Genomic DNA, 56,519 nt, shown 5'->3' on the forward strand with positions numbered 1-56,519 from the left:
CATAAGGGTTTCCCAATTCCATTCCGTAGTGAAGGGGTTCAAGGCGATGTTCAAGACCGATGATAAAAGGAAAATCACGCTGATGATGATGATGCCCTTCTTGAGGTGTTTTTTGTCCTGTTTGAGGGTGAGGTAGTAGTCTTTGAGTTCGAATTTTCGGTAGAGCAGGAGGAAGACCACGGCCCCAAGGATCGCAAATACCTTTCCGTCCCAATTCCACTGACCCTCGAAGATCCGGAAAGCGGGTACATGACCGGGCAAGGCCAATAACAAGCTGTTGCCGATAAAGAAGATGGAAAACGCGAGCAAAATCTTTAGGCTTTCCGAGGTCCGGTTTTTTAAAGTCAGGGCGATGATCGGGAGTACAAAGATCAAATGCAGCAGGTGTTCTACGAGTACTTTTTCCATGGGTTGTATGGGTTGGTTACCGCAGTGGTAGCGGTTTGGAGGTTCGGATTAGTTGGTGGCGGTGGTGTCGGGTTCGGTTTCGATGATTTCCTCGATCCGGGCAAGCAATCGTTGTTCGGCCCCTACCACGTCCCACAGCATCATCCTTAAAATCTCTTTTTTGTTCTTATCGGTGGATTCGAAGTTCTGAAAGGTGAAATCCATCTGCTTTTCAATGCGGTTAAGCAGGTTTTCCTTGCGTTCGGCGATATCGGCCAGTGCCGACAAACGCTCGTATTCGATCAATTCGATTTTAGTGGTCGCTATGGCATTCCATGAATTCGTTTTGATGATGGGCGAATACACCCCTTTGGATCGGATGACGATCTCGTATAAGGAAACCGTCGCATCGTCCATATAGGCGTTGAGGGTATCTATGGAGGCCATTTGGGCGGGAATGACCCGTTGGATGTCCGCCACACTGTCTTCCAATTCCTTGTCAATGGATGAAAAGATCTGGTCGAGATAGGCTTTTTCCTTGCGTTCATCGTTCCAATTGTTGATGAACAGGGCGATTAGGATGCCGATGATCACGGAGACGACCTCCCGGATGATTTGCTTCATATGCCGATTTCTTGCTTGATGGGGAGGAAACGGATTTCCTACCGCTTTCAAATTAGGCAAAAAAAAGCCAATAGCCGAAAGCCTTGGTAGGGTGGGTCTTTTTTAAAGTTTGGTTTTTAGCAATGCTACTGCTTTTCGAAACGGTTCTTGGCCCACTTCCTTTTCACCGAAGACCAAGATATTGCCTTTCCGCTGATCAACGATCAATAGCGCATTTCCTTTAACAATACGAAAGCCTTGAAAATCCGACCATGGAATGATGGATTCGGTCAAATCATCACTATATCTCAAGGCATTGTCCAAAAACTCAAAAACGCCTTTGGTGATGGTCCCTTTGTTCGACTCCAAGTTTTCTATGGCCCTTGTCTTCAACCCCTTCCTTTTGGTGGAGAATTCCCGATAAATACGATAGGCTTCGTACCCGAAGAGAAGTCCGATAATCAGTGGGAAGGCCCCAAAATCGTGCCCTGCATATAGCAAGGCCGTTCCAATCAGAATTAGTACAAGACCTAGCAAAAGCTGTATTCGTAATTTTTGGATGAGGTCTGCATAAACCAGCGGAAAAAGTAAGTCGATTTGACTGAGATATGTCGCTTTTTCAAACGGGATTTCAAGTCGTAAGGCCGTCATCGATTGATGTAGTATAACAGCCAAAGGAGCCCTATGAGCAGTAACCCAAGAACGACCCGTTCTTTGCGCCTTTGGGCTTTTGCTTTGGAGCGGATCTTGTTTTTCACTTCTTCCAATTCGGTAGCCGTCAGTTTCGGAAAGTCGAATTCCCTTTCAGTGTCTTTGCTGGTATAATGCAGCCTATTCCGTTTGAATTTACCTTTGGCTTTCTCTTTTCGTGCTTGTTTTCGGGCCAAGGTCGCCTTGAATTGGGATAAACTTCCGTCAGCCATGAGTGGTATCGTTTTCGTAGTCCGTTCTTGATGGAGGCCAGTCCTGCTTGATCCGTGCTATGATTTCGCTGCGGTGCTGCGCCCAATCCGGATACTCTTTCCATTCCTCTTCCGTTTTGAAATACAGTACTTTGTTGATTTTACCAACCAGCATTTCGCCATCGATTTCAATGCTTTTCCAACCCCCTTTAAATTTTTCTTCATAGAAAATCGCATCCCGCCCCCGGCTTTTTATCCGCCAGCCGCGTTTGTGCTCCTTCTTTGCCTGCAAACGGTTGCTCATAAAAAAATAGAGCACAAGCACAGTTAATAAGGCGGCAATGATCAAAAAGGTTTTCAATCTCCAAGTAATTTAAATGTGCTGGAACCGTTTCCGCTAGGGTTGTGGATAATCGGCACTTTCATCCGTATCCTCGTTAGCCAGAACCTATTTCCAACCTAAAAGGTAGTGAATTGCGTGAATTCACCCTATCCTATGTTTTTAGTTTCTTGTCGATTTCCTATGATGCGAAGAATGCCTTCGAATGCTGGGTGAGGGTTCGTTCATTGTTTGGAGTCGAAGAACTTAATGGCTTCGATGATGTTTTGGTCCTTGTCAAGATTTTCAAAGTTGGTCTGTTTGATGACCTCGATATCCGGTACGATCGTTGCCGTATATCGTGCCGAACGATCGGTTCCATAACTTTCGGTAATGGCCGCTTTGATCCCAAAGGGAAGGTCATACATATCATTGGCCGTGGTGTTGCCATAACTTTCTTCGCCGATTACAATGGTGTTCTTTCGCCCTCGAAAGCCCAAGATCACGAATTCACCGGCACTGTTGGTCAACACCCCGGATAGCAAGGCTACCGGAATATGGGGTTTGGGTGGGGCAGCGATCGTTACCGCATTGTTCTCTTTATGGTTTTTATACAAGACCCCCTCATGCAGACAGGACAGGGTCTTGACATGTTTGTCGATATCGAGTACCAAATGGGTGCGTCCGTTGCCCAATAAGTGGTAGAGTCCGGTCAACATGACATTGGAGTTGCCGCCCACGTTCAGGCGTACATCGATGATCCAGCCTTTGATGTCGTTGGCGTTGTCGATTTCCAAAATTGCGTCGTAGATGTTTTGCGCCGCTGCGTCCAATTCTTCCCTAGTGGCATCTTTGAGCAACATGCCGGGGATGTACACATAACCATAATTTTTTTGGATGACCTTGGCCTCAAAGGGTTTGTTGCTTTCATAGGCGATCAAGGTGCTTTTATTGAATTGCTCTTGACTGAGCGGTTTTCCCAAAGTGCTGCCGTACCAATTTTTCTCCGAGAATAAAATCAAATGGTTTCCTTGAATGCTGTCGAACAGTTTGGTGGCTTGTTTTAAGGAGGCCTCCAAGCTTTCATTTTGTAAGGCTTCTTTTAGGGTATACGATCGTATGGCAGGCCAGTCTATGGCTTTGGTATTCAAATAATTTTCCTGCAACTCCTCGAATAAGGCATTGTAGAGGGTACTAATACTGTCTTTGGTGGTGAGGGGGCTTTCCTGACCTTGGGTAGTCGTTGTACACCAGAAAAAACAGCCCGCGATTAGTGAACAAAGTGCTCTCATGGTTTCTTTTTTTGATTGAGGGTGTAAATCTCGCCAAGGGCTTGTTGCTTTTCAAGAAAAGAAGGGCGAAGTAGGTCCACAAAAAAAAAGTTGGACGCATCCGAACCCTTCCTTTGTTCGCATGGAGGCAGGTCGAAAGGTATCCGGGGTGCACCAAAGCTGTCAACTGGCCAAGCGTTATTTTTTAAGGAAGTCGCCTAAAATGGCATCCAAGGATGCCAGATCCTTTTTGGTTCGTAGAGTAGCATCCAGGGCAGGGTCGCCCATTTGTTGCACTCGGTATTCCGGTAATTTTTCCTGAAATAGCAACAAAACGAAAGTGTCTACCAAGCGTTCCTTGAGTCCGTGTGAAAGCTGGTGGGCCTGTACGACGGAACGCTCCATGCCCATATGGGTGATCTCATGGATGATGGTATAGGCCGGATTTGGGTATTTCACGAAGTCCCCGGCTTGGTTCGTCAACAGCGTGATCGTTCCGTTTTCGGGGTCATAACTTCCTCCGGTGCCGTACAAGGTGAACACCACTTGGTAGCGTTCGAATAGGTGGAATTCCCAGTCCCACCCCTTTTTTTCATGGGCGATTTGCTTCAAAAACCCATGCAGTAGACTCAATTGTTCCACAACTTTCCCCTGGGCCTGTTCGTAATCGGCCGCTTTAAAAAACCGGCTTTCCATGAGCGTGTAAACGGCGGCGTAATCTCCATTTCCGAAGGTCCCCTTTTTCGATTTAAGGATCAAGGAATCGATTAAAGGGGCTTCAGGCAGGTGGATGGTATAGCCTTGTTGTTCCAAAAAAGCGTAATCGTTGATCGTACGCCAAACCGATGCGGCTTCTTGGGCCACCGTCGGCGGTACGATCTCAATTCGGGGAGTGGAGGTTTGTGATACACCGGTGATGCATACCAGCAAAACAACCAGCCTTGTGAAATGGTTTGATTTCATGTGCTATTCCTTGTTCGTGTTGAGCCATTGTTGGGCTTCGTTGGTATACCAATTCGGAGAAAAATTCGGGGCGTTCACGATATGCTCAAAATGGTATCTGGCCTTGTTATTTTCCCCTTTTCTCGCGTAGAAATTCCCGAGATAGGTGTGCACATACGGATTGTCCGGTGTGGTTTCCAAGAGCTTTTTTCCGATGTTTTCCAAAGGAATATCGAAATCATTGAACTCCCCTAAATCCATATAAAAGGCTACATCCTTTAAGAAGGACAGCGTATGCAGCAGGTTCAGATCGGCGTACTCCAAATACTCGGGGTAGGTCGAAAAGAGGTGTTCGATCAAGGCCGCACTTGTTTTCATCTGCTCAGGATCGTATCGTGCCATATAGGAAGCCGCAAGCGCCTGTGCCCTTATTTTCTGCCTATACAGCTTGCTATTCGCAATCGGTCCTGAAAAAGCATCCCTTTTTTCGAACAAAGGGGTTTCGGTGAGTTCAAACACATAGTTCTTTAGGAAACTCAAGGCGAAAAGGGAGGAGGTCACCTCCCCATTGATCAAGCGGGCGGGATCGCTCATCAAGCTGTTGTTCGCCAATAGGGTCAGGGTAAGGCCCTGCGCGGGAATTTTCAATAAGAGACTGGAGTAACAATCGTATTGCCCATAGGCCCAAACGATATCCAAATTTTCGAATTGTTGGTTGAAAATACCATAGCCATAAGGCAATTCGGTGCGATAGGAGGTGAACATGCGTTTTTTGGAAATGCTGTCGATGATTTGGTCGTTATCTAAGGCCCGATTGAATAGGGCCAGGTCTTTCAGGTTCGAAACGATACCGGCGGAAGCGGAATAGCCATAGTCTACAAAACCGTTTTCAATGCCATTATCCAAAACATAAGGTTTGGCCAAGTTTTCGATTTGGGTGGAATCTTGCAACAAAAAGGTATGTTGTAACTGCAACGGGGTCAAGATTTCTTGCTCCATCACTTCCGAAAAGGAGGTGCCGGCCGCCTGTTCGATGACTTTGGTGAGCGCGCCGAAGCGGGAACTGTAATAGAATTCCTCGCCGATTCGCCCTTGTGAGGTGTGCGAGAGCACATGTTTTACCAATATGGAATCGTGGAGCACGGGCTCGGGCAGGTAGGTATTGATCGGGTCATCAAGGGATAATTTGTTTTGCGCCGCCAGTTTCATCACCAACACGCCTGAAAAGACCTTGGTAATGGAGGCTATGGGAAACAAGGTGTTCTCATTCACGGGTGTCCCGGCTTCCCGATCCGCCATACCTATATAGCGTTCATAGATCAGCGCCCCATCCTTCTCGATGGAAACGGCAAGCCCAGGAATTTGAAAGTAGTCTCGGAGGGCGGTAAGTTCTTGGGTGAAGACCGTTGCCTTTGTATCGGTAGGCTTTTCGGTTTCCGTGCAAGAGGCGATACCGAATACTAGCACCATGACACTTAGCTTGGTCAGGAAGCCTTGTATGGTGGTCTTCGTACGATGGGTATTCAATGGATCGTCCATGCGCTTGGTTTTGTTGGTACAATGATAGGGCATGTGGCCGTATCCGCATGGCATCATTGCAAAAAGGGAGTTCCACATTTCATTTTTGGAACCTTTCTTGGCCGTCATCCCTTTTGTTTGAGATATTCTGACGGGGTTTTGTCGGTGAACTTTTTGAAGGTGCGGTAAAAGGAGGTCTTCGAATTGAAGCCGCTTTCATGGGCGATGCCGACCAGGGTGATGTGGTCGTAGGCCTTGTTGTTGATCTTTTCGATGACGGTCGCCACCCGGTATTCGTTGATGAAGTCCGAAAAGTTTTTCCCGCTACCTTCATTGATGATTCGTGACAGCAAATTGGGGTGCAGTTCAAGCTGTTCGGCCAAAGAATTCAAGGTCAATTCGGGATTGAGATAGTACAGATTCCGTTCGATTTCCGTTTTCAACCAATCGACCTTTTGGTCCAATCCATCGATGGCTTTTTTCTCGGTATTGGGTTTCATTTCCAGCAACACATATTCGGGTCGTAGAAACACTTCGATGCCCATTAAAAGAGCCACAACACCCATCAAGAGATAGAGGGGGTAATACTGTCGAAAGTCCAATTCATAATCAAAGAAGAAGAAATCTACGAAAGTATAGGGCAACCACAAGATCCACATGAGTCCGAAAAAAAGGATCAAGCGCTTCAGCCATACCAATTTGTATTTATCGCTGTTGCTGTAGTTCTCTGCCAGTAGCTGGGTAAAATCCTTGATTTTTAATATGGAAAGCCGCACATAAACAGCAATGGATAGGATGGCCAAGAGTTGAAAGAAGGGCCCGATCATGATAAACGCTTGGGTCTGATGGATGGGCTTGCCGGTGCTATGACTTTCTAGCACCTGAACGATATGAAAGGCCATTTCCAGTAGGAAGGGACTAAAATGCAGGTAGTGCTTGGGTTGGAACCCGAAGGATGGGTCAATGAGTTTGACCACGTAGAAATACAAGGCCGGCCCGATACACAAAAGGTAGGTCGTGATCGGAAACCAAGTGATTTTCGGATAGTACTCCAAAAGTCCGATATCCGATAAAAAAACCCACGCCAACCAAAGGGAAATGGCCATGACCACAAAAGCCATGAATTTATTGGCCGCCCTATTCTTCCTTTTGGTAAAGAAGAGCAGCAATCCAAAAGTGGACCCGACGATCAAAAAGATGCCGATCAATAGGTTCCAAAGAGTAAAATTCAAGCTGAGTTCCATGGTATCGTTGGCAAGGGGGCCTTCCCCCATTATGGCGTATAAGGTACGATAGGCTAGGGGTTAAATCCAACGGTACCGCATTCCAAGGCTTCGATTTGTGGCAGCATGTTGAATCGTACGTTTTTCCCATCAAAAAGGTATTCGGCCCGGTTGCCACCACGTGCTTCCTCCCAAAAAACCTCTTGGGTTTGAAAAAACAGGGCGACGGTATAGAACAAGCACTCCTCCTTGGCCTTGAGCGTTCTTTTGAACTCCGAAGGCCCATCAAGTGAGGCCAGCGAAGTTAGCCCGTAGCTCATCGAATCGCGCTTGACAAGCGTCATGGTGTCTGGCGGCAATAGGACTTTGACAAAGGTGGTGGGGGAATCCGGGATTGGGAAGGCCTCCGCGGGAAAATGGAGGGCCAAATCGATCGGATGCTCGTTCGTATTCACGACCCGGGTGTAAAACACCAAATAGCTGTGTTTGAAGTGTTCCGTTGTGAGGCCGGTATATGGGCCGCCTTTTGGGTAGCTGTTCTGGAACACCACCCCATTTTTTTCATGACTGCTATACCAGTTCGTATCGGCATGTTGTGCATAGGTCAAAGCACAAAACAGTGCCATTTGGAAGGTCGTTCGAACGCGTTTCATAGCAATGATCAGTAACCGTATTTGATCGCATCAAGGCTGTCTTTTTGCCTTTTCTGTTTTAGGGTCGGTAAGCCGATCGATAACCTGTTCTTGTCTACACTATCAAGATCGATCGCATTCGATAACTCCCCATTGGGTTTGGTATAGGTGCCATAGACTTGGGGCCTGTTATACTTTAAGTGGTACAGATCGATCATAGTACCCAACATCATTGGCGGACAGGTCCCATTTTGAATGAACCCCTCGACTTTCTTCAGAAAGTACTCCCGGTTGGGGGAGTCGAAGGTATGGAGCAACATGATATCGATGTTCGTTGGGATCCTGTCCACTTTGAAACCTCCGATGACCTGATCGTTCGGATACCCGATGGTTTCGAAAATTTCCTTGATCCGGATTTCATTGACGGTGTCTATGCTGTCGATTTGACTTTCATCCGGTTCGGGCACCAAGCGGAATTTTTGGTCCAAATCCCTCATTTTTTGGATTTCCTTTCGCAGCCCAAGATCCAAACTGGCTTCATAAGCTTCCCTTAGTTCGGGATACTTGGCTTTGATACCCGCGCCCAGTTCGGTTTCAAAGAACGCCGCGTAAACCGTATCTCTTTCCAAAGCGGCAAGCTCCGTTCCGTGTTGAATCCGTTCCTCCAAAAAGCGTGCGGTGACTGCATCTTTTTTTAAAATCGCACTGGCTTTGGAAAACTTGGAAATTTCATTGTAGAGCGGCGTATTCAAGGGTTTGCAGTGCGCAAAGGCCTTCTCGTACAAGAGAAAGGCTTCCTCGAAGTTTTTGGTTTCAAATTGGTAATCCGCTTGGTAGATGAGCGGATAGTATCCCCTTACATAATCGCATTGTGGGGGTACTTTTTCCGAACAACCAATTACGAATAAGGCAAGGACGAAGACTAGGGTGTATTTCACTGAGGTTGGTTTTAGGTTATACATGTTGCAAGTTGGGGACATTGAGGGCTGCCCAGCCATCAAACGATAGTAGTAAGTTAAGGAAAAAGGGACAGCTGTTGGCATGGTTTTGGGCATTTGTCATGCCTTCCCTCTTACCATCCTCCGAAAGCCCTTAGGATCAATGCTATGGGGAAAATAACCAAGGCAAGGATAAAGATCATTTTGCCCTGTTTTCGGTCCTTTTCCGAATAGGTGTATACTTTTTGTCCGTTGGGTAGGGTCTTCTTTGCCGTCCATAGAAAATAGCCAATCAGTATGCCCAAAAGCCCCCCGAGGATGGCGAAGATGTATCCGGCCATGATCCAGGCTTTTTGACTTTCCTCAGGTTTGGCAAGTTGTTCGATGCGTTGCTTTTTGAGGGCTTGCAACAGCTCTTTATCGATGGATTTACCGCGTTGGGTCAAGATGTTCCGCGCAAGCGAATAATCGAACTCGTTCCACTCGTCGGCCTTAAGAAGGATATCGTAGAGTTCCTCATCTGAAAATTCAAAAAGGTAATAGTCGCTGTCCACTTCATGGATCAGCCGCTCGGCCTGGGCTTCCAAGATTTTTTCGGCTTGTTCAAAGTCCGAGGGCTTGATTCGGATTTCGTATTGGTGGTCTAGGGTATTGCCTGAAAAGGTCACGTCAACGGGTGCGATATTGTCGGCCAGTACCGAGGCAATATGGTGTTCCTTAAGCAATTCCATGAGCTCGGTCGCCTGATCACGGGACGGGAATTTCTTAAATATGGAAAGGTCTTCATTCATTGTTCATATTTATTCAGTCGGAATCGGGAGGTCGTGCATCCTTAAAAAAGACAGTTTGTCCCAATAGCCGCGTTGGAATTTGATTTTTCCATTTACCACGTGAAAAAAACCACATCCCCTTAATCCTAAGGGGTCTTTCCATTCCAAGATGGCCCATTCACCATCCTCAAACAGATTTTCGACAATACAGGTCATGTCGGCGGTCTCGAATTCGGTCTTGAACATGGCGCCGATCGCCTGTTTGCCTTCGACGGGATCATTCGCTACTTGATGGTTTACCGCATCCGAATGATAGAGCTCGGTGAGTTCTTCGGCCGTGCCCTCGTTGAATAAGGCCACCCATCGTGCCACGAGTTCTTTGGGTTTCATAATCGATAAATTTAGCCCAAGGAAGTTAGGAAAAAAGCAACAAGCGATTGGTATGCGGTATGACTTTTATCCTAGCAAATCATTCATTGAGCTGCACCGACTTGATATCGGCCAAGAGTTTTGAAATGATGCGGTCATTCTTTCCGTAATCATACAATTGCCCTTTGATCACCGCGTTGAATTCCGCCAATACTTGTTCCTTCCGCTGGCTTAAGGTGATCACCATTGTTCCTTTGAAGGAGAGCAGATCGGGTTTTAGGTCGCCAACGATCAAGATGCCGTCTTTTGCTTGATGGAATTCGTTGAAATCCACCTTTTTATTCGCCGAAATGGCACAGAGTACCCGAACGAAAACCTCGTTCATCGGTAGGTCGAAGGTGGCGGTTTTCCGCTTTGCGGTTTTGACCCCTAGTTTTGAATAGATCGGCACCGCGATTTCCATGATCAGATTGGTAGACAATCCGGTAAACGTACCGAATACCAAATCCAACTTGTCGAGGATGTATTGCGAATCGATGCGCTCATTGGATTGTTTGGCGTAGGCATGGATATAGTCCAATACATCAGTATGCCGAGCCACTTTCGCAATATCGGTTTCATACCGCCATGAGGTGATGATCTTCGATTCGGGTCGTACGATCACCGTGCCGCAGTTGGGGCAAATTGGTTCTTCCGTTTCAAATCCGCAATGATGACAGAACATAGAGACTGCTCGCTTTGTAAATTAGAATTTCGTTGCTGCGGTCGACTCGCATTTGTTTCGCGACCGCTTAGCCGTTTTTGTTCATCAGATCGATCAGAATGCCGATGAGGATGACCAAGAACGACCCCATGGTCGTCCCGAAGATATACGCAAGAAAGCCTTTGACATAGCTCCAAATGCTTTTTTTATTGAAGAAGTTGCCAATGGCCCAAGCCGAATACAACAAGGCGGTATATAGGGCCACATCGTTCACCTGCCAACCCGTGGCACTTTCAAGGATTCCGTATAGCGCGAAAATCAAGTTTCCGATCCCAATGGTAAAGAAGACCAAAATGAAGATCTCGTAGATGTTGAATTTGGATTTTAAATAAAACAGCCTGATCCAGAAACCAATGAAAAAGCCCAATAGAATGTTGACGAAACCGAAGTTTTCAGAGACCCACTCAAATGCTTTTTGAACCCCTGGACTATCGATGGCGTCGGAGGCCGTACCTGTTTTGAAGCCGAAAAGCTGTTGGCAGATCACAAAAAACAGCGAACTGAAAATGACGAACAGGATGGGTTTGACCAGTCTTTTTCGGTCATAGATCAAAAACTCCCGAACGGTCTTGCCGGGTCGGAGGATCAGTTCTTTTATGGTATAGAAGATGCCCTTGTCAAAGTTTAGGACACTGCCGATCTCATTCCAAATGTAGGTGCCGTCGATCCGTTCCAACGGACTGCCGTTTTCAACTTCTTGCAAGGTTTCATTTTCTATAGGGTCACTCATGGGGTGTGGTTTTTTTGAGGGTTGGTTGGTCGCCTATTGCGGTAAACGTTTCAGCAATATAACTAAGTTACATCTGAGGTATAAATGAGTTATGGTGTGTATTGTCAAGCATTATTTACCAAAACCAACATTTCGTTTTTCAGGTTTAACCGTACGTTTCAATTCCTCATACTTTTGGTCAAATTCTTCTTTGGTTATAGCATTTATCGATTTTAACCAACGAAAATTGCCCAGCTGGTTTTCATAGTTCAGGTTTTCGTCAATAATGGCATAGTTCTCACGCAAATAGCGATTCCTGGTTTTTATGAGCTCATCCAAAAATTCATTTGTTTTTTCCTCACTTGGAATTTTTTTATGGACATAAACGTAGCTGTTGTTGGATAACTTTATCTTCCAAAAGTCTTTTTTTGTTACGAAATAAATGACAAGCATCACTGTGCCAAGTGCAAGCCAAAAGAGGGCAAGATAAGGGTCTTCGTTTTCACCATAGAGATTGCTGCTGATGTAGGTAGCAATGCCCACAACATAAAACAACAGGGCTACCGATAGCGCAAAACCATTTGTGGATTTGAATGAAACCTTATCGCCATCTATATTCTCGAAAGGAATGTCTATTTCATTCCCATCCCCAAATTTTGAAATATTAAAGTAAAGTTTGGACTCCGTTATTTTAAACTCTCTTTTCGTAAAGAATTTTTTCTGCTCAAATATTTTCATTGTTAGGATATGGTGGCGTTTTACAACGTTCACAGCTAAACCTAAAGGCAGCAAAGTATGACCTTAACGTTAGTGCGAGGCGCTTTTTTGAAAGTTGAAGTTAGGTAAAAATGAGTTATGTTTCGTCACGCTCAAGCTAGTGGTTCAATAGGAATGGGATGTTGTAAAACGATGATCATTTCGGACATCAAATCATACCGGAAACCAAAGGGGTGCTCCTCCTCGTCAATTTGATAGTCGACTGTAGCAATTTGGACTTTTTCCTTGGAATTGAAAGTCAGCAAAAGCTCGACCAGCGTAGTCTGCTCAACGAAATCATCAGCCTCATCGTCCCAAACTTCGAAGGGGACCCATTTGCATTGTAGGTCTTGGACGGTTTTTCCAGCCAGCTTGTGGATTTTGCTGATTTTCCCTTGTTGAAGTTCCTTATGGTCAAGTTCGCCAAGGAGCTTAGCCGTTCCCCTATCTGTGGTGATGAACATATCATAGTCCGTTGACCAACCTATGGTAAGCGTGCCGCTCGGAAAATGCATTTCGATGGCACCATCGATGATCCACAGATCCGTATCGTCCAATTCCCAATAGGCTTCATTGACCTGATAGAGATGTACCTTTTGTAACGGCCCTGAGGTGATGATCTCGTCAACGGATTGTTCGGGAATCGTCTTTACCATGGTTTTGAGTTATTGGAATCATCTGGATGTTAATAGGTTGCCTTTATCATTGGCTGAAGCTTCGGTTCACAACCGTCAGAGACGAGCGCTAGAGAGGGATTTACGGAGCTGTCTAAAGCTTTTCATCATCCAATTCTTCTTCAATGAACTTGATTAGAAAATCTATCCTCGGAAGGATTTCTTTGTAAGCAAGTTCAATATATTTATGAAGCACCAGTTTAAATCGAATTCCATTGATGATCCTCACATCATTTCGATAGTCTTCCAGTTTCTTTCTTGTAATTCCAAAATCAGCTGCTTTATAATTGTCAAGGTCATCAATGGAATTTAAAAAATCAAAACCCGTGGTATAGACCCTTAAGTTATCCCTAGTGTGATTTACCATTGCTTCTTCAATACCCTTATGGTTGGAATTCCCATAGTAGCTAATTAACGAATCCACAAGTTGATCGTTACTGATCAATTTTAATTTGCCTTGTTTTGAAAGTTCATCAAAAGACTCGGAAGAATACTCAAAGCTTATGGTATAATTGGTATATCTGAAGAAATCATCGAATTTTTCAAGCGTATGGTCCTTCGGATTCTTTAAAATCATCAGACAGGAGTCAAGCATGGATTCATAACTGGCATTTTGACTCATAACCGCGTTCAAATGGATCTTATCCTGATTTAATTCAACAAGTAATTTGGATAGCGATTGTTCGAGCTCCCGTTTTGCCGTTCTCTCGACATTCCAATTATTGGCCTGTAACGCCAACAGGATACCGATCATGACCAGGATGATTTCCCCAACAGCGTACATCAGGTACTTGCTGAAATTATTTTCAGCGAAGAGTCGTTTTCTGATGCGGCGGAAGAATTTAATCATGCTCCTTTTCTTCTAAATAGGGTTTTAAAAGTGGCAAAAGTGCATCGATTTGCTGCTGGTTGGTTTCCAATTCGGTTTTGGCCGCTTGGTAAAGTACCCGATACGCGGCAAAAAGGACAGCTGTCCGGGCCGAAAAATCCTTGCCTTCGATATCACGCCATGTCTGGTTGTACATATAGCTGTTCTTGTAATTCGCATCATACAACCTACCGATGATGTTATACCGTTTCACAAAATCATCCAAATGACTCCGGTATTGATCCAGCACTTTCTCCACATAATCCTGATTCGTTTCCATGGTTGTATAATAGTTCGATATCGCCTTCTTGATTTCTTCGGGTAGGATGTCGAAGGTTCCGGTAGCCTTTAAGTTGGAAAATGTATTGATGTTAAAGGTCGGAGAGGAATACCAGCGTACGGGAAATTCGTTTTGCATGATATGGACCAATGTATCCAGATCCGTTTCTGAAGCATAGGCCCTTTTAATGAGTCCATTGATTTTTGAGTTTCTTTGGTTGACCAACGGCAAACGCTGTTGGATCAACACACCGTCGGCAACGATATCACTGTAAACCGATTGTACCGCGGTCGTTAGTTTCTTATGATTTTTTCGTGCTTCGTTCCAATTGTTGATCTGCAAGGCGATGAGGATTCCGATCACCACCAAGATGATTTCCCCGATGGCGTACATCAGATACTTGCTGAATTTATTTTCCGAGAGCAGTTGTTGCCGGATACGGCGGAAGAATTTTAGCACTAGGGGTTGGTTTCCCTAAAGATATGATTTTTATAAAATGCGCGGAATCAAGGAACGAAATACGAGGTTTATCGTGATTGCTTCATGTAGTCAACGGATCGACCCCAATCATCTTTTCCTTCTTCGGGAGCCGGGCTTATTCGAACCTTTCTTTTTGTTTCGATTGGCGAAAAAGGCTTCCCGTTGCTTCCGTTTTTCCTTTTCTTTTTCCTTCTTTTCCGCTTTGTTCATCGGCCGGTCCGTTTGCGGAAACGGATGGTCGCTTACTACTTGGACCTTTTGTTGGATCAGTTTTTCGATATCCCGTAAATACGCGTTTTCTTCAGGTTCGCAGATCGAAATGGAGATCCCTGCCTCGCCGGCACGACCGCAACGTCCGATGCGGTGCACATAGGTCTCGGACTCATTCGGGATATCGTAATTGATCACGTATCGGAGCTTGTCGATATCAATACCTCGCGCCGCGATATCGGTGGCTACCAAGGCCCTGATCTTACCCACTTTGAATTCTTGCAAGGCTCTTTGGCGTTGGTTTTGGGATTTATCGCCATGAATGGCCGCACAGTTGATTTTTTTCTTTCGAAGGTCCCTTACGATGCGATCCGCACCGTGTTTCGTTCTTGAAAACACCAAAACCTGTTCGAGTTCAGGGTCTTGGAGGATATGCAAAAGCAAGGCCTTTTTGTTGCTGCGGTTCGTCATATAGACATACTGCTGGATCGTTTCGGCGGTCGAAGAAACGGGATCGATAACGACCCGCTTGGGCTGGTTCAAGATCTGCTGCGATAATTTCAAAATATTCGGCGGCATGGTGGCCGAGAAAAAGAGGGATTGTCTTTGTTTCGGCAGTTTGGCCAAGATCTTCTTGATGTCGTTGATGAACCCCATATCGAGCATACGGTCGGCTTCATCCAACACAAAATACTTGATGTGCCGCAGGGTGATATGCCCTTGATCCATCAAATCGAGCAAACGTCCGGGAGTGGCTACCAACACATCCACCCCTTGGTGCAGGGCCCTGACTTGTGCGCCCTGTTTTACCCCTCCGAATATCACGATATTCTTAACAGGCGTATATTTTCCATAGGTCGCAAAACTCTCCCCGATTTGTAGGGCCAACTCACGGGTCGGGGTGACGATCAATGCGACAATGTTCCTTTTGCCCTTTGGATGTTGCAGGTCGTTCGCTACATGCTGAATGATGGGAATGGCGAAAGCCGCTGTTTTTCCCGTTCCGGTCTGTGCACTCCCTAGCACATCTTCCCGGTTTAAAACCAAGGGAATCGATTTCGCCTGAATGGGGGTAGGTTCCGTATACTGTTCCTCCCGCAATGCTTTACGTATGGAGGGAATCAATTTTAAATCTTCAAATCGCATGTGCTTTTTCAAGGGATGACTTAGGTTTTGGTCGGATCGGGACAAAGGTCATGGTTTTATATCGATGTAGCAAGGACGTATGGATTTCAATAGCAGCTTTAATTTAAAGCTATCTTATTTTCTTTAATGATGCTATTTTCTATTTGCCTCATTATTTCTGAGACATTTTTGTTTTTGCCAGATCCTTATACATACCTTATTATGCTTGCGCCTATCGGTCTCTTTTATGGGTAGCAGCGCTAGATAGCGAATCCGTCAGCTTTGAATTAACTTAAATAAATGCGATAGCGGTTTGGGTATAAGCCCAAACCGCTATTGCTTATGCACCGGTTGTAAGCAATAAGCTATTCCGTTTTAAATTCAGGTTTTCTAATTTGTTCCAAACACCCTGGTTTTGGTTGCTCAGTCGGGTTATTAAAGAAATCATTGGCCGCTTGCATCCCACAGGGGTTGCCCCAATTCGTGGTCGGGCCGTGTTTCCAGCCTTTAAAAACCAAATGAAAGGAATTGGTCAGATTGGCGCTCATGGCTGCAGCCCATTTGACCGGGGTCGATTCATCATATTCCCCGCTGATCAAAAGCACGGGAATGTCGCTTTTTACGGCCTGATTCTCAATCCTAGGCACTTTTTCGACCCCCCAGATCCTACAAACTTCCATGTCGAAAACCGCCGGTGATAGCCCCTTTACCGCGGGGTACTTCGTGGTTTCTTGAGCGATTCTTTCTTGGGAATTGAATGGCGATTCTTCTGCACACCAAACGGATAAACGCATTCCGGTTCCGATGCCACCTCCTGGTTTTTGGAATAAATACTGTAATTGTTGCTTTACGGATGACAAATCGTTTTGAAGTAATTTATTGATTTCAAAAGGGATGTTGGGTACTCCTCCGGTAGAAGTGGAGATTACATTGATCAAGTCTTCCCCTTTGAGGTAAAAAGTCTCCAACTTCCCATTTTCAGGGTGTTCCACCTGTACCTCAAGCGGGTGGTTTGTTTTCGCTTCCAAATAGGCGAGAAAGCGATTTTTGAGATTGGGGAAGGCCCTATTGCAATTCGGATCCGTTTCGCAATCGATGCATAGTTTGTCCAAGGACCCTAAAAGATTGCCCACACTTTCTTCATCATAATTCACCTCCAAGGGAAGGGGTGAATCCATGACGACGCTTCTGATCTTATCCGGATAATCCCTTAGTAAAACCTGTCCGATTTTGGTACTATAGGACATGGTCAATAGATTATACTCCGCAATTTCCAATACGTCCATTAGGTCATTGATATCCGCTGCGATCTGCTTGGTGGTATAGCTGTTTAAGTCAATGCCTTGGTTACGCAATCGTTCACCGCAAGCGGTGGCCGCATTTTGAAAAAGACGATCCGTTTTGGTCGCATCGGAACCAGGAAGGTTCGATTGATAAATCGCCTGTGCCCATTCGGGGCAGTCTAAACTTGGTTGGGCATATTGGGTACCTCTTTGTTCGAATAAAATAAGATCACGGTCATCCAGATATTTATAGGATTTCATGTACTGTGAGGCACGCATGGAGGTATAGCCGGGGCCACCTACCGTATATAATATCGGGTCGGGCTTTGGGTTTGTACTCCGGCTTTTAAAAATGTATATGGGTAATTTTATGGTATTGCCATTCGGCTTGGTTCTATCCTCGAGCACTTCCAAATAGCCAAACCTATACTTTTGCCCCTCGGGGATTTTATGGGTGGTCTCTTTGGATGCGGTAAAGGTGGGCTTGAATTTTTTTTGGGTCTGATTGTTTGAAAAAGATACTGACGAAAGGCAAAGAAATAGGCCTGTGAAAAGAAGTTTCATAGAAAACGTTAATTGATTCAACTAGGTCACAAAGTAACTGCCCATTTACAAGGCAGGCATTCACATTTGTTAAGAAAAAGCCTGTTTCTTAACCCTACTCAAACTCTGTTCGGAAACCCCTAAATAAGATGCGATGTACTTTTGCGGCACTCTTTGAAACAGATTGGGGTTTCTGCTTACCAGCGCATGGTACTTATCGATTAAGTTGAGCAATTGTAGATCGGCTAGCTTTTCTACGGTTGAAAGAAACGCTTTTTCAGCAATGATCCTCCCTAGTCTTTCATTCTGATGTGATTTGTTGTAAAGGTCTAGGAGATCTCTTTTTTTGAATTCGTAATAGCTGGTTTTTTCGATGCTTTCAATGAAGATTTGACTCGGTTTTTCATTTAAAAAACTGGAAAAATCCGTTGCAAACCAGTTTTCAAAATAGAAATGGTGGGTGTAGTCTTTGCCATTGATAATCTTATACCCTCGAAGCAGTCCTTCTTTTAAAAATAAAATCTTGTTGGTGGGTTTATCAGGCCGGAATAGGACTTGATGCTTTGCTACTTCTTTTTCAGTGGCGATTTTTAACAAGCGGTCAAAACTCTCCTCCGAAAACTCCAAAAGCGACTGGATTGTTTCTTTCATTTTAATTTGAGCGGATTTTGTTTGAATTGCCTGCAACAGTCTCGTCCCAACCTGCCGTCAATGATGTATGTTTTCCAACCGTGGCAAATCCATCCTTTAACTGATTTTACGTTTGAATTTAACACATTGCAACTATAAACTATGGCCTTTGTTCGAGATGGTATTTTTGTTTATAATTAGATATCCGAGTATTCCAATGCCTACAAGTAACATTGCAATTATTCCAAACTTGATTCCTAAAGTCGGATTTTCATAAAACCTCTCGTCGAATAAGCTAAAAATAATGGCAAATATTTTTGTTGGAACAAAAGCCAAACTAACCAATATGGCTAGGTATTTTGGGTTAGAGTACTTTGTCAAAATTGAATGGATTATCGGAGCAATATGTATTTCAGAAATTGCTAAGAACAATAGTGAAATAAAAAGGTAAATGATATGGTTTTCTTTTGGTGTTTCTGGTATAAACAGTATTACTCCGAATGCGATTGCTCCAAATAAAAACCCCATCAGCAATTTGAAAAATTGGGTTCTGTAAAAGTAAGTCCAGATTATGATAGTTATTAGACCTATTGGCAAAATGAAAACAGCGGTCAAAGATTGCCATGCATTTTTTGGAATTTCCAATGTTGAAATCTCACTTAATTTAAGTTGTAAATCAAAAATTCGGATGTTGGATATTTCATAAATACCCCAAAAAAGCCCGACAATTAACAAAGCAAGCACTATGTTTAATATTCGCTGGCCAATCGGTGCTTTTTCCACTTCGTTTAATTCATTTTGTTTTGTTTTTAAAATCGGAATTAGTGAAGTTAATGTCAATAAACCACAAATGATAAAACCAATATTATATCCATATTTTTCTCCTGAATAGCCAATTATTAATACTCCTAAAAACGAACCTAAATTAATGGCTAGATAAAAAATTGTAAATCCAGCATCTAGTAATTTAGTTCTGTTTAAATAAGATTTACCAAAATTGGATATGATATTGGGAGTGAAAAGACCGGTTCCTAGCACAACAAGGAATAATCCAATATAAAGGCCATAGGTCGTGGGTAAGCATAAAATGAATGCCCCTGCCGACTGTGTTATTCCGCCAATTATTATGGATTTTTTATTTCCGATCAGGAGGTCTCCTAGCAAAGCACCAAATATTTGAGAGAAAATGATGAAACCTGTAAACCAACTATATACCGAAATGGCTTGTTCGTCATCCATTTTCAGGCTTCCCATGATCATGTATAAAACCAGCAGAGCACGTAGACCATAGAATGACGCTCCTTCCAACATCCTGGCTAAACTGAAATGAAAAGTCTCTTTTGGGTGTTTCTGATTTTTAATTATGCTCATTCAGTTTATTTGGTTGGGTAAATTACCTACAACGGCATGGCTAAATTGCGTTATAGCGCAGTTTAGGTGTGGTACAACGTCTATTTTATTCTTTCAAAATCCTTGAATGCCTTGATGAGTGCTCTTCCAGTTTCGTATTCCGCCGCTTCGTTTTTGATTATTTCCAAGTTGTTTTCGTAAAGCGCTATTACAGTATTCCAGTCCTCACGTTCTATCTTCCAATAGTCGGGATCGCTAGTCAAAACGGATTTGAGTAAGTCCCCCTCATAGAAATCACCTTCGGCAAGGATATTTTTTTGTAATATTTTGAGGGCTAAAGGGATTACATATTTTAAACCTAGATTTTGCCCGATCAGCATTCTGATATCCTCGATTTCTAAGCTGTTTAAAGGTTTTTTTCTCACTCTATAACAGCTTGTCACAAGATAGCTTTCACCTACGGGCACTGCTCCCCAATCGTCTTTCTCCAAGCTTTCCAATGATTTAAAAAGCCAGTTATTTTCAAGTTTTCCTCTTTTCTTTTTGTATTTCAATACCTTCATGTCGATCTCTGCAGTGTTGTACAACATTGGTGTGCCGACCATTCGATCGATACCTTTTCGCACCAAGTCCTAAGATACATGATTTCCAACCGCATTCCCTACCTTACCCTTTGTCTTTTCCGCCCTTCTTAGCAAAGAAACGGATAAGCCCAACGTGCTCTGTTTTATACCTTGCGATGGTACCCCAGAAGGATTTACTGGGCAGTGATCAAACCGATCAGGTTGCCCGCGACATCCTTAAACCAGGCAAAAGACCTGCCATCGGGCAGGGGGGTCGGTGCTACGAATACGGATCCCCCATGGGATACCACATTTTCCAAATCGGCTTCTAGGGCATCGGTTTCAATATAGACCGTTACATAATTTTGGGGATCGTTAGGGCCCAATTGATTGAGATGACCGCTTAGTGCATCATGGGTAACGGTATCGATCAGGGCGGAATTCCCTTGTTTTTTTAAGGCCCACCCAAAGACCTTGTGGTAGAATTCGGAGGTGGTATCCAAATCACTACATCCAATTTCAAAATGTACGATGGTTCGTTTCATAGCTGCCGGTTTTAAACAAATGGGGGAACATAGTGCCTAAAAGAAGCACCCCTTCAAGATACAAGAATTTTGGCTGCTTTTTTATGAAGAAGCATCAGGGGACTTTCCCTACAATCCACTACCATCCGGGGTTTCGATACCGATTGCCTAACCCTTTTCGGACAAGAGATCGATAAACCCATAACGCATGGTCTCCCGTTCATCTCCTTCAGGGGCAGGGTAGTGCCGTTCAATGGTCTCGCCCAAAACAAAAGGAACGGGTCGTTTGAAGATCGGGCCGTCGTAACAAAAAGTATGGAATTCCCCATGTTCCCCACAAGGGTCGACCTCAGGAGGGAGGTCCTTTAAAAAATCACGATCCAGTTCGCGACCCAAGAAGACGGGGTCCAAGAGCGTTGCGTTCAAGCACACCACCACGGCCTTAAAGCCCAGGTCCACGAATTCCAAGAACAGGTCACGGGTATCGCGTTTCCAGAGGGGAAAATGGCATTGGATGCCCGTTAACTGCCGTTCGCGATATTGCCGAAGATCTTCCAGGAAAATGTCACCAAATCCGCAGTCGGTATAACCTGCTGCTTTCAGCTCCGCAACAGTGGCGCCCATGAGGGCATTGTAAGCCTCCATAGTCGGATTTTCAGGCAGTTCGACCGTGTCGTGGTCGATGCCCAGCGCCGCGACTTGGTCTAGAAGCAACTCCCTTCTCAAACCGTGCATGGAAACCCGGTCGTGATGTCGGTTCACGGTGGTCAACAAACGGTCGATCGACAGTTCCTGGTCTTGTAGTAACCGATATAGGGCGAGGGCCGAATCCTTACCCGTACTCCAATTGAAAAAGGTCTTGCGCATGGCGGTACTTGCATTCAGGACCAAGGTAGGCTTTTCGGCCGACGCAACACAGTTCCGCTGCGGTTCTCCAGGATGGACTATAAAATGTTTCCGAAGGAATCCCTACACTGCTTATTTGGCCTGTTGCGCCTGCCACTGCTTGACGATGTCGGGCAGGGGTTCCCCTTCGGCCACGAAAAGTAAGGAAGCGGAATTCATGCAATAGCGGAGTCCCGTAGGGGCCGGTCCGTCATTAAAGACATGGCCCAAATGCGATCCACTACCGCTATCGACCACTTCGGTGCGCACCATGCCGTGGCTTTTATCGACCACCTCGATGACGGCATCCGCTGTCAATGGCTTGTAAAAGCTGGGCCAACCGGTACCAGATTTGAATTTATGTTCGGAGCTGAACAGGGGTTGCCCGGTCGCCGCCGAATAATAGATGCCTTTTTTCTTGTTGTCCCAATAGGCTCCGGTAAAGGCGTATTCCGTGCCCTGCTGGCGCAAGACATAGAATTGCTTGTCATCGAGCTGTTGTTTCCATTCGGCCTCCGATTTTTGGATCGGGTAGGTCTGGGACGCTTCTTTGGAAGCGGTTTTCGATTGGCAAGCCGCCGTTAAGGAGACAAGGCTGCAAAGGAGGAGTAGGGATACACGCATGGGTCGTATGTTTTTAATTCGTTGCTGGACTTTGGATTCCGAAGCCATCCGAGGCGGCCTTAGTTGGCGGACTTTTCGTTCAACTGCGCCTTCATGGTCCGTTTGTCTTCGTCACTTAGGCTGACCAAATCAGCATTTTCGCAAAGGCTGGTGAGCTTTCGGTTTTCCATGGAAAAACGTGCACAGTCCTTGCTGATGAGCAGAAAAATGTTGAGTTGCAGAAGTTCCCACCATTTGGCTTCACCATACTGGCTTTTGGTGCAAATTTCCTTGGCTTTTTCGCGAGATATCTTCATAGGCTTACTATCGCAAATTTCAATGGTCGCTCTTTGTTTCGGGAGCGGACTTCCCTTTATTGGACGGAAAATCCTAGAAACTTAACATCGTTTTATAAAATTTTTTGCAAAGATACGATCCCTTGGCCCGAAAAGCGCAACATCAGGCCATTTGCTCTGTTTTTGTGAAGTCAAAATCAGGAACTTGCCGGAGGTTCCTATGCCCTAGTTCCCCGATTGCTTGCGCGCGATCCACTGTTCAACCTGAAAACGCAAGGCCGATAAGGGGATGGATCCGTTTTCCAAGACCACCTTGTGGAATTCCTTGATATCGAAATCGTCCTGCAATTCCGTTTCCGCTTGTTTTCGTAGGCTTTTGAATTCCTCACCGCCCACATCGTAGGAGGTCAGCTGGGCCGGTGATACGATACTGCGCTGGTACAGCCGGGTCGCCGAGCCATGACTCATACCGGAAGCCATCATGAAGTCGATGATCGAATCGCGGGGCCAAAGGTTGAGGTGCAGGGCGGGATCGATGACCATACCCCGGGCAGGCCATGACCGCCGGTGGATCAAAGAGGCCTGGTGTTGGTAGAGCCCCATCTCTTCGGAAAGCTGTTCGGCATAACGGGCCCATCCTTCCGCATAACTGGTGAAACCCATGATCTCACGGATGGGGTGCAAGCCCTCGATGTCGCCTTCGATGCCCAATTGCAGATGGTGCCCCGGAAATCCCTCGTGAAAGGCCAGTTTCTCATTGTTGTGGTAGGTCTGCCGTTCGGGGTTCCTCAGGCTGATGCGAAAATAGGCAGGGTTCTTGTCCGTTGCCATTTCATAGGACCCAATGCCCGATTCATGGGGCAGGTAGGGCTTAACGGTCATGTCGGAACTCGGGAATAGGTCGAACCAATCGGCACACTTCAGTCGGGCCGAATCGACCATGGCGTTGGCGTGGGCCAAGACCTCGTCCGCCGTTTTGAAATAAAGGGTCGAATCGGATTTAATGCCCGCGATGATCTCGGTAAAATCGGAAGTGCCGTAAAGGCGTTGCCCCAGGTCCTGCACGGTAGCGCTATTGGCTTGCACGATTTGAAGCCCTTGTTCGAAAATGTCTTTTCCGGTTCGGTTGGTAGTGGTATTGCTTCGGATGTAGGCCCGATAACAGGCTTCCCCAGTGGGTAGCGCCAAGACCGAGGCTTCATCGCGCGCCTGTGGCAAATAATCGTTTTTAAGGTAATCGCCGTATTTCGCTAGGGCGGGATGGATGCGCTCGAGCACCAGTTCTTGCCAGGCCGTTTTAAAGGCGGCACTGCTATCGCGTTCGGCCGGACCCATAAATGGGGATTCCTCAATGCGATAACCCGACAATACATCCACCTGGTCGATGACCAGACGCACGATCTCCTTTGGCATGCTGTAGCCCTCGGCCAAGCCGTGTTCCAACTTATCGATTTCGACATCCACATAGCCGGGAAAAATATTCCACCGTTCCAAGGCCTGTTTCCTCAAGCTGTCGCTACCTACGGGCTGAAAATCGACAACGCTCAACCAATTATTATAGAAGTTCCATTTGTGATCGACATCCCAGAGTTCGCGTTTGCAGGCCCTTAGGGCTTGACTGCGTTCCAATTCCTCTTTCAGCAACCAGTAGGTGATCTGGTCAGCCTGGGCAAAACCCGAGGCATCGAAACCTTGGAGTTCGGTATACAGGCTGTCTTCAAAGGCCTGCCAGGCGGCCAAGGCCTCCAAACCGTTATCGGAAAAGCGGTTGTGGTCGTCAAAAGGGACGTCAAAATAGTACCGCTCTTCCGGATAGCGGGCCGCCATGCGCTCCAAATAGGCATCGGCCAGTTCGGAGATCGACTGGGTCTTTTCCTTGGGGGACGCACAGGCCGCCGCAATGATGATGATCGGGATCAGTAGTTTTTTCATGTTTGGTTAAGGTAAGGATTCCTCGCGAGAATCCTCCCCAACCAAACCCTTCCCCTTTAAATTCCGTAATAGATGAATACCATGGCAATGGTATCGATAAAGCCGTGCAACGCGATACAGAACCAAAGGTCGTATTTGCGGAGGTAAAAGATGGTTGCCAAGAGCATGCCGATGATGCCGGTGATGATTTGCCCACTAATGCCCTGATAGGCATGCAAAAACCCGAAGAGCACCCCAAAGATCAGGATGTTCAATACCAAGGCCAGCTTGCCATCGCCGAAGAATTTGACGAATTGCCGCATCAAATACCCGCGAAACACGATTTCTTCCCCAAAAGCGGCCGACACCCAGGCAAAAAGCGTAAGGGTCAATATGGCCGGAAGGTCCCCTTTGTAGACTTCAAAGGCACTGAAGTCCATTGGGGCACCCGTCAAATAGGTCACTCCGGGGATCAAGAGGTAGAGGTAGGCAAAAAAGATGACCGCGGCGAGCAAAGGGGCCACGACCAATAAATCGAAAGCTTTGCGTTTGGCCCTTTGGAAGCCCATGGAGGCGAATAGCCCCTTGCCGTATTCAAGGGCACTGGCGATCAAGACGATCAGGGCCGCAAAGATCATTTGGAAATAGCCCATAAAGTACATGATCGTACCTAGGATCAAGACGGTTATGGGAATCAGATAAAATTTCAATGTACTGCTTTTCATGACGTGAATGGTTTTGATGAGTCACAAAGAAATGAAGTACGCTCCCGTGGTAGGCCCCAAATACCGTAGGTTTTGACCGAATGGTAGCAAAGAAATGCCCGAATGGTCGTCGGGGGCTAAGGGGTGTCTTCGAGCCACTGCAGGAATTCCTGCTTTTTGTAGCGGCTGATGTTGATCGGCTCCGTCTTCGCATCGTTGAGTTGCGGTTTCAAGTGTACCGATAGCTTGCCGTTTTCAATAGCCTGTACCTGTTCGATGGAAGCCGCATGTAAAATAGTCTGTCGGTTAGCACGATAAAAGCGGTGGACCATGATTTTTTCCTCTACCTCGTTCAAGGTAAAATCGGTGGGGACCAAACGACCGTCGGTTTTGACGATGTACGCTTTTTTATATTCGCTATACACCCAGGCGATTTCTTGAAAGGGCACCAGGCTGATCTTGCCCGCATGGTCGACCTTGAGCTGCCCTTCGATCGCCGTACGTCGGTGCAGTCGATAGAGGTCCGGACCGTACCAGCCTGTGATACCCACCACGCACATCAATAACGAAATGACGTAGCCGTTGAGCAGTGGAATGATGGTTTCGACCATAAACCCGTTGAAGGAATAGTATAGCGCGACATAAACGATGCTGATGTAGCCCAAGGTGGTCAATAAGAAGCGTCCAATGGATTGTGCATTGATCTTTTGGGCAAAATGACTGCGCTTGTAGTAGCGGTAGTTGAGTTCGGTGATGATGATCACCACCAAAGTCAAGCCTATGGAAACCCCGATGGCGAACCAAGGAAATTCGTACGTATCGCTGAAGGGGGAGTTATCGGGTTGGAACAGGTGGTTGGACAAGACCGTTATCAGCACCAAAATCAGGCCGTTTCTGATCCATTTTTTAGGAAAGGTAATGTGGCGTAATGCTTTCAGGAATGCAGGTATTGGAAATTGTTCTGGGTTAAAAATAGCAATTATTCGCAGGCTGCCCCACTGTTTTGATCATCCCTGGCCTTTCAAAACCCTATGGCAAATTCAATTGCCAAGAGACCCCGAAGCGGTCTTGCACAAAACCGAATTGTTGGCTAAACCCATAGTTGCCCAAGGGCATGAGTACCTGGCCGTTTTCAGCTAGGGCGGTGAACAGCGTTTTGAGTTGGGTATCATCAGAACATTCCACATAATTGGATACGGCCGGGGTAAAGTCCCATTCATGGATCGCGGGGCTGTCGCTGCAGCGGTACAAGCGCCCATCCAAGGTAAAGCTGGCGTGCATGATGGTGCCTTCCTTGCTGGGGGCGTCTTTGCCCCAACGTTGCAGGCTGACGATTTCCGAATTTTCGAACAAGCCCATATAAAAGGTCATGGCCGTTTCGGCATCTTCCTTTTGAAAGGTCATAAAGGGGGCGATTTGCCCGTAATCGGAAGCTTGGGCCAGTTGTAGGCTGTCTAGTCGGGATTGGAGTTCGGCCAATTGGGCCTCTTTCTCGTCCATGGCCTTTTGATCGGTACAGGCCCCGAGGAACAAAACGGCGGCCAGCAGGAGGGTAATCGCTTTCATGATAGGTTTTTTAGGGTTAGCTAATGTGCTCATGTATAAGCCTTTTAAAGATAGAAAGAAAGTCGGTGGTGTCAAAGGCTTAAGCATGCCCGCATATTTTTGCTATCAAAGAGAGATTTCAAGGAGTGTCCTAGCGTGCTGATCCCATGAGACGGGATGCTTTATTTCCTTGGGTTTATTCGCTACCTTTAAAAACCAAAATGTTCCGAAACCATGAAAACGATTTTAAAATCCGCCGCAGTTGCCCTACTTGTCGTAGGTACTGCCTGTAAATCCAAAACCGAAAACAAGGCCGAAGAAACGGTGGCCGAACCCGTAGCCGTTGCGGTCAAAGGGGAAGAAGTCACCTATGCCAAAGACAGTACCCAACTCAAGGGCTATATCGCCTACGATGCCAATGCCGAAGGAAAACGCCCTGGGGTATTGATCGTACACGAATGGTGGGGGCATAACGACTATGTGCGCCAACGGGCCGATATGTTGGCCGAATTGGGGTATACCGCCTTGGCCGTCGATATGTACGGCGATGGCAAACTCGCCGAGCACCCTGAAGATGCCGGAAAATTTGCCAGTAGCGTCATGGGCAACCTGCCCGAAGCCACCGGTCGATTCAATGCCGCCCTCGAACTATTACAAGCCCATGCCTCGGTAGATGCCGACAAAATCGCCGCCATCGGCTATTGTTTTGGAGGGAGTGTTGTCTTGACCATGGCGAATTCCGGTGCCGATTTGGATGCCGTTGCCGCCTTCCATAGTGGGGTTCAACTCCCCGTGATGCCTGGTGAACAATTGAAAGCCAAGGTCTTGGTCTGCAATGGGGCCGACGATCCCTTTATCAGCCCAGAATCCATAACGGCCTTCAAAAGTGCCATGGATTCGATCCAAGCCGACTACCAATACATTGCCTATCCTGGGGTAAAACACAGCTTTACCAGTAAGGAAGCCGATGCCAATGGGGAGAAATTCAATTTGCCTTTGGCCTATGATGCCGATGCCGATGCAAAGTCTTGGGCCAGTCTCCAAGCTTTGTTCGCCGAGGCCTTCTAACCACCATCCGGTTCCTCACCTGCTTTGTCCATCCATTGGATCGCAGCAATTTGTTCCGCACTTAAGACCATACCTTTTTGCTGGTCACGGGTCAGTTTGGTGCCTTTCATGAGGGCGCCGCTAAAGTCGCAGGCCTCGAAAGAGGATTGGCGAAGGTCGGCCTTCGAGAGATCCGTGTCGATAAATTTGACATGCTCGAAGATGGCGGCCCTCATATCGGAGCCCGACAGGTCGGCCTTCGAAAAATCGGTATGGTAAAAATCGTTCCAACAGAGATTGGATTCCCGCATCCGGGCCGCTACGAAGCGTGATCCGCTGATCTCCGATCGATTGAAAAAGGTGCGTTCCAAATCGAGATACGAGAGGTCTTCGTCTTCAACGAAGGTGCGGAAAAATTCGAATCCGGTCGGGTTTTCATCATCGTATTGGGGCATGGCCTTGGGCTTTTGGGGCTGCCGATCGGCCTCGACCCAACGTTTTGCCTGTAGGATCTTCACTGTCGCTTCGAAACTTTTCACCTCAGGGGTTTGTTGTGCGATGCCCGAACCACCTATGATACATAGGCAAAGCATTGGCCATATGCTGATTTTTTGCTGTTGCATGTTGCTTGGATTGGAAAGTTATTCTTTCGTAAAGCTGATTTGTCCACCCCCTTGGAACAAGACCATGGTGTTACTTTCCGGTTGGAATTCGAATTCGGCACCTACCATATCGAGTTTGAATTTGTGTCGATCCGTCGCTTCCAGTGCAAAAGGAGGTTGCCCACTGCCTTGGGCGATCAAGGTATTGCCTTCTTTGGTCACCGTGATCTTTAAAGGGATTTGGTCCGTGGCATACACCCCTAAATAGGCATCCAGATCTTCAGCAGTTACGGCGTAGGTGCTGAATTCCGGAATGTCGAAATCCTGGCCGTATGCAGCACTTAAGACCGCGATGGAGATGGCATTGCTGTTTGTGTTCAGTCCGTTCGAGGTCATGGCATAGGTCAACTTATCCTCAGGAAAATGGGTGTACATGGATCGGAAACCGTCGATACCGCCCGAATGGCCATAGCCGGTACGCTCGTGAAAGGGTACTTGGAAGATCCCCCGTCCGTACCCATCGGTAATCGTAATCATGAGTTTAAGGCTTTCCTCTTGCAACAAGCGCCCACCGAACAAGGCATCCCCGAAGCGGGTCAAATCACTGGCCGTGGCGGTAATGGCCCCGGCCCCTAAGGGAATGGTAAAGTCGGTTTCGGCCTCTTCCTTCCACAAGCCCGCGTATTGGTAGGACTTACTTTCGTTATCCGCAGTGTTCATCTTTCCGAACACATAAGTGTCTTTAAGCTCAATGGGCTCGGTGATATGGATCCGCACCAAATCGGCATAGGAAGCTTTGAACACCTTTTCTAGGATAAAGGTCAACAGCACATAATTCGAGTTGCTGTATTCGGCCCTGCTGTCGGGTTTGAACACACTACCCCCAGCTACCACGAGGGCGACCATTTCTTCTTCGCTCTTCGCTTCGGTGTTCCAGGTCAAATAGTCGGGGTCGTTGGTGAAATTGAATATGCCACTACGATGGTTCAACAAATGACTCACCGTGATTTCCGAGGCATTGGGAACCTCCGGAAACCATTGGTCAATGGTGGTCTCCAAGTCCAATAGGCCTTGTTCACGGGCCTTGAAGATGAGTACGGCGGTAAACGATTTTGTAATCGAGCCGATTCGGTATTTGGTTTTTTCGGTGGCCTCTAGGCCTTGCGCTTGATCGGCATAGCCGACGGACTTGGTATAGATAAGCTGTCCGTCTTTCGAAACGGCAATGCTACCCATGAATTTGTCGTTTTCGGAGAGTACTTCGAAATAACGGTCCAGTTTGTCGGTATCCAGGGTTTGGGCCTGCGTTAGGGTGAAGGACCAAAGGAATAGGACGAAGGTCAAAAACGGTCTCATGGGCGGTAGTGTTTTGAATTGAAATCAGACTTGTTACCCGATAAATGGTCGGGCTTGGTATCGGATAATGAAGGTAGTGAATTGGGGGCAAATCCAAGCTAAAGCACGGGGGTTTCCTTTGCCAAAAGGGTCTTATCGCAATTGGAAGTGGATGTGGTCGTCATGGCGCACTGCCCGACAACCATGGTAGCGCACCTTGGTACTGGTCAATCCCAGTCGGATTTTCAGATGGGGTTCGATGAACAGTTTGCCGACTTCCCGTTGGCGAGCGATGGTTCGGGCCAGATCCCGCGTGCCTTTTTTCGAAAAGCTGATGTCATGGTTGATGTTCCCAAAACTCAGGTATTTCGGGAAATCGTATTGCCAATGGCCATCCTGTTTACAGCGACCGATCTGATCGTATTCCCGGGGCTTGGGTCCTTCGAATACCCCATACCCACTGACCGAGGGTTTTTTGTTCGTCAGCTTTCCGTCAGCTTCATACACCAAAGTGACATCTACTTTTTTTCCGTCATCATGACTGCGATGGGGTAGTAGGGGGAAGCCGTCGACAAAGGGGAAGTTCGCATCGAGATAGACCAATTGGATTCCGCTGTTCCTTTCGTTGTAGCGGGTGGCGATATCACTGATCGCCCGATTGAGCTCCGGGCGCACATAGTTGCGGTTCGCAAATTTGTAAAAAAACGAATGCGCCTGCACGAATTCGGTTTCCTTGATTTTTTCCCTTCCGAATTTCGGGGCCAGGAATGGCACCACCAAAAAGGTCGCTACGAGGTACAGAACTGCGAAAATCCCGAGGCGTTTCAGCCGGCGTTTGGGTGCCTTTTTTTTAACCCAGGGCAGGGCCAAGAGATAAATGAGCCCCCCGATTTGGGTGATTGCCGTGAGGAGGACGATGACCAAAAGATGCAGTACGATTTTCAATAGCATATAAAACCAGCTTGGCCTTTTTCGAGAGCAATGTTCGCGTCACGCATTGGACTTAAAGTTAGGGTTTTACAGGGACATAGGGGTAGGGATGGCACCAGGTACAACCACCTGGACTTCAAGGGGAGGCCATGGGTGCCTTTTCACCCCTCAAAATCGGGATGATGTGCTCCCGGAGCAGGTCGTTGGTGTTGTAGTTCTCCCCAACATAGACCATGACGGCATTGAATTCGGGGATGACGGCGACGATCTTGGTGGATGGGGGATAACTGCCCCGGAACAAGATCACTTCCGTCCCAAGCGCCTTGGGCAACCAGACCTGATAGCCGTAATCGTAAGCGCTATTTGCAGGGATGGGGTTGGCATACATTTGGGTAATCCATGCTGCGGGCACGAGCTGGTCGCTGCCCCATTGGCCCTTGTTTACTGCGAGGTAGCCCAGTTTAGCCAGGTCTTCCATGTTCATATGGAGGCCCCAGCCGGCCTTGGGGATGCCCTTAGGAGTCAGGTCCCATTCGTAATTCGATATGCCCATAGGTTCGAAGAGTTGCTTTTGGGCATAGGCGAGCAAGCCTTCTGGGGTCTGTCGGTGTAGGAGGGTGGCCACCACTTGGGAGCCTCCGCTGTTGTAGTGGAATGCCGTTCCGGGTGGTTCCATAATGTCCCGCGCGAACACATATCGAGCCCAATCCTCGGTTTCCGACATTTGGATCACGTCATTGGCGTCGATGCCCCCTTCCCATCGCAGCCCACTGTTCATCGCTAGTAAATGCTTCACTTGGATCTCATGCATCTTGGGATCTTTAATGGCATACTCCGGGAAAAAGGCCGTTATCGGCCGGTTTTCCTGCTGACCAAAGTCGGTTTCGAAAACCGCCCCGAACAAGAGGGCGATCAGGGTTTTGGTGCAAGAGTTCACATGGATTAAGCTGTCTTTGGCATACGGGGTTTGGTAGTGGTCGAAGAGAATACTTCCGTCTTGAACCACCACTAAGGAGTAGGTACCCGCAAAGGAGTCGATGGCTTTTCTAAATGGAGCGGTTCGTGAGCTGTCAGCGTAGGTCCATCCGTTGGTCGGCCAATTTGGTTGAACCTCTTTTGGAGCATCGGCCGGTGGTTTGCTTTCCGTTTTGCAGCTGCCTGCCGAGAGTCCAATAAGAAGACCCACCATCAAGTATCGTGAATAGCTTTTTATTGAGATCATGGTTTTAGCAATTTTACCGCGGTGATTGCCGTCCATCCAAAAACCACCAAGAACACCAAGCGATGGGTCATGGGCATTGACCACAGTCCGGCTACAAAACCGATGATGGCCAAAACCAACAGTACCGCGGTCCGATTGGCCCGTTTTCGGACCCTTGGTTCCAGATTGTGGTTGGCCCCAAGGCGTGATAGACCGAACAACCAAGCGGCCAGTCCCAAACAGATGGCCACAATATGGGCTTTCGACACCGCACTATCGGCTTCCTCAAAGTCGATGGGTAAGCCGGTAAAGGCGAATCCAATACCGAAAAAGGCCAGAAGTATAGCCAACAGTCTATCATGCAGCAATCGCCCATAGCCGAATCCGAAGCCGGTTAGGAGTATGCCTACGGCACCGAAGCCGATGAGGTTGAATCCTAGGGCGTTCGGCGCTCCTTGGGCACCTAGCTTGCTGATGAAATCTTCCTGAAACCGAAATTCAGGATTCAAGCTTCCGAATACCAACAAGGCCAGTAGTAGCAGTGTGGGGGCGAGAAGCCCCAGCCAACCGACCTGTTTTTCTTTTGGTTTCAAATGCAAGGTTTACGGATATGGGTTTTACCTAGGCTCGGTGGACTTGTGTCCCCAACCATCGTATGGAAGTCAAGATAGACGATCATCACCGATATCCTTGGGTTTTTCTTCGAAGCGCCCTCAATTTTTCGATTTGGCAACCTTTTCGGCCCTTTTCCTGTAGTTCTTGGCCTCATTTTCCGAGCCCATGGCCGCATAGGTCTTAGCCATCCGCCGCAAGAGGTTTTCCGAATCGGGATATAAAGGCAACAAACCTTCGTAAACGGCGACCGCTTTTTCAGGATGCCCGTTGATTTCGTGGAAGTCGGCAATATCCAACATCCTGAATTTAAGGTCGGCGATAAAGGCATCGGTGACAAAGGCATCGCAATAGCTTGTAAAATGGCCGTAATCGTTGGCCCGCATGGCGGCCCGGATGATGGTGAATTTTGACCAGGAAGAGAGTTCGGGATCAAAACCGAAAGTCTCCGCTCTTTGCGCGCTATATGCCTTGGCATAGTCCAGGCCACCGGCCTTGATGAATTTTTTGAAGGAATCTTCCTGGAATTCCGGATAGTATTTGAAATACTGCCGCAACCCATGGTAAAGGGTCGGATAGCCGGTCGAATGGTGTTCGTCATTCGGGAGTTGGGCATAGGACCAATCCAATCCGGGGATGTCTTTGCTCGCCAACCAGGTATCCAATTTTTCGGTGCCGTGATTGACCTGGTATTCATCGGGGCTCACCGAGAAGTACAGCATGCTGTTCCTAGCGGTTTTCCCGTCAAGGGCCGCTATGGCATCCCAAATCGGGAAAGGGCTCGCCAAGAGGAAGGCGTTGAAGGGGATTTGTTCGTTGACCATGATATGAAAGGCCAAACTACCGGCATATTCCCATCCAAAAAGGAGCTGTTCCCCATTGGTGCGGAAGTTGTCTTTTACAAAAGGCAGCAGATCGGATTTTAGAAAAGCGACAAAGTCGTCCTTCCCATTCGAAAAATGACGGAAACGTTGGGGGTAGCTGGTCGAAATCCCAACGATGATAAAGTCCGGTGTGCGCCGCGATTGCTTGAATTTCTGGCTTAGGCTTACTGCATATTCGTAGAAGAATTGCCCATCCAATAGATATAGTACCGGATAGTCGGCCTCTGATTCGGCATAGTCCGGGGGCAGGTGTACCTGGATGGTACGTTTTCCATTGAGGTGTTCCGAATCCAATTCATAATTGGTTCCGACGATATTGGGCGTGCCCTGCGCTTGGCCGAAACCGAAGCATGCAAGGAGTAGGAAACCAAGGGTGGATAAGGCTGTTTTTTGCATAGGATAAAGGGGATTATTGCGAATACTATCGGTTTGACTACCCGAGGGGCGTTTTGTTCAGGCCGTTAAGGATTAAGGATGAATTGCCACGAAATGCCATAGGGATCTTCGCACCATCCGAATTTTTCCCCGAAACCATAATCCCCTTCTCCTTGGTAGTTATCCAAGGGCACCATGATCTGACCGCCGTTGGCAGAGAGCGATTCAAAAAGATAGGTGATCCGTGCCGCTGAGGTATCGGTGACCAATAGGGACACCCCAGGGGTAAAAGACCATTTGTGGGAATAGTTGCTTTCGGACACCCCATAGGTAGTGCCGTTTAGCGTAAACTCCCCGTACTTGATCAATTCGGGGGTACCACCGGGTTCCCCCTCTCGGTAGTGGGTAATCTTGTCCATTTTCGAATCAGGGAATAGCGAGGTATACAGCTTGAGGGCTTCGGTAGCTTTGCCGCATTGGTCGCCGACAAAGGTCAGGAATGTCATTGTTTTCATGGATGGTTGTTTTGAGATTGGACAAAAATCATGGATGCATGGGGTTATCGGCCCAAGGGGATTTTCAAATAGCTTGGATATTTTCGGGAATGGTGGAGCTTGATTTCCGCCTTTTTGGCGTCGGCCCTGGATTCGGTGGAAACGTCCTTTCCGGAGTTGTAGTTTTTTTGCATATAGGAGAAATTCATGGCATGGATGGCCAAAACGAAGCGACTTCCTTTTTTAATTTCAAGGGCCGAAAGGTAGGGGGCATCGAAGCTACAGAAAAAGACTTCTCCCGGGGTGACGAGCTTGGGCTTGTCTAAGCCCTCCCGATAGCGCATCCGAAGCATTTCAGCAGCGATATAGGTCGTTGCACCTACTTCATCGATTGCATATAAAGTGAGCTGCAGGTCGGTATCCGGTACGTCCATAGATAGGTATAAACCCGCTTCGAAACGACCCACCAAAGCAGTGTCTTCGGCCAAGGGGTCCGAAATGTACAGTATGCGGCCCTTTTCTTCGATGGGAAGCGGGGCGGTATAGAAATCGGCACCCGAGTAGCTGGGCGCTTCCTCGGTATCCAAGGGATTGTTGATCAGCAGGTCGGTATCCGATGTTTTGGTCGGGCTATCGGAAAGCCGTCCCGGAGCGATCAATTGCTTGGCTTCGGAACCGGGACTGCTCAAATAATACATACGGGCCTCGTTGGACAAGTCAGCCAGGGTCGGGGCATGTTGCCATTGGTTGCGGTTCATCATGTAGTACACCACCCGATCTCTCAAGATCGCGGGTTTCGGCCCATCTTTCAAGGTCCAGTCGAACCACTCCAAATGCAAGCGTTTCATATCCAATTTGGAATCGACACCGAATTGGAGTCCCCCCAATTCCGTTTCCGGGTTACGGGTACCGGCATGCGACCAGGGTCCAAGTAGGAGGTAGTGCTTGTCGGTACCGGCGGCCCTGCCATGGGTCATGTGATCTTCGTAATACGTCATGGCCCCGGGTTGGTCGCCATCAAAATAACCGGTAATGGTCAAGATCGGGAGGTCGAAATCCCGATAATCTTCTGGGCTAGGATAAAAATCCTGCCAATAGTTATCGAAATCAGGATGGGCAATCCAGGTTTGGAAATTCGGGTCACGGGCCCCAAGGGCGAGGCTATCCCAATCTTGGAAAGGAATATGTTCCTTGTATTTCCGTTCCTCTTTCTTGCCCCAAAACACCCCATTTCGGAAGAGCTTGTCGTTTCGGCTGCGGCCCGAAGTAAAATTGAGCCATTGCAGGGTATAATTTCCGAAGATACCCCCCGATTTCGGGAAGTCGATCCCTGGCCCCACCGCTGCAGTGGGTACGATGGTTTTCAAGGCTTCCGGTTTGTTCTTTAAGGTCATCCATTGTACCATCCCCCGATATGAACCGCCCATCATACCGATCTTGCCATTGCACCAGGGCTGTTGGCTGATCCATTCGATAGCATCGTAACCATCGGTTCCGTCTTTTTCAAATGGGCGGTATACCCCTTCTGAATTGCCTCGGCCCCTAAGGTCGAGGGTCATAAAGACATAGCCGTTTTTGGCGAAGTACATGCCCCGCTCGACCGCCTCATCATTGACATAAGGCGTGTAAATGAGGATTACCGGATGGGTATTTGCCTCTGCATCGGGAAAATAAAGGTTAGCGGAGAGGTGGATGCCATCGCGCATCGGGATTTTTTCATACAGTCGGATGTCGATGTCCTGTGCTTGGCCGGCAGGAATCGCCATAACCAACAAGAGCACCCATAAGGTCAGTGTTTTCATAGGTTCGTGTTTTCATACTTCGGGGGCCGGTGCCTTTAAAATAGCGATTTTTTTAGGAGCCCCCTCATTTCATCCAGGCCGCTTGGGAACCTTTGGAAATGATTTTTTCAACGGATGCCCCGTCAGCGTCCATGATATAGATATCCCGGTCTTTGCGTTCCTCGCCGGTTTTTATCGAATACATCAATTTCGCACCATCGGCCGACCACGATGGGTACCAATTGTCTACCTCGTCATGGGTCAGGCGTTTTGCATCGGAACCGTCGATTTTCATGGTATAGACTTCGAAATTGCCATCGCGATCCGACATGAACGCAATGTATTGGCCGTCTGCGGAGACGTCGGGATGCCATTCGTCGGCCTCGTTGTCGGTAAGTTGTACGATACCGCTTCCATTGCTGTTGGCAATGCAGATCTCACTTTTTTTATTCGCATACTCTGCCGAATAGACGATGCGCCCATCGGGGGTGAAGAACGGACTACCACCGACCAGGGGTTCCAGTCGGGTCTGTTCGCTGCCGTCGGCCTTCATCATCCAGATTTCTTTATGAGCGACACCCAAGGTATCTCGATATGTTCTTGCAAAAACGATCTGCTCGCCATCGGGAGACCAATCCGGGCCGTAATCCCAAGTATTTTTGGCGAAAGTCAAGCGTTTCCGGTCCGAACCATCGGCATTCATCGTATGGATCGACCACGTTTTCCGGTCGTCGTATTTATGGTAAAAAGCCAACTTTTTCCCATCGGGCGACCAAGCCAAATACCCTCCTTTGACCTCGGTGCTTTTTATGGATGGTGCGGCATCGCCGGTCATGGTGTAAATCGAGGCGTGACCCGATAGAAGATCGGTATACGCGATTTTAGGGGATTCGGTATTTGGGGGTTCTTGGCATGCGTTCAACACGATGCATAACACTAAGGCCAGCCGTGTTGCGATGTAGTCAACGGGTCTTCCGTTCATTGCAATGGAATTCAGGATGCAGGATTTCGGTTTTGGTTGTTCGCAATGGACTTCTTGGCAGACCAAGGTTCCATCACAACCAATTTACGGTATCGAAGGATAGCCCTTCGCTAAGGGAATGTTAAACTATACGGTCACGGTTCGGATTGCCCTCATATGCTAGGCCAAACAACGCCATTCCAACAAGCCCTATGGCTAAAGTGGCCCTACTATTCGTTGACCTTGGTCCCCGATACCCGCGAAAAAGAGATGCCTGTTACCGCCCCGTTTTCAATCGTGAACTGGAAACGTTGCCCCGCACTTTTGGTAAAAAAGGTGGTATCGGCTTCAGGCCAAAGAAAAACCGGTTCGGTAACGAGATCACCGCTGAATTCCAAGCCATCGTCTTTGACTTTAAGTAGGGCCTGACCGTATTCCCCCAGATCGTAGGTGCCCGAGAACCGTTCCAACTCCGAAGCTGTCTGGGCCTTGAATACCCGTACCGTGGGTTTGTAATCGGGTAGTCCGTAGGCGGCGACGATGCTGTGAAGGATCTCTCGGATGATCGTGCTTCCCTTGTTCGAATTCACCATGACCACCACGGCATTGGCGGTTTCTTTCCAGACCAATAGTTCGGCACGAAAGCCTTCATCGGCGCCCCCATGTCCGAAAGTCAGGTCCAGCACGTAAGGCCCCAAGCCTTGGGAATCTTCATTGGGGGTCAGCATTTCATTTACTGTGGCCGCTTGTAACAAGCCATCTTGCTGACTGCTTAAAATGTGCTGGATTTCCTTGCCCCACAATACCAAGTCCGATGGGGTGGTCCAAAGTCCCGCTGCAGCCATTTCTGGATAGGTGTGCCATTTGCCGGCGACAGGGCTGCCATCGGAATGATAACCGGTGGCGGCGATGCCATGATAGGTTTCGGGAAGCGGGTTTTCGTAGGTACTGGCGGCCATCCCCAAGGGTTGCAAGACCTCGTCCTTTAGGATTTCGGCAAAGGGGCGTTGTTCGATATCGGTAATCATCTGCTGCATGATGGTATAGCCCCCGCCAGAATAGCGCCAGCTTTCGCCCGGTTCCTTGTAGACGCGTACGGCATCGGTATTGCCCTTGCCGTCCAAAATGTCGGGGATCGAAGGCACCGTATCCCCTTGGGCATAGCCCGGAAATCCCCAGACGGTCAAACCCGCGGTATGGTTCAGCATCCGCCGTAGCGTCACCTTTTCCGTAGCCGTGAATTCGTTGTCGGGCAGTTTCCAACTGCTGAGGTAGTGGTTGACATTGCTGTCTAAATGGATCAATCCCTGTTCTACCAATTGGTGCGCCCGTGTGGCGGCCACCGGTTTACTGATGGAGCCGGCTTGGAATACCGTTTCGTGGGTTACTTTGCGCTGTTCGAGGCTATCGGCCATACCGTAGCCTTTGGCCCAATGGAGCTCGCCTTGATGCAAGACCGCGATACTCACCCCGGGGATCTGCAATTCGTGCATCCGCTCTTCAAGGGCGTACACGCTTTTGATCAGGCTATCACCGTATTGGATCTGCAAGTTCGATTGCAGTCCGTTCTCGATTTGGGCAATGCGTTCGTTTAAGGCGTTGGTCGTTTTTTCGGTGGTGTCGGCACAGCCTATCAATAGCAGCGTGGCGCAGAGGGTCAGGAAACCGGTTTTCATTGTTCTTGGATTTCGTTAGTTTCCTTAAGGACTCCGAAAAACCGAAAAAGTGTCAAGAAAAGGAATAAAATTTCGAGGCCCTATACTGGCCAATACGAGGCAATGACCAAAATCAAGATCAATATGCCGATGCCGATGCGAAAGTAGTATTGTTGTCGCGCTTTGCGATGGTAGCCGTCTTTTTTCAATTCCCAGGAAAACAAAATTTCGAAGAGGGTAGGGATGGGGTTCAGGATAAAATCACAGACATGGTAGCTTTCTTTCGCCAGCTGTTGTTTTTCGATCCGGTCCCGCTTTTTCGAAAGGTAGGCGGCGGTTTTGATTTTCTTGTCCGGTACTTCCCGAGCTTCCAATTCGGCACGGGCCAAGCGTACCGCCTTGGGGTTCCACTTGTCGGCCGCCCCAACGATCTGCAACAATTCGTCGGTAGTTCGGGTTTTAATGGGAGGTCTGAAATCGTCGGTCATGTGCCTACCGTTGGGTCCTACACCGATAGTCCATATGCCTCGCTGATCCATTCCTTCAACTCCCCATCGATTTCGGAGGCCTCGGTCAGTCGTACCCTATGGGTGCACATGGTGCCAAAGGGACCGGAGTTTTCAAGCCGATCGGTCGTGGGTTTGCCTTTGAGTTTGAACCCAAGGTCGATTCGGGTTTTGGTAGCCGGTTTGATCAACAAAAACTGCCGTTTCCGGATGATACTGACGCTTCCTTTCTTCGGGGTGATGGTCACATCCGCGCCTAGCGACCCCACATAAGCGATCAAGGTCTCATAGAGGGGTTTTAGGGCTTCTTTCCCGTTGTATTGTGCCGCGACCAAATCGTCTGGCGCTTTGGTGTCTTCTTTGGACAGGCTCACGATGGTGTTGGCGAAACCATGGGTGACCCCATGTTCCGATTTGAGGTACTTGACCCCTTCCGAATGTTTGGCAAAAGCTTTTTGTTGCAAGAGGGCCTTCCATTCTTCCAAGGACTTTCCGGTCTTCTCGGGCATGTTGGCGATCATGGTTTGTAATGCATCACTCATTGGTTCAGGTGTATCGGGTTAGGTAGATGGCGACGACCATCCCAACTAAGATAACAAAAGCCATCGGTTTTTAGCCCTTCGGGGCCCGCTTAAGATCCTTCAGCAGGGGTCACGAGGGAACGGATATCCCTATTCTCCAAAATTTCTTGCGGCCCGCCTTGTAGCCCCACTTTGAACATCGCTTGGGCCAAGTCGGTCGATGGGATGCTGACGTTAGGGCCAAATGCCTTGATCAGCGGGTAAAGCGTTCTGCTGATGCGGTACATCAGGTTGGGTTCCTTTCGTGGGGTGACGGGATAAATATAGGCGGGTCTAAAGGCGTAGAAATCCAAACCGAGTGCACTGATCTGGTTCTCGGCCATGCCTTTGAACTTCGCGAAGGCCGTTCTGCTGCGTTCGGTACGGTCGGCCCCGGCACCGCTCAAGAGACAGAGCTTCGCTTTGGGACTGTGGTTCGCCAAGGCTTTGGCGAAGGCAACGGCATAATCGACCGTGATTTCCTTAAACGCGTCGTTCGGTACCTGACCCGTATACACCCCGATACAGAAAAAGGCGGCATCGAGGTCTTGAAAGGCCTTTTGATGCGCTCCATATTCGTTAAAATCGGCCACCGCTATCTCCTGCAATTTCGAATGCTGGTGTGGGCTTGGGCGGCGTACCAAGGATACCACGGCACTGACCGTGTCATCCTCCAAAGCCTGTTGCAGGATGCCTTCCCCGATCATTCCGGACGCTCCGGCTATTAGGATACGTTTCATGGTAGCGTGATTAATTTGTTAGGATGATTTTTTTTGGATGAAAACAGCTGTTTATACAATGTCATTTTTTTTTCTTTACAAAGACCCATTCGAACGCTTCGTTCAAGAGCAACAGTCCGATGGCGGCAAGGGATAGGATGACGGTGAAAAGCGTCCAGGTCCTAAGGTTTAAATTGCCACTATGTTCGGTGCAGAACGCTACAAGGGATAGTGCCCCGGCACTTAAAAGCAACAAACGGAAGCCTAGGTCGATACCGGTCGATCGTTTCGAAGCTGAAGTGAGGTCACATTTATAGGCCAAGACGTTCAACAAAGCCACGAATAAGATATAAATATGGTTCGCCCGTATTTGCATGCGCATCACATGCTGGTCGAGATGTTCGGGCTTAAATGAGGTTTTCATATAATAGCCAGTGGCGAGGAAGATTAGAAAAAGGGCCAATCCGAAGTAGAGGTTCGTTTTTTTTAGGTTCATGGGGTCAGGGTAAAGGGTTTAGGGTAAAGGGTTGAGGTGGTTCAAGTACTTTTTCAATATCGAGACTAATACTAGTTTTGGACCAACGTATAAACGGAGTTTTATTGAAAGAGGTATAAGGCATCCCCGATACCGTTTTGAAGTCCAGCGGTTTCCAGTTTTTCCGCTATGGCGCTGATCCGGGCCAATTCCGTTTCGGGTTCTAACGGATTCCCGTTGCCATCCAACAAACGGCCCCCAAGACGCTTTTGGGCATACTGGGTAACCTTATGCATCACTTCAAATACTCCTTCGGGTGCCACGGTACGGGGAATCGAAAAGCCGAAGATCAAATCGACTACCTGTACGCGTCCGGCGGCGATTTCCTCCGGGAAAAAGTATCCGGGGGCCGTGCTCGTCCACACGCTGAACACATAATCGTCCCCAAAACCGCGCTGTTCATTATCCCAGTGGAACAGGTCCATGTCCCCCCAGCGTAGTCCGACCGATTGCATGACATCCCAAAGATCCGTGCCTTCAAAGTTCTTATCTGCCTGCAAAACGATAATGGCCCATTGGTTGTTTTCGGTGATGAAACGCGATAATCGGTTGGAGTGCGTAGCCGCTTCCTTGACGGTACAATTCGATCGCAACCGTTCGACTTTTAGTTTTTTCATCCGGCTTCGTACGGTATTTTCAAATTGGGTAAGCCGCGCTTCGTCGTAAACGATCGGAGGCTCGTCAAGGGAATCGAAGAGCTTCCAAGCAATAGCGATCTTATCGAAGTGTTCGGCCTGGTTGTCCGACGCATGAAAATAGGTCCAATTTGCGCTGTTCGCAGGTTTGGCATAGATTGTTGGGTACAGCTGTTCCTTGCTCCAATCACGATCGAAGGCGTTGAAAACGGCCTGCCTTTCGAACTGTTGGCCCGGTTTAGGTTCCAGGGTCAAGATCCAATCGTACTTGGCATTGGCGAAATAACGTGTCGAATCGGGTTCGATGGGGAGTTCCGGGAAGTCGATATCGCGTTGCAACAAATCCCTACGATCTTCCGATCCTTGCAGCGACAATACCTTCTCGGCCCGTTCATCACTTTGACCGGCAGTCGAAATCACCAGATCGGTGGCGGTGTCATGGGTGGTTTGACCGAAACCTAAACCCCATAGGCAATACAAGGTGAGGGTCAAGCAAAGGGTTCTCATGAAAACGGTTTTGGATGGACATTGTTCCCCTTAAATATACATGATCATGACGAATGCAACTTAAGCGCGTTGGGCGCGGCGTAGCTTCCAATTGATAACGATGGCGATCATGGTGCCCAGAAGCGCATGAACTATCGGAAACGCGACCAATAAAAACAACCGGCCAAGACTGTAGGGGTCGTCACCGATAAATAAAGGGCCACCAAGCAAAATATAGGCCGTATAGCCGACTAGGGCCAGGCAGTTGCAGCCGAAGTACGCCCAAAAATGTTTCCAGCGACGCAACAGATGCAGGCTTAACATCCACAGCGCAATACCGATCAGGGGGGAGAGGAAGAGGAGTACGGTTTCCATTGAGGTCAATTGAAATACAGGACGATCGTGATGACCAAGACCAAGGCGAAAAGCAGGAGTATGGCTTTTTTATGGTTCATGACCATATCGATCAAAAATTCAATCAATGCGTCGAACATGCTGTCTCAAAGGTTTTTTAGGGTTAGTGGTGGCTTGGCAGGAGACACCAGGGCCCCTATTGGTACCCAAGTTAGTTAATTTAGTCGTTTTAGGCAGGTACGGTTTTGTGCGACCAAAACTACTCCGTCATGAGCTCCTGAAGTTCCCTGACCCGCCATTCTTCATTGTCGGCAATAAAGCGTTCGAACATGGCGGCATGGCTTGCCCCGACCAGCACCATGATCCGCTCATCGGTGGTTTGGGTCTGCTTTAGGGCCAACGACCACATGTACAGGTTCCGTTTGTACCATTCGGAAGTCAACAAAGGGCCTGAAAAGTCATCGGGATTTCCCGCCAATAACATCAAGTCGGTATGGAAGTAATTGGAGAATCGGCGCATCTCCGTTTCATTCAAGTAGTACGTCAGATCCATCAACGAAGTGCCTTCTTCGATTTGGGTATCGAAGTCCGAGGTGAACTTTTGAATGCCGTTTTGGATTTCCGCCAGCAATTCCGTCTGTTCCGCTTCTTGGATGGCCCCCATGACCGCTTCGAACGGAAAGGAGGTTTTGTAATCGATTCCGTATACCTGTTGCAAATCACTGGCATGGGCGGTTCGAAACGCCAATTGGAAGATCTCGTTTTTCAAATAGAAATCGGACAGACTGTCTTGTGAGAAGTAGCGGCCTTCGTGGTACATTCGATATAACGAATCCAACTCGGACTGTTCGTCATAAGGCCATTCGACGAAGATCTTGGTCGGCCGGTAGGCTTTGATGCGTGCTGAAATCGCTTCCAACTCCGCTTGAGCTTCCTCGCTCATTACATCAAAGGATTTGGTCTTGGCCACATCCGCACCGGGATTGTTGTAATGGAAGGTGCCGATGAGCAAGACCTCTTTTTGGGGTGTTGGGTCGGTTTCATCCGCGGTTTGGGGTTCGTTTTGGTTACAGCCCCAAAGGACGATTGCTAGAACACTACAAAGTGCTTTCTTCATGATAGATGCGTTTTTCGGTACTACAAATATGGCACCTTGGTCTGACATAAAATTGCAAAAGGTTTACCCTACGGAAAAATCCAATGCACGTTGCTGTTGCCCATGGTAGTCAGGTTTTCGAAAAACCGCCGGGGTGTCCGTTGGGTGAGGGCTTTGAAATTACCGATCATGTGCGATTGGTCGAAAAATTCGATGAGGTGGCTGAGTTCGGTCAAACTGGTCTTGTTACCATTGCCCTTCATAGCAACAATAGCTTTTCGAAACCGAAGGATTTTTTTGTATTCGGATGGGGTTTTGCAGAGGTGCTTCTTGAACTGGGCGATCAGGGTCTTTTGACTGCGCTTGAAATGCCGGGCCAATTCGGCGGTGGTGATTTTCAGGTCGTCATCGATCAAGGCGATCGCTTCCCCCAAAAACGGATGTGTAAAGCCCGTACAGTGGGCCAACCAATAGGTTTCCAACTGTTGGGCCAGTTCGTTGGGGTCTACGATTTTTACAATCCGTTTCATCTCCATGGCATAGTCCGAAAAGGGATTGAAAGGATCGAATGGGCCGTGGCTATAGGTGGCCAGGGGTTTGGGTAAGAAGGCATTGAGTCCCAAAGGTTTGAAGTAGATGCAGATTTCCTTGATGTTCCCTTGATATTCAAAACAGATGGGCTCGTTAAACCGGCAGACCAGACTGCTCGCTATAGGCTTTGTTTGTGACGGGCGGGTCAAGATCTTGTGTTCGAAGCGCACATGTTCGGCATTTGGGACGGCTGCCACAATGGAATTCACGGAAGGAAAGGTCAAGTAGCTGATCGCCGGATCCTGCTCCGAATGCTCTAAGATGTAATAGCTCGCCACATACTGCTGAAGCACTTCATGTTTCGGATAGAAGCTGTTGATCTTCATGGGGTAGAGGCTTGAAATTAGACAGTAGGGTTCATTAGTCTTAGATAGGGGTCGAACCATTCTGGTTCAAGGAAGCTACGAAAAAATGACCAGCCTATCCGCTAGAGGTACCCTCTGATGCTAGATGATCCGATCCGGCTCGTGTGCCGATTTGCGGTGTTTCCATCGCTTATGCGACCACAACCAGTATTGTGGCGCGTTTAGAATGTCTTTTTCCAAGTTTGCCGTGAAAGCGGCCGTGATTTCCCCTTTCTCAAATTGGCTATGGTCATCCGAGACCAACTTGAAAACGACCTTGTAGTACCCACGGGCTACTTTGATGTTGGAACCTGAGATGATGGGCATGTCATATTCCCTAGCCATACGTTCCGCCCCATAAGCCACGGCAGTCTCTTGGTTCAAAAAGCGTGTAAAATGCGCCAATTGGGATTTTCTTGGGGATTGATCGCTGCCGAAAATCACGGCAAAGGGCCCCTCTTCTTCAGCTTTCATTTTTTCAATAACCCCATCGATTCGAAGCATATGCAGGCCGTATTTGGAGCGACTAGCGGTAATCTTTTCGTTCCAAAAGGCATTGGATAACGGGGAATAGAGCGCCATCGGGGTGTGTTTGATCTGCCCGGCCACGGCCAGGGCGAACAACTCCCAACTGTTGTAATGTCCGCCGACCAATATCACGCTCCGTCCTTCTTTAAAATAGCGCTCCAAGACTTCCGGGTTTTCAATGCGCATCCGCTTTTTGGTGGCCGCTTCCGATATGGTGAAGTTCTTGATACTCTCTACCATGATGTCACAAAAGTGGCGGTAAAACTTTTTTTCAATAGCCCGGATTTCGGTATCCGATCTGTCCGGAAAGGATTGCGTAAGATTCTTGCGCACCACCGCCTTGCGATACCCGATAAGGCGGTACATGAGGTAGTACATGACATTGGAGAGGCCATATAGCATCGGAAATGGCAATCGCGAAATCGGTAAAAGCAACAGGTAATAGAAAAGTTTGTTCATGATACCGTGCGCTTATCTATGGCAAAAACCTGCAAGGGGGTTAAGTTTTTTCGAGGGGTATACGAACGGATGGAAGGTGTTTTGAAAAGCTTCAATAGGATGGTGTGTTGGTTGATTCGAAGCCGAAGATAAGGAATCCGCATTGCTGTTGCGCCGGTTTCTAAAAAAAGGAGTTACTTACTTTAGGGTTCTAGTGATCAATGCTTCCGAAACGCCTTATTTCTTTTTGCTAAAAAAAGCCTTAGCCCGGTTTAAGAACACTGTTTTATTTGGTTCGGCGTGGGCACTATGCGCCACATCAGGCAAGATCCAAAGGTCTGAATGGGGCAAATGGGTCCGGGCTCGAAAGACTTCTTCCATTGGGGTCCCTTCATCATCATCGCCTACCATGATCATGACTTCGGGGGTAATGGCTTGTAGTTCTTCATCGCTCAATCGGACCCGATAATTTTTGAATTGGTCCAACAGCGCCTTTAGGGTGGTCTCATTCGCATGAGAGCGTTCCAGCCAAGGGAAGTTCGCCCGGTTTTCAAAAGTGAACTCCTCGAGATACTCCGGAAAATCGGCAATGGTCCATGTACCGACCGCACCAATGGTAATCATCGACCGGATGCAATTGGGATCGATCAAGGCCACTTGGTAGAGGATATCCCCTCCAAAACTAAAGCCTACGGCATCGACCCGGGTTAAATTTAAATGGCGGATCAATGCCAAAAGGTCTTCCCCAACGGATCGTACCGATAGATCGGAATCAAAAGGAGCGGACTTCCCATGACCCGTCAAATCGATCAAGAATACTTCGAAATCCTCCGTAAATTCCTTGACATAGGGTCGCCAGGATATGGAAGATTGGCTGTACCCGTGTAAAAGTAACAGGGGCGGACCTTCCCCATAGGATTCATAATACAGGGTTTTTCCATTAACAGCTACGGATTCAGTTCGATTCGGCGTTTGCGCGTAGGCTTCGATGGTCATACAAAAAAAGATAATCGCAATCTGGAGAAAGGGTCTCAATGACATGGGAGGCAAAAGGATGATTTGGGTTTTGCTCCAAAAGTAGCAAGAAAACCGCAACCACGGATTTTGATCACGGCTTGTCTTGCGTTTTACCTAGTGCGAGACCACTTCTTGGATTGCACTATAGCGCTCCCATTCTTCCTTGGGTACCGCACGTAAGAAGAAGTCGGCCAATTGGCGTACTTCGGCGGCGAATTCCCCGAAGGTGGCCGCCCGACTATTGATCGAGGCATCGATGACCAAACCATAGTTCGGAAAGAGCACCAAGAAATTCATAGATCCCTTGCTGACCCCACCATGGTGCACCATCCAAATCGGGGTTTCCCCGTCGAGCAAAAGCTCGTTCTCATAGGTGGGCCAAGAGCGCCAGCCTAGCGCATATTCCTGTTCGTTGATGTTCCCGTTTTCAAGGCGCACCGGGGTCCAGAATTCCTGTTTGGTCGAAGCGCTCAAAAAGCTAGGGTCTCCCAAATAGGCGTTGCCCATCTTCACGAGGTCGGTGGGCGTTGAGATGAATCCGCCCCCGGCCCATTTGTAGCTGAGGTTGACATCGTGTTTGATGCCCATGGTGCGATACTCCCGATAGTAGTCGTCTTCGGTTTGGTAAAAAGTGGCAAAGTGTTCCGACTTCGGTCGGCTATGATCCGCATAGGTGTGCTGCATCTGCAAGGGGTCGAAGACCATGGCTTGCATATAGTCCAAAAACGGCCGATCCGCTGCCTGTTCCAAGACGACGCTGGCCAGGTTGACATCGAAGGATGAGTATTGAAATCGCGTACCGGGTTCATACAGCAGGTCGTATCGGTTGAAGACCGTAATGCCCTCGGCAGCCGATTCGAATTGGTTGCAATTGCAGAGCGTAAATTGGGCCGAATGGAGTCCGAAATCCTCATAATTACCTACGCCTGCGGTATGGCTCAGCAATTGTTTCATACTGAAGTCCCATTCCTTGCGGTCCCAATTGGTGATGGAATCCCCGATGATGGCCTCGAGGTCGAGCTGCCCTCGATCGACCAATCGGGCTACGCCGGTCGCGGTAATGGCCTTAGAGGTGCTGCCCATCCGGTATTGGGTCAAGGGGGTGGCCGCTTTTCCGGTTTCTACCGTAGCGAATCCTTCACTGGCCGACCAGATGAGTTTGCCTTGATGCCCCACCGCCACCGAAAAAGAGGGTACGTTCAGTCGTTTTGATATCCCTTTGAGATGGGCCGTGGCCTGTTGAATGGGTGCTGCATAAACGGTGTCCGACACCCCCTGGTTCATGGGGTAGGTCGCCGCTTCCGGAAACTTGGTCCAGGTCGTAAAATAATAAATACTCCACAAGAACCAGAGCGTGAATAGGGTCAGCAAGACGCGGAGGAAGCGTCGTAAACGTTTGCTTTTGATTTTGAATGTTTTCATGCCCCAAAACTCCGCCATTTGTGTAATCGCCCGCTCGAAAATCGCCCAAAGCAGGGGTAGCGCAAACGGAAACCGGTTTGCGGGCGTCGAACGGGTTGGGCAGCTGGAACAACACCTTGGTCATCGGCAAATACCGATCCGTCGATGAACGGAGCGTTACCTGCCTGTATTCCGTACTTTTACGGTCTATGTCGCGATTCAACCCACAGCAAAGGAAAAGTAGCCGGACGATGGATCTGCAAGGCCACCTGTTGTTTTGGTTGTTGCTGCTCTTGGGGTTTACGGTCATCCAGTTTTTTAAAGACGGCAACGTTCAAGGGTTTTGGTTGGTCTTTGCGCAGAATTTCAAACGAATGCCGGCCATGCTGGTGGCCGCCTATGGTTTTACCGGACTCATCATCCCGCTTTTGCGGAACAAGAACAACTACCTGGGCTTTTTTCTTGGTTCGCTGTTGCTGTTTTACCTAAGCAGTGCCTTTGACCGTATCGTGAACGTGTATGGCTATGAGCCCTTGTTTCGAAAGGAAGCCTTCGTACAGGAATCCCTGTTCGAGATCTTCTCGGACACCGGTTACCTCTTCACAGGCTATCTGCCACCCCTGCTGATCGCTGCGGTCGCGCTTGCCCTGACTTGTCTGCTTATTGAAAGGAACCGTGCTGAGACCCAACACTTGAAATTGGAGCGCGATAAGAACAAGGCGGAACTCAATGTGTTGAAAGCCCAGATCCACCCCCATTTTCTATTCAATACCTTGAACAACCTCTATGCCCTGACCGTACAAAAATCAGATAGCGCCCCGAAAATGGTCGAAGCCCTTTCGGCCATGCTCGATTACATCCTCTACCAATGCAATGACCGCTTGGTGCCTTTATCGAAAGAAATCGAATTGGTCCAAAACTATATCGCCCTGGAGCGTTTGCGTTATGGGGATGAGATTGCCATTTCGTTAAATATCGATACCGAGCGCGCCTTGGAACCCGATCCAAAAATCGCCCCCTTGTTGTTTCTTTCCTTGGTTGAAAATGCCTTTAAACATGGGGTCAGCGGCCAAGTGGAGGGACTGCAAATCCAGATCCTGCTGCAGCTGGAAGGGCAGGAATTGCGCTTTCAGGTAAAAAACACCAAAAGCAAGGAAAAGCAACAAGACGTTACCCAATATACTGAGGGTATCGGGATCAAAAATGTAGAACAACAACTGCAGTTGGTATATCAAGATGCCGATTTTACCCATGAAGATCAGGGCAATTGGTACCTTGCGGAATTGCGGATCAATACCGACTCCGCCTATGTTTAAGTGTATCGTTATCGATGATGAGCCTTTGGCCCGTTCCTTGTTGGAAGGGCATATCGCCGATGTACCGGTATTGGAACACCTCGGTTCGTTTAAAAGCGCGGTAGCGGCCCACGGTTTTCTTCAAACCCATTCGGTGGATGTGCTGTTCTTGGATATCCAAATGCCCAAGCTGACCGGGCTCGACTTCCTGAAAACCCTAACCCATCCCCCCCAGGTCATTTTGACCACGGCTTATCGCGAATATGCCGTCGATAGCTACGAATTCGGAGTGGTCGATTACCTGCTTAAACCCATTACCTTCGAGCGTTTCTTCAAGGCGATCGGAAAGTTGCAACAACCAACTAAGTCTGCGGAACCTCGAGAGCATTCACCACGACAAGAGGCGATTTTTGTACAGGCCAACAAAAAGCAGCTGAAGATCAACTTGGCCGAGGTCTTGTATATCGAAAGCTTGAAGGATTACGTCAAATTACATCTTGCTGACCGTCGTGTGGTGGTCAAAGAGCCTTTGAACCAACTGCTGCAGCGCTTGCCCAATACCTTTTTGCGCGTACACCGCTCTTATGTGGTAAATACCGATCAAGTCACTGCATTTACCGCCAAGGACGTTGAAATCGGCACCCTTGAAATCCCCATTGGGGGTACCTACAAAGAAGGGGTGCTGTTGGTCTTAAAAGCTTAATTAACTGCCGTATCCAAAGCCGTTCGATAAGTTTCGATCCGGGCATTGGCGTTGCTGTCGATAACCAAAATGACGACCATCAATGCCAGGGTGGTGATGCCGATCGCCCGCCAAAGCGGGGTGTCAATAAAGAGCAACACCAGGGCAGCTGCTACAATGATCAGGGGGATGGCCTTAAAGACGATGTTGCGGTATTCGGCCATGGACTTTTCGGTACGCACGATTTCCGAGGCTACGAAGGCATCGGCATCGGATTCATAGGCTTCTACAAAGCCGGTGACCCGTGATTTGTTCGTAAAGAAGATACCGGCCCCGATGATCACGAGCAAAAGGCCCGCCACTAGGGTCGGAATGATAAAGGCCTTGGCCATTTCGGTCTTGCCCAATTGCCAGAACCCAAGGCTGCCCAACAGGAACAACAGGCCGAACAAAACGAAAAAGCGGGCCGAGAATACTTCGGATTTGGCCCATTCCACTGCGATTTTAAGGATTTCCATAGATGTTGATTTTGTGTGATTCAAGTATGTGGTAAACGGCTTGGGGGGTATCCAAAGGCCTTTTTGAACGCAAAGGAAAAATGCGAAAGGTTTTCGAAACCCACCGAAAGATACACCTCTGTGGCCTTTTGTTTTTCATGGTTGAGTTTATAGTGGGCGAGATCCAGACGTTTTTGGGTCAACCATCGCCCCGGACTATCGTGAAAAGTCTTCTTGAAATCGTTTTTGAAGGTGGATAGGCTCCTGCCGGTCAAAAAAGCGAAGCGTTCCAAGGGGATGTTGTACATATAGTGCGCTTCCATAAAGGCCGCTAGATCGATTTTACCTAAGGGTTCGAAGTGGCCTAAAAGTGCACTGGCTCGAGTATCGACGGCATCGATGATGGTCAGGACTTCCTGGATTTTGATGGGTACCAGGGCTTCGGGCAGCTCATCATCCATATCGAAATACGGTAATAAGGTGTTGAAATAGCTTTCCAAAAGGGGATGGGGGAGGATGGCTCGCTGGGTGGTGATGTTCTCCGTCCAGCTTTCGGTTTGGGAGCGTTCTCCATAAAAGGCCCTTAAGTCCGCTTCTGGGAGGAATAGGGAAACACATTTGAAGGGTTTGCCCTCGACAGGTTGTTTCAGGCTGCGCACCAGTTGATTTTTTGGGATCAAAACCGTGGCCCCGGCTCCGAAAACCAACTCTTCCTTGCCATAGGTCAATACCAGTTTGCCCGAGCAAATGAAGACAATGATGTGCTGGGGTGAAATGCTTTCCCAAGTGTACTGCTTTTCGGTGCTTCCCGAAACGAATACGCGGCCTTTACTGCTTGTTGTCGGATGTTCCATCTGGTACAAATATCAACAATGAAATGCTTCTCCGGTCGCTTCTTCGGAAATAGTCCAAAGACGGGCTGCTACCTCGGCATCCAACGCAAAGGGTTCCAACTGGCATGCCCCGACCGGTCCGCCGGTCTGCATGCGTTTGGTCGGGCCGTAGTAGGCCTGCTGTTCCAAGGGGTCTTCCGTAGCACAGAGCACCTCCGGGTATGCCCCTTTTTTGGCCGATTGCACCAAGGGGGTTTTGGAGACCAAACCCCAAATGATCCGATCGCGAAGCCCACCGCTGTTTTTGATCAACGAAGTGGCCGAAGCCCCAGGATGGCATACATAGACCTTGGCCCTTCCTTGTTTGGCCGCTATTCGTCGTTGCAGTTCAAAGGCAAACATGATCTGAGCCAATTTGCTGTGGCAATAGGTGTTCATGGGATGATAATTGGCATCCCAGTCCATATCGTCGAACTGTATGGTCTTCAAACCCATTTTATACCCCTCACTACCGACCACGACGATCCTACCTGAAGCCTCTGAGATCCTTTCGAACAAGCGATTGACCAACAGAAAATGACCGTAATGGTTGACGCCGAGATGGCTTTCAAATCCCTCAACGGTGCGTTGCTGCGTCGGCACCTGGGCGATGGCGGCATTGCAGATCAGGGCGTCGATTTTCGGTACGGCAGCCAATACTTCGGTGGCTGCCTCCCTGACCGAGGCCAATTCGGCAAGGTCAAGTCGGATGAAGGATACTTTGGCTTGCTTGCCAAAATGATCGATCAAGCTTCCGATGGCCTTTCTTGATTTTTCAGCACTCCGGTTCAACATCACCACTTCGGCCCCTTTGCCAAGTAAGATCTTGGCGGCTTCATAACCGGCCCCGGAGTTGGCCCCGGTGATGACATAGGTTTTTCCATTGAGGTCTGGGAGCCGGTCGGGAGTCCACCCCGTTGTACCGAAATCGTTCGTTGTTTGTATAGCCATGGTAAGTGCGTATTGCGTTTCAGCGCAAAGATCCGGTGAAACCAGGGCAGACACTTTGTTAAAAAGTCTTTTTTGCTTTGTTTAATGGGTAATCCTTCAATCGTTGGTCATTCTTTGTTCTTGACCTGTTCTTCAACGAGGCTATAACAGAGTTTGGCTTTTTTCATGCCAAAGATCCTCCCTTTACGCGCCTCGTAGTTCGCATAGCGAGCGCCATTTTTTCGAAAGGCTTGTTGCAGGCCTGATTCGCGCCCATGGTGGAGGTTCATGATTTTGAACAGCTCACCGGTGGGGTACCATTTGAATTGGACCCCGTGCGGTCTGCCATTGCTATACCGGTAATGGGCGACCAAGTAGTGGTTGGGGTCCGAGGTCCACATTTTTTTGGTGCCATGTAGCCTGCCCTGCTGGTAGAACATACTGCTTTTTAGATGTCCATCGGGGTACCACTGCAATACATGGTGTTGCTTTTTCCCATCCAAGACGCCAAAACGTGTTTTGGGTTTGCCGTCTGGAAAGTAAGTGACTGCATAGCCGGAAAAGGGATGGTCCTTCCAGGTCCACTGTGATCTTTCAGGGTGGTAAACGAGTTTGCTTTCTTCCACCTGACGGTCAGGAATCACGCGCCTTGCATGTTCCTCAGCCGATGTGCCTCCTTGTTCCGTGCATCCTTTGGCTAACAGGCCAAGGCATAGCAACATTTTGGGAACAAGTGTGCGTAAAAACGACACAAGAATCGCTTTTGGCTTGCCAATTGTATTAGATGCGATCAATTACATGATGGTATTGGGTGTCCCCTGTAAATCCCCAGCAAAGAGTGCGATGACGCTGCCGAAATAGAATTCATTGACGATGTGATAGTGGTAGATTACTTCCCCATTGCTATGCGGTGTGGTACCGAAATGCCCTCCAGAGGCATCCAAATCGGTGGGGTACGAACCATCCGCTTCCCGACGTCCATATAACAGGAATCCGTCGGCCATAATGCCGACCAGTTTTTCGTCATCAAAGGAAAGGGTGGTGTTTTCCGGCACGTCAGAAGACTCGATATGATAATGGTAACCTGAAGGACCATTATGGGCCCCGGCATAATCGAAAGTCTCAGCGATCATTTCCTCAATAGGCCTGTTATTACCTTCCAAATCGTTGAATATCGGGGCACCGGTCACCGCGATACCGATGGCCCCTAGCCCAGTTGCCGTACTCGAAGCGGCCAATTCCGGTGCAGCCGAAACGGTAACCGAATAGTTGCGATCTCCTCCGATCCTGCCTGGAGTCAAAGCTACTGCAACGACGGGGTCGATGTACAATGGATTCGTCTCTTCCCAATATGGGGAGGTATGGTTGGGCAGTCCGTTGGAATCAATGGTGATGTTGGTACCATCAAAGGAAACGGTAACCGCATCGGGATTGAATTCTTCAAAGGCGGCCAAGGGGGTACTGACGGCATCCGACGGATCGTCACCGATGACGGTATCGTCGTCGAGAGTGGGGGTTTCCGAATCACTACTATTGCAAGAAACTAGGAATAGGACAACGCCTGCAAAAAGCAAAACCGGCATTTTCAAATAGTTCATAGGGTTGTATTTAGTGGATTGTACATAAGGGTTAGGTGCCCTTTTCACCAAATACTTGCGCTTACCCTTAATTAATTTTAAAAAGAGGGTTCAAAACAACGGATTACAATCGGTCGAGAAGGTGTAAATCGATTAAGGAAGCTTGGCTATTGTTCGGAATTTGGTGGTTTTCCTTTCCAAAGTGTCGCCAGTGAGGAGCCGGTGATGTTCATGAAAGGGCCAAAGACCGCTGGGGCCAGGCCCATGGTCGCTAAACGGCCCATTTCCAAAGCGATCCCGGATGCCAGACCGGAATTCTGCATCCCCACTTCAAAAGCAACGGTCCGGGCCGATTTTTCATCCAGGCCGACCATCCGGCTTCCGAAGTACCCCAGTACATAGCCCGAAAGGTTATGTAATAACACGACTACGATCAATATAAGACCAATGGATAAGAGCGAATCACGACCTGCTGCGGTAATCACCGTGATGATGATGGCAATGGCCGCCATGGAGATTTTAGGCATCAAGGCATCAAGCCAACGGAATTTACCATGGGCAAAATGGTTGAACAGGAGGCCCGCTGCGATAGGTAGGATGACGATTTTGACGATACTCAAGAACATGGCCAAAAAATCGATGGGCACGAGTTCATTGGCCAATAGTTGCATAAAAAAGGGAGTGACCAAGGGTGACAAAAGGGTCGCTATGGCCGTAAGCGTCAAGGAGAGCGCTAGGTTGGCACCCGCAATATAGGCCATGACGTTTGATGCCAAGCCGCTCGGAGAACAACCGACCAAGATGATACCGGCCGCGATTTCAGGAGACAGTCCTGAAAACTTGGCCAGACCGAAGCCGATAAAGGGCATGATGGTAAACTGGGCGATCAGTCCCACCAAGACCCCTTTGGGCATTTTGACCACACCTACGAAATCCTTGATACCGATCGAGGTACCCATACCGAACATGATGATGATCAACAAGGGAACGATCAACCCACTAAGTTTGAAGTCTCCTATGGCGACAAAGAATCCCGGGTAAAACAAGGCGGCAGCGACCGCGGCAAAAATCAAAAGGGTGAACGCGAAACCTTGTAGACGCGGCACATAGCGTACCGACCAAGCGAGCAGTAAAAATAAGGCAATGATGCCCGGGCCCAATTCGTTTCGATAGCCCAAGCCGTAGCCGATGATCATACCAATAGTAAGGAGGAGGGTAACTATCCCCCAGAATTTTCCATTCCGTTTCATGCTCGGGTTTTGCTTAAAAATAAGCTTTTATACGCTTTCGTTCCCTTAGGATTCGGACGGAAGGTTTTGTTTCCAGCGTGAAAAAGCCGCTACATGGTCAGGATCGGTCGGGGGATAAAGTCCCTTGATGGAGGCACCTTGATCGACCTGTTCGGTCACAAAGGTTTCAAACAAGGTCATTTCGAGGCCTTCTTGTATAACGGCATCGATTTCCGCAGCGGGAATGACCACTACGCCATCGGCATCCCCCACGATATAATCCCCCGGAAATACGGCCACGTCACCGCAGCCAATGGGTTCATTGATGGCAATGGCCTGGTGTAGGGTCAGGTTGGTCGGGGCGGAGGGTCGTTGATGGAAGGCAGGAAAACCCGAGTTGGCGATTTCGCGCGAATCGCGAAACCCGCCATCCGTAACAATGCCGGCAGCACCGCGTCGTAGCAATCGGGTGACCAAAATCGACCCGGCCGATGCCGCCCGGGCATCCTTACGGCTGTCGATGACCAGTACATCACCAGGCCCGCATTGCTCTATAGCGACCCGTTGCGGATGATCGGGATCTTTGAACACCGAAATCGGATTAAGGTCTTCGCGGGCTGGAATATACCTTAAGGTAACTGCCCTGCCGACCATCGGCTTCCCATAATCCTTTACGGCTTGCACGTTCTGAAGGAACTGATTGCGCAGTCCGCGTTTGAACAAACAAGTGGTCAGGGTGGCCGTACTGATTTGGCCTAGTTGTTCGAAACGTACTTTTTCCATACTCGTATTTTTAAGGGCCAAAATTGGTTTTTAGGGAATTAAACCGTTAAAAATTTGTTTAGTTTTCAAATATACCTATTTTTGGTTAACCAAACTGGTAAACCAATTTTAAATGAACCGTCCTTTACTCCCTTTTCTCGTAGTGCTCCTTTTTTCGACCCTTGCATGCAAGCAGCATAAGGGCACTCCATCGGCGATGGCGAGTGACGTCATTCCCTTTTTCGAGCATTGGAACTTGATTTTGGGGGATGGGAGCAACGCCGGACAAGCCTTGGATTATGAGGCTCCGGATTACTTTTATGCAACGAATGAAAATGCCGTTGACTGGGTGGTATTCAAATCGCCCAATGCCGGAAATACCCATGGTACCTCGAACAATACGCGCACTGAGCTGGCCCAGCTAAAAAAATGGACCCCGATGACCGAGGCCCATATGGAAGCTACCTTAAAAGTAATGCAAGTGGCTACTACCGGCGATGCCCGTGTGGCAGCGACCTACTCGGTGGTCGTCGGACAGATCCACAGTGCCGACGGACATGAAAACGAACCCTTGAAGATATTTTACAAAAAGTTTCCAGGCCATACCAAAGGCTCGGTCTTTTGGAATTACGAGATCAATACTGCCGGTGAAGACAACTCCAAACGTTGGGACTATTCTTATCCGGTATGGGGTCATGATTTTTCGGTCGTCGGTGCGACCGCTGATAGCTACCCACCTGAACCCGAAGACGGCATTGCCCTTGGGGAGACCTTTAGCTATTCGGTGCGGGTAAAGGACGGGACCTTGTTCTTGGAATTTACCAGTGAGGGTCATGAAACCAAGACGTTTACCAAAGACCTAATCCATTCGGCCTATACCGATAGGGAGGCCTTGCCGCAACAGGTTGAAACGCTTTTCGTACCCATCGGGCAAGACGGTGTCGAACGGGAGCACGCCTATGCCGGTGAAGGCTTGTTCTTCAAATTGGGTTGCTACAACCAAACCAACGGC

64 protein-coding genes (2 of these 64 running past the window's edge) are annotated in these 56,519 nt (G+C 48.3%); 4 read left to right on the forward strand and 60 right to left on the reverse strand.

Annotation, left to right across the window (positions count from 1 at the left end):
- From ABV409_RS14420 to ABV409_RS14575, 32 genes are all read right to left on the reverse strand, one after another.
- A protein-coding gene (locus ABV409_RS14420; protein ID WP_353878323.1) for a CPBP family intramembrane glutamic endopeptidase crosses the window boundary here: on the reverse strand, window positions 1-408 show its 5' portion. Its footprint begins 318 nt before the window's first position; 408 of the gene's 726 nt are visible here — the first part of the coding sequence; it begins with the start codon at window positions 406-408; its stop codon lies beyond the left edge, outside the window.
- Window positions 409-456: 48 nt separating this feature from the next.
- The gene (locus tag ABV409_RS14425; RefSeq protein WP_353878324.1) at window positions 457-1,011 is read right to left on the reverse strand and encodes a DUF6090 family protein; all 555 of its coding nucleotides are present in this window, start codon (window positions 1,009-1,011) and stop codon (window positions 457-459) included.
- A gap of 102 nt (window positions 1,012-1,113) precedes the next feature.
- Window positions 1,114-1,641, reverse strand: coding sequence for a hypothetical protein (locus ABV409_RS14430; RefSeq protein ID WP_353878325.1), 528 nt, complete (start codon window positions 1,639-1,641; stop codon window positions 1,114-1,116).
- The gene (locus ABV409_RS14435) at window positions 1,638-1,913 is read right to left on the reverse strand and encodes a hypothetical protein (protein WP_353878326.1); all 276 of its coding nucleotides are present in this window, start codon (window positions 1,911-1,913) and stop codon (window positions 1,638-1,640) included. Before ABV409_RS14435 ends, ABV409_RS14430 begins: the two co-directional genes overlap by 4 nt.
- On the reverse strand, window positions 1,906-2,253 hold the full coding sequence (locus tag ABV409_RS14440) for a hypothetical protein (RefSeq protein WP_353878327.1): 348 nt from the start codon (window positions 2,251-2,253) through the stop codon (window positions 1,906-1,908). Before ABV409_RS14440 ends, ABV409_RS14435 begins: the two co-directional genes overlap by 8 nt.
- A 203-nt stretch (window positions 2,254-2,456) precedes the next feature.
- Window positions 2,457-3,503 (reverse strand): S41 family peptidase, encoded by a 1,047-nt coding sequence (locus tag ABV409_RS14445; RefSeq protein WP_353878328.1) that lies wholly within the window; start codon window positions 3,501-3,503, stop codon window positions 2,457-2,459.
- Window positions 3,504-3,680: 177 nt separating this feature from the next.
- The gene (locus ABV409_RS14450) at window positions 3,681-4,445 is read right to left on the reverse strand and encodes a hypothetical protein (RefSeq protein ID WP_353878329.1); all 765 of its coding nucleotides are present in this window, start codon (window positions 4,443-4,445) and stop codon (window positions 3,681-3,683) included.
- A gap of 3 nt (window positions 4,446-4,448) precedes the next feature.
- On the reverse strand, window positions 4,449-5,963 hold the full coding sequence (locus tag ABV409_RS14455) for a serine hydrolase (protein ID WP_353878330.1): 1,515 nt from the start codon (window positions 5,961-5,963) through the stop codon (window positions 4,449-4,451).
- Window positions 5,964-6,067: 104 nt separating this feature from the next.
- Window positions 6,068-7,216, reverse strand: coding sequence for a helix-turn-helix domain-containing protein (locus ABV409_RS14460; RefSeq protein ID WP_353878331.1), 1,149 nt, complete (start codon window positions 7,214-7,216; stop codon window positions 6,068-6,070).
- A gap of 23 nt (window positions 7,217-7,239) precedes the next feature.
- Entirely contained in the window at window positions 7,240-7,818 is a 579-nt protein-coding gene (locus tag ABV409_RS14465) for a hypothetical protein (protein WP_353878332.1), read from the reverse strand.
- An 8-nt stretch (window positions 7,819-7,826) separates the two neighbouring features.
- Complete coding sequence (locus tag ABV409_RS14470; RefSeq protein ID WP_353878333.1) at window positions 7,827-8,735, reverse strand: hypothetical protein; 909 nt, start codon at window positions 8,733-8,735, stop codon at window positions 7,827-7,829.
- Between the two features lie 134 nt (window positions 8,736-8,869).
- Window positions 8,870-9,526, reverse strand: a complete 657-nt coding sequence (locus ABV409_RS14475) for a hypothetical protein (protein ID WP_353878334.1) — start codon at window positions 9,524-9,526, stop codon at window positions 8,870-8,872.
- 9 nt (window positions 9,527-9,535) lie between these two features.
- The gene (locus tag ABV409_RS14480; protein ID WP_353878335.1) at window positions 9,536-9,895 is read right to left on the reverse strand and encodes a nuclear transport factor 2 family protein; all 360 of its coding nucleotides are present in this window, start codon (window positions 9,893-9,895) and stop codon (window positions 9,536-9,538) included.
- Window positions 9,896-9,974: 79 nt separating this feature from the next.
- Entirely contained in the window at window positions 9,975-10,538 is a 564-nt protein-coding gene (locus tag ABV409_RS14485; protein ID WP_353878336.1) for a hypothetical protein, read from the reverse strand.
- A 127-nt stretch (window positions 10,539-10,665) separates the two neighbouring features.
- A complete protein-coding gene (locus ABV409_RS14490; protein WP_353878337.1) occupies window positions 10,666-11,367 on the reverse strand; it encodes a DUF3667 domain-containing protein in 702 nt (233 codons plus the stop codon).
- Between the two features lie 111 nt (window positions 11,368-11,478).
- Entirely contained in the window at window positions 11,479-12,084 is a 606-nt protein-coding gene (locus ABV409_RS14495) for a hypothetical protein (RefSeq protein WP_353878338.1), read from the reverse strand.
- A gap of 131 nt (window positions 12,085-12,215) precedes the next feature.
- Window positions 12,216-12,758 carry a hypothetical protein gene (locus ABV409_RS14500; protein WP_353878339.1) on the reverse strand — a complete coding sequence of 181 codons (543 nt, stop codon included), beginning with the start codon at window positions 12,756-12,758 and terminating at the stop codon, window positions 12,216-12,218.
- A 112-nt stretch (window positions 12,759-12,870) separates the two neighbouring features.
- Window positions 12,871-13,626 (reverse strand): DUF6090 family protein, encoded by a 756-nt coding sequence (locus ABV409_RS14505; protein WP_353878340.1) that lies wholly within the window; start codon window positions 13,624-13,626, stop codon window positions 12,871-12,873.
- A complete protein-coding gene (locus ABV409_RS14510; protein WP_353878341.1) occupies window positions 13,619-14,383 on the reverse strand; it encodes a DUF6090 family protein in 765 nt (254 codons plus the stop codon). The genes ABV409_RS14505 and ABV409_RS14510 overlap by 8 nt, the downstream gene beginning before the upstream one ends.
- Before the next feature lie 108 nt (window positions 14,384-14,491).
- A complete protein-coding gene (locus ABV409_RS14515; protein WP_353878563.1) occupies window positions 14,492-15,760 on the reverse strand; it encodes a DEAD/DEAH box helicase in 1,269 nt (422 codons plus the stop codon).
- A gap of 344 nt (window positions 15,761-16,104) precedes the next feature.
- Window positions 16,105-17,586, reverse strand: coding sequence for an alpha/beta fold hydrolase (locus ABV409_RS14520; RefSeq protein WP_353878342.1), 1,482 nt, complete (start codon window positions 17,584-17,586; stop codon window positions 16,105-16,107).
- A 69-nt stretch (window positions 17,587-17,655) separates the two neighbouring features.
- Window positions 17,656-18,252, reverse strand: coding sequence for a Crp/Fnr family transcriptional regulator (locus tag ABV409_RS14525; RefSeq protein ID WP_353878343.1), 597 nt, complete (start codon window positions 18,250-18,252; stop codon window positions 17,656-17,658).
- 96 nt (window positions 18,253-18,348) lie between these two features.
- Window positions 18,349-19,566 (reverse strand): MFS transporter, encoded by a 1,218-nt coding sequence (locus ABV409_RS14530; RefSeq protein ID WP_353878344.1) that lies wholly within the window; start codon window positions 19,564-19,566, stop codon window positions 18,349-18,351.
- An 80-nt stretch (window positions 19,567-19,646) separates the two neighbouring features.
- Complete coding sequence (locus tag ABV409_RS14535) at window positions 19,647-20,108, reverse strand: contact-dependent growth inhibition system immunity protein (RefSeq protein ID WP_353878345.1); 462 nt, start codon at window positions 20,106-20,108, stop codon at window positions 19,647-19,649.
- Window positions 20,109-20,302: 194 nt separating this feature from the next.
- A complete protein-coding gene (locus ABV409_RS14540) occupies window positions 20,303-20,653 on the reverse strand; it encodes a VOC family protein (protein ID WP_353878346.1) in 351 nt (116 codons plus the stop codon).
- 147 nt (window positions 20,654-20,800) lie between these two features.
- Window positions 20,801-21,523 (reverse strand): Dph6-related ATP pyrophosphatase, encoded by a 723-nt coding sequence (locus ABV409_RS14545; protein WP_353878347.1) that lies wholly within the window; start codon window positions 21,521-21,523, stop codon window positions 20,801-20,803.
- A gap of 87 nt (window positions 21,524-21,610) precedes the next feature.
- The gene (gene msrB / locus ABV409_RS14550) at window positions 21,611-22,141 is read right to left on the reverse strand and encodes a peptide-methionine (R)-S-oxide reductase MsrB (protein WP_353878348.1); all 531 of its coding nucleotides are present in this window, start codon (window positions 22,139-22,141) and stop codon (window positions 21,611-21,613) included.
- 59 nt (window positions 22,142-22,200) lie between these two features.
- A complete protein-coding gene (locus ABV409_RS14555) occupies window positions 22,201-22,437 on the reverse strand; it encodes a hypothetical protein (protein ID WP_353878349.1) in 237 nt (78 codons plus the stop codon).
- Between the two features lie 204 nt (window positions 22,438-22,641).
- Complete coding sequence (locus ABV409_RS14560; RefSeq protein WP_353878350.1) at window positions 22,642-24,348, reverse strand: DUF885 domain-containing protein; 1,707 nt, start codon at window positions 24,346-24,348, stop codon at window positions 22,642-22,644.
- Between the two features lie 56 nt (window positions 24,349-24,404).
- Complete coding sequence (locus tag ABV409_RS14565) at window positions 24,405-25,052, reverse strand: CPBP family intramembrane glutamic endopeptidase (RefSeq protein WP_353878351.1); 648 nt, start codon at window positions 25,050-25,052, stop codon at window positions 24,405-24,407.
- Window positions 25,053-25,168: 116 nt separating this feature from the next.
- Window positions 25,169-25,909 carry a LytTR family transcriptional regulator DNA-binding domain-containing protein gene (locus tag ABV409_RS14570; RefSeq protein WP_353878564.1) on the reverse strand — a complete coding sequence of 247 codons (741 nt, stop codon included), beginning with the start codon at window positions 25,907-25,909 and terminating at the stop codon, window positions 25,169-25,171.
- 151 nt (window positions 25,910-26,060) lie between these two features.
- Window positions 26,061-26,597 (reverse strand): VOC family protein, encoded by a 537-nt coding sequence (locus tag ABV409_RS14575; RefSeq protein ID WP_353878352.1) that lies wholly within the window; start codon window positions 26,595-26,597, stop codon window positions 26,061-26,063.
- A 213-nt stretch (window positions 26,598-26,810) separates the two neighbouring features.
- Here ABV409_RS14575 and ABV409_RS14580 point away from each other — a divergent pair, with 213 nt between their 5' ends.
- On the forward strand, window positions 26,811-27,644 hold the full coding sequence (locus ABV409_RS14580; protein WP_353878353.1) for a dienelactone hydrolase family protein: 834 nt from the start codon (window positions 26,811-26,813) through the stop codon (window positions 27,642-27,644).
- On the opposite strand, the gene ABV409_RS14585 is transcribed toward ABV409_RS14580, so the two are convergent.
- The 21 genes from ABV409_RS14585 to ABV409_RS14685 all read right to left on the reverse strand — a co-directional run bounded on the left by ABV409_RS14585 (window position 27,641) and on the right by ABV409_RS14685 (window position 47,684).
- Entirely contained in the window at window positions 27,641-28,246 is a 606-nt protein-coding gene (locus ABV409_RS14585; RefSeq protein WP_353878354.1) for a pentapeptide repeat-containing protein, read from the reverse strand. The genes ABV409_RS14580 and ABV409_RS14585 overlap by 4 nt on opposite strands.
- Window positions 28,247-28,264: 18 nt before the next feature.
- Entirely contained in the window at window positions 28,265-29,581 is a 1,317-nt protein-coding gene (locus tag ABV409_RS14590; protein WP_353878355.1) for a serine hydrolase domain-containing protein, read from the reverse strand.
- Window positions 29,582-29,713: 132 nt separating this feature from the next.
- Window positions 29,714-30,511, reverse strand: coding sequence for a hypothetical protein (locus ABV409_RS14595; protein ID WP_353878356.1), 798 nt, complete (start codon window positions 30,509-30,511; stop codon window positions 29,714-29,716).
- Between the two features lie 115 nt (window positions 30,512-30,626).
- On the reverse strand, window positions 30,627-31,712 hold the full coding sequence (locus ABV409_RS14600; protein WP_353878357.1) for a serine hydrolase domain-containing protein: 1,086 nt from the start codon (window positions 31,710-31,712) through the stop codon (window positions 30,627-30,629).
- On the reverse strand, window positions 31,709-32,284 hold the full coding sequence (locus tag ABV409_RS14605) for a DUF998 domain-containing protein (RefSeq protein WP_353878358.1): 576 nt from the start codon (window positions 32,282-32,284) through the stop codon (window positions 31,709-31,711). Before ABV409_RS14605 ends, ABV409_RS14600 begins: the two co-directional genes overlap by 4 nt.
- Window positions 32,285-32,404: 120 nt before the next feature.
- Window positions 32,405-33,583 (reverse strand): alpha/beta hydrolase-fold protein, encoded by a 1,179-nt coding sequence (locus ABV409_RS14610; protein ID WP_353878359.1) that lies wholly within the window; start codon window positions 33,581-33,583, stop codon window positions 32,405-32,407.
- Window positions 33,584-33,648: 65 nt separating this feature from the next.
- Window positions 33,649-34,077 carry a VOC family protein gene (locus ABV409_RS14615; protein ID WP_353878360.1) on the reverse strand — a complete coding sequence of 143 codons (429 nt, stop codon included), beginning with the start codon at window positions 34,075-34,077 and terminating at the stop codon, window positions 33,649-33,651.
- A gap of 44 nt (window positions 34,078-34,121) precedes the next feature.
- On the reverse strand, window positions 34,122-35,858 hold the full coding sequence (locus ABV409_RS14620; RefSeq protein ID WP_353878361.1) for a CocE/NonD family hydrolase: 1,737 nt from the start codon (window positions 35,856-35,858) through the stop codon (window positions 34,122-34,124).
- Between the two features lie 64 nt (window positions 35,859-35,922).
- Window positions 35,923-36,819 (reverse strand): TolB family protein, encoded by an 897-nt coding sequence (locus ABV409_RS16720; RefSeq protein WP_353878362.1) that lies wholly within the window; start codon window positions 36,817-36,819, stop codon window positions 35,923-35,925.
- 209 nt (window positions 36,820-37,028) lie between these two features.
- The gene (locus ABV409_RS14630) at window positions 37,029-38,474 is read right to left on the reverse strand and encodes a serine hydrolase (protein WP_353878363.1); all 1,446 of its coding nucleotides are present in this window, start codon (window positions 38,472-38,474) and stop codon (window positions 37,029-37,031) included.
- 80 nt (window positions 38,475-38,554) lie between these two features.
- A complete protein-coding gene (locus ABV409_RS14635) occupies window positions 38,555-38,941 on the reverse strand; it encodes a hypothetical protein (RefSeq protein WP_353878364.1) in 387 nt (128 codons plus the stop codon).
- A gap of 17 nt (window positions 38,942-38,958) precedes the next feature.
- Window positions 38,959-39,501 carry a DUF4287 domain-containing protein gene (locus tag ABV409_RS14640; protein ID WP_353878365.1) on the reverse strand — a complete coding sequence of 181 codons (543 nt, stop codon included), beginning with the start codon at window positions 39,499-39,501 and terminating at the stop codon, window positions 38,959-38,961.
- Between the two features lie 89 nt (window positions 39,502-39,590).
- The gene (locus ABV409_RS14645) at window positions 39,591-40,259 is read right to left on the reverse strand and encodes an NAD(P)H-binding protein (protein ID WP_353878366.1); all 669 of its coding nucleotides are present in this window, start codon (window positions 40,257-40,259) and stop codon (window positions 39,591-39,593) included.
- Window positions 40,260-40,320: 61 nt separating this feature from the next.
- Window positions 40,321-40,734 carry a hypothetical protein gene (locus tag ABV409_RS14650; protein ID WP_353878367.1) on the reverse strand — a complete coding sequence of 138 codons (414 nt, stop codon included), beginning with the start codon at window positions 40,732-40,734 and terminating at the stop codon, window positions 40,321-40,323.
- Window positions 40,735-40,835: 101 nt separating this feature from the next.
- Window positions 40,836-41,915, reverse strand: a complete 1,080-nt coding sequence (locus tag ABV409_RS14655) for a cell division protein ZipA C-terminal FtsZ-binding domain-containing protein (RefSeq protein ID WP_353878368.1) — start codon at window positions 41,913-41,915, stop codon at window positions 40,836-40,838.
- A 60-nt stretch (window positions 41,916-41,975) separates the two neighbouring features.
- Window positions 41,976-42,269, reverse strand: coding sequence for a hypothetical protein (locus tag ABV409_RS14660; RefSeq protein ID WP_353878369.1), 294 nt, complete (start codon window positions 42,267-42,269; stop codon window positions 41,976-41,978).
- A gap of 238 nt (window positions 42,270-42,507) precedes the next feature.
- The gene (locus ABV409_RS14665) at window positions 42,508-43,365 is read right to left on the reverse strand and encodes a DUF5694 domain-containing protein (protein ID WP_353878370.1); all 858 of its coding nucleotides are present in this window, start codon (window positions 43,363-43,365) and stop codon (window positions 42,508-42,510) included.
- Between the two features lie 68 nt (window positions 43,366-43,433).
- Entirely contained in the window at window positions 43,434-44,261 is an 828-nt protein-coding gene (locus ABV409_RS14670) for a helix-turn-helix domain-containing protein (protein ID WP_353878371.1), read from the reverse strand.
- 120 nt (window positions 44,262-44,381) lie between these two features.
- A complete protein-coding gene (locus ABV409_RS14675; protein ID WP_353878372.1) occupies window positions 44,382-45,266 on the reverse strand; it encodes a lysophospholipid acyltransferase family protein in 885 nt (294 codons plus the stop codon).
- A gap of 216 nt (window positions 45,267-45,482) precedes the next feature.
- Entirely contained in the window at window positions 45,483-46,241 is a 759-nt protein-coding gene (locus tag ABV409_RS14680) for an alpha/beta fold hydrolase (RefSeq protein WP_353878373.1), read from the reverse strand.
- Window positions 46,242-46,376: 135 nt separating this feature from the next.
- Window positions 46,377-47,684 carry a serine hydrolase domain-containing protein gene (locus ABV409_RS14685; protein WP_353878374.1) on the reverse strand — a complete coding sequence of 436 codons (1,308 nt, stop codon included), beginning with the start codon at window positions 47,682-47,684 and terminating at the stop codon, window positions 46,377-46,379.
- Between the two features lie 77 nt (window positions 47,685-47,761).
- On the opposite strand from ABV409_RS14685, the gene ABV409_RS14690 reads away from it, so the two are divergent.
- Window positions 47,762-48,979 (forward strand): sensor histidine kinase, encoded by a 1,218-nt coding sequence (locus tag ABV409_RS14690; RefSeq protein ID WP_353878375.1) that lies wholly within the window; start codon window positions 47,762-47,764, stop codon window positions 48,977-48,979.
- A complete protein-coding gene (locus tag ABV409_RS14695; protein WP_353878376.1) occupies window positions 48,972-49,661 on the forward strand; it encodes a LytR/AlgR family response regulator transcription factor in 690 nt (229 codons plus the stop codon). Before ABV409_RS14690 ends, ABV409_RS14695 begins: the two co-directional genes overlap by 8 nt.
- On the opposite strand, the gene ABV409_RS14700 is transcribed toward ABV409_RS14695, so the two are convergent.
- From ABV409_RS14700 to ABV409_RS14730, 7 genes are all read right to left on the reverse strand, one after another.
- The gene (locus tag ABV409_RS14700) at window positions 49,658-50,158 is read right to left on the reverse strand and encodes a hypothetical protein (protein ID WP_353878377.1); all 501 of its coding nucleotides are present in this window, start codon (window positions 50,156-50,158) and stop codon (window positions 49,658-49,660) included. The genes ABV409_RS14695 and ABV409_RS14700 overlap by 4 nt on opposite strands.
- Window positions 50,159-50,178: 20 nt before the next feature.
- On the reverse strand, window positions 50,179-50,991 hold the full coding sequence (locus tag ABV409_RS14705) for a helix-turn-helix domain-containing protein (protein WP_353878378.1): 813 nt from the start codon (window positions 50,989-50,991) through the stop codon (window positions 50,179-50,181).
- 12 nt (window positions 50,992-51,003) lie between these two features.
- Window positions 51,004-51,960: an SDR family oxidoreductase gene (locus ABV409_RS14710; protein ID WP_353878379.1), complete on the reverse strand. Its 957-nt coding sequence runs from the start codon at window positions 51,958-51,960 to the stop codon at window positions 51,004-51,006.
- A gap of 107 nt (window positions 51,961-52,067) precedes the next feature.
- A complete protein-coding gene (locus ABV409_RS14715; RefSeq protein ID WP_353878380.1) occupies window positions 52,068-52,691 on the reverse strand; it encodes a toxin-antitoxin system YwqK family antitoxin in 624 nt (207 codons plus the stop codon).
- Window positions 52,692-52,733: 42 nt separating this feature from the next.
- Window positions 52,734-53,537 (reverse strand): YHYH protein, encoded by an 804-nt coding sequence (locus ABV409_RS14720; protein ID WP_353878381.1) that lies wholly within the window; start codon window positions 53,535-53,537, stop codon window positions 52,734-52,736.
- Between the two features lie 146 nt (window positions 53,538-53,683).
- Entirely contained in the window at window positions 53,684-54,766 is a 1,083-nt protein-coding gene (locus ABV409_RS14725) for a bile acid:sodium symporter family protein (protein ID WP_353878382.1), read from the reverse strand.
- Between the two features lie 45 nt (window positions 54,767-54,811).
- Window positions 54,812-55,528, reverse strand: a complete 717-nt coding sequence (locus tag ABV409_RS14730) for a ribonuclease activity regulator RraA (RefSeq protein ID WP_353878383.1) — start codon at window positions 55,526-55,528, stop codon at window positions 54,812-54,814.
- A gap of 112 nt (window positions 55,529-55,640) precedes the next feature.
- Between ABV409_RS14730 and ABV409_RS14735 the strand changes: the two genes are divergently transcribed.
- Window positions 55,641-56,519, forward strand: partial view of a polysaccharide lyase family 7 protein gene (locus tag ABV409_RS14735; RefSeq protein WP_353878384.1) — the 5' end (the start) only. It continues 1,125 nt past the right edge of the window; only the first 879 of its 2,004 coding nucleotides appear in the window; the start codon lies at window positions 55,641-55,643; its stop codon lies off the right edge, out of view.

Origin of the sequence: Flagellimonas algarum (genome assembly GCF_040513375.1) — a bacterium.
In the GTDB taxonomy this organism is placed as follows: Bacteria; Bacteroidota; Bacteroidia; order Flavobacteriales; family Flavobacteriaceae; genus Flagellimonas_B; species Flagellimonas_B algarum.

Coding starts and splice junctions, on each gene's coding strand:
- ABV409_RS14425 (WP_353878324.1), bottom strand. CDS start 1,011: ATGAAGCAAATCATCCGGGAGGTCGTCTCCGTGATCATCGGCATCCTA.
- ABV409_RS14430 (WP_353878325.1), bottom strand. CDS start 1,641: ATGACGGCCTTACGACTTGAAATCCCGTTTGAAAAAGCGACATATCTC.
- ABV409_RS14435 (WP_353878326.1), bottom strand. CDS start 1,913: ATGGCTGACGGAAGTTTATCCCAATTCAAGGCGACCTTGGCCCGAAAA.
- ABV409_RS14445 (WP_353878328.1), bottom strand. CDS start 3,503: ATGAGAGCACTTTGTTCACTAATCGCGGGCTGTTTTTTCTGGTGTACA.
- ABV409_RS14450 (WP_353878329.1), bottom strand. CDS start 4,445: ATGAAATCAAACCATTTCACAAGGCTGGTTGTTTTGCTGGTATGCATC.
- ABV409_RS14455 (WP_353878330.1), bottom strand. CDS start 5,963: ATGGACGATCCATTGAATACCCATCGTACGAAGACCACCATACAAGGC.
- ABV409_RS14460 (WP_353878331.1), bottom strand. CDS start 7,216: ATGGGGGAAGGCCCCCTTGCCAACGATACCATGGAACTCAGCTTGAAT.
- ABV409_RS14465 (WP_353878332.1), bottom strand. CDS start 7,818: ATGAAACGCGTTCGAACGACCTTCCAAATGGCACTGTTTTGTGCTTTG.
- ABV409_RS14475 (WP_353878334.1), bottom strand. CDS start 9,526: ATGAATGAAGACCTTTCCATATTTAAGAAATTCCCGTCCCGTGATCAG.
- ABV409_RS14480 (WP_353878335.1), bottom strand. CDS start 9,895: ATGAAACCCAAAGAACTCGTGGCACGATGGGTGGCCTTATTCAACGAG.
- ABV409_RS14490 (WP_353878337.1), bottom strand. CDS start 11,367: ATGAGTGACCCTATAGAAAATGAAACCTTGCAAGAAGTTGAAAACGGC.
- ABV409_RS14495 (WP_353878338.1), bottom strand. CDS start 12,084: ATGAAAATATTTGAGCAGAAAAAATTCTTTACGAAAAGAGAGTTTAAA.
- ABV409_RS14500 (WP_353878339.1), bottom strand. CDS start 12,758: ATGGTAAAGACGATTCCCGAACAATCCGTTGACGAGATCATCACCTCA.
- ABV409_RS14505 (WP_353878340.1), bottom strand. CDS start 13,626: ATGATTAAATTCTTCCGCCGCATCAGAAAACGACTCTTCGCTGAAAAT.
- ABV409_RS14515 (WP_353878563.1), bottom strand. CDS start 15,760: ATGCGATTTGAAGATTTAAAATTGATTCCCTCCATACGTAAAGCATTG.
- ABV409_RS14520 (WP_353878342.1), bottom strand. CDS start 17,586: ATGAAACTTCTTTTCACAGGCCTATTTCTTTGCCTTTCGTCAGTATCT.
- ABV409_RS14530 (WP_353878344.1), bottom strand. CDS start 19,566: ATGAGCATAATTAAAAATCAGAAACACCCAAAAGAGACTTTTCATTTC.
- ABV409_RS14535 (WP_353878345.1), bottom strand. CDS start 20,108: ATGAAGGTATTGAAATACAAAAAGAAAAGAGGAAAACTTGAAAATAAC.
- ABV409_RS14540 (WP_353878346.1), bottom strand. CDS start 20,653: ATGAAACGAACCATCGTACATTTTGAAATTGGATGTAGTGATTTGGAT.
- msrB (WP_353878348.1), bottom strand. CDS start 22,141: ATGCGTGTATCCCTACTCCTCCTTTGCAGCCTTGTCTCCTTAACGGCG.
- ABV409_RS14555 (WP_353878349.1), bottom strand. CDS start 22,437: ATGAAGATATCTCGCGAAAAAGCCAAGGAAATTTGCACCAAAAGCCAG.
- ABV409_RS14560 (WP_353878350.1), bottom strand. CDS start 24,348: ATGAAAAAACTACTGATCCCGATCATCATCATTGCGGCGGCCTGTGCG.
- ABV409_RS14565 (WP_353878351.1), bottom strand. CDS start 25,052: ATGAAAAGCAGTACATTGAAATTTTATCTGATTCCCATAACCGTCTTG.
- ABV409_RS14575 (WP_353878352.1), bottom strand. CDS start 26,597: ATGAAAGCGATTACCCTCCTGCTGGCCGCCGTTTTGTTCCTCGGGGCC.
- ABV409_RS14580 (WP_353878353.1), top strand. CDS start 26,811: ATGAAAACGATTTTAAAATCCGCCGCAGTTGCCCTACTTGTCGTAGGT.
- ABV409_RS14585 (WP_353878354.1), bottom strand. CDS start 28,246: ATGCAACAGCAAAAAATCAGCATATGGCCAATGCTTTGCCTATGTATC.
- ABV409_RS14590 (WP_353878355.1), bottom strand. CDS start 29,581: ATGAGACCGTTTTTGACCTTCGTCCTATTCCTTTGGTCCTTCACCCTA.
- ABV409_RS14595 (WP_353878356.1), bottom strand. CDS start 30,511: ATGCTATTGAAAATCGTACTGCATCTTTTGGTCATCGTCCTCCTCACG.
- ABV409_RS14600 (WP_353878357.1), bottom strand. CDS start 31,712: ATGATCTCAATAAAAAGCTATTCACGATACTTGATGGTGGGTCTTCTT.
- ABV409_RS14610 (WP_353878359.1), bottom strand. CDS start 33,583: ATGCAAAAAACAGCCTTATCCACCCTTGGTTTCCTACTCCTTGCATGC.
- ABV409_RS14615 (WP_353878360.1), bottom strand. CDS start 34,077: ATGAAAACAATGACATTCCTGACCTTTGTCGGCGACCAATGCGGCAAA.
- ABV409_RS14620 (WP_353878361.1), bottom strand. CDS start 35,858: ATGAAAACACTGACCTTATGGGTGCTCTTGTTGGTTATGGCGATTCCT.
- ABV409_RS16720 (WP_353878362.1), bottom strand. CDS start 36,819: ATGAACGGAAGACCCGTTGACTACATCGCAACACGGCTGGCCTTAGTG.
- ABV409_RS14630 (WP_353878363.1), bottom strand. CDS start 38,474: ATGAAAACCGGTTTCCTGACCCTCTGCGCCACGCTGCTATTGATAGGC.
- ABV409_RS14635 (WP_353878364.1), bottom strand. CDS start 38,941: ATGACCGACGATTTCAGACCTCCCATTAAAACCCGAACTACCGACGAA.
- ABV409_RS14640 (WP_353878365.1), bottom strand. CDS start 39,501: ATGAGTGATGCATTACAAACCATGATCGCCAACATGCCCGAGAAGACC.
- ABV409_RS14645 (WP_353878366.1), bottom strand. CDS start 40,259: ATGAAACGTATCCTAATAGCCGGAGCGTCCGGAATGATCGGGGAAGGC.
- ABV409_RS14650 (WP_353878367.1), bottom strand. CDS start 40,734: ATGAACCTAAAAAAAACGAACCTCTACTTCGGATTGGCCCTTTTTCTA.
- ABV409_RS14655 (WP_353878368.1), bottom strand. CDS start 41,915: ATGAGAACCCTTTGCTTGACCCTCACCTTGTATTGCCTATGGGGTTTA.
- ABV409_RS14660 (WP_353878369.1), bottom strand. CDS start 42,269: ATGGAAACCGTACTCCTCTTCCTCTCCCCCCTGATCGGTATTGCGCTG.
- ABV409_RS14665 (WP_353878370.1), bottom strand. CDS start 43,365: ATGAAGAAAGCACTTTGTAGTGTTCTAGCAATCGTCCTTTGGGGCTGT.
- ABV409_RS14670 (WP_353878371.1), bottom strand. CDS start 44,261: ATGAAGATCAACAGCTTCTATCCGAAACATGAAGTGCTTCAGCAGTAT.
- ABV409_RS14675 (WP_353878372.1), bottom strand. CDS start 45,266: ATGAACAAACTTTTCTATTACCTGTTGCTTTTACCGATTTCGCGATTG.
- ABV409_RS14680 (WP_353878373.1), bottom strand. CDS start 46,241: ATGACCATCGAAGCCTACGCGCAAACGCCGAATCGAACTGAATCCGTA.
- ABV409_RS14685 (WP_353878374.1), bottom strand. CDS start 47,684: ATGAAAACATTCAAAATCAAAAGCAAACGTTTACGACGCTTCCTCCGC.
- ABV409_RS14695 (WP_353878376.1), top strand. CDS start 48,972: ATGTTTAAGTGTATCGTTATCGATGATGAGCCTTTGGCCCGTTCCTTG.
- ABV409_RS14700 (WP_353878377.1), bottom strand. CDS start 50,158: ATGGAAATCCTTAAAATCGCAGTGGAATGGGCCAAATCCGAAGTATTC.
- ABV409_RS14705 (WP_353878378.1), bottom strand. CDS start 50,991: ATGGAACATCCGACAACAAGCAGTAAAGGCCGCGTATTCGTTTCGGGA.
- ABV409_RS14710 (WP_353878379.1), bottom strand. CDS start 51,960: ATGGCTATACAAACAACGAACGATTTCGGTACAACGGGGTGGACTCCC.
- ABV409_RS14720 (WP_353878381.1), bottom strand. CDS start 53,537: ATGAACTATTTGAAAATGCCGGTTTTGCTTTTTGCAGGCGTTGTCCTA.
- ABV409_RS14725 (WP_353878382.1), bottom strand. CDS start 54,766: ATGAAACGGAATGGAAAATTCTGGGGGATAGTTACCCTCCTCCTTACT.
- ABV409_RS14730 (WP_353878383.1), bottom strand. CDS start 55,528: ATGGAAAAAGTACGTTTCGAACAACTAGGCCAAATCAGTACGGCCACC.